The sequence below is a fragment of the Pontibacter harenae genome (genome assembly GCF_020907245.1).
Classification (GTDB): Bacteria; Bacteroidota; Bacteroidia; order Cytophagales; family Hymenobacteraceae; genus Pontibacter; species Pontibacter harenae.
The window spans coordinates 1-48,620 of sequence record NZ_JAJJWH010000035.1 but is presented as its reverse complement, the minus strand read 5'-3'; the positions used below and the strand labels follow the sequence as shown (position 1 = coordinate 48,620).

Below are 48,620 nucleotides of genomic sequence, written 5' to 3'. Positions count from 1 at the left end.
TCTTTTTTGTTATGCCATCATTACTTCTGTAGGACTACCTTTTTTTGTATAAACTACTGACTTCCTTTTTAGTAGAAGCTCTTATTTAAAAAGATGCTTCTATAAGTTAACATGACTTTTTTGACTAAAATAGTTTAAGAGCAGCTTTGTTGCTGTGGCTTTGCTCCTGATAACAGTCTCCTCAAGTACTGATAATAGTCATCTTTTGCGGCTGGTAGGCAAGTTACTTTAGTAATGAACTAAAAGGATAATTGAGATGGAAGCCGCACTCCAAACCAATATTCAAACGTGCTACCACTGCGGGGACACCTGTGAAAAAGATAAGATTGTAGCGCATGAGAAAGCATTCTGCTGTACAGGATGCAAGAATGTATTTGAACTGTTTGAGGAAAATAACCTCTATACCTACTATAACCTGGAGCAAAGTCCAGGCATTACGGGCAATCAGCCTGTGGCTGAATCTCGTTTTGCTTATTTAGACGATGCTGGCATAGAGGCTCAGTTGATCAACTTCCTTACGCTGGCGGCGACAAGTGGGAGAGAGCCTCGAATTGAAGTAGTAAAAGAAATTTCGCAGGGTCAACTGAAACAGCTTTGGAACGAAAGTGTTCTCTCTTAAAACGAAGAGCGATTTGTTGGTACCTATGCCAACGTAGCGGGTAATCGGTTTGTCATCGTAATGCTTTTTGTAGCTGCTGGTGCCTCGTGATATGGACATGGCTATGAAAGCGTTAACATCGGTATTGATTATTGCTTGTCCTTGTGTCTTTTCGCTGGCTACGCCTTTTGTGCACGATCATATCTTATGGGTATTCGGTAGAAATAAATTTACCTGAAAAACACACAGGTAGTCAGTAGTTGCGGCTTTTTACATTTTATACCAACTATAAAGGTGCGTGCCAAGTAATAGTAACAGTTGTTCATTCCATATATACGGAACATACACTTGCACCAATACATGAAGAGGATTTTCAACAAAGTAAAGTTTGCCTACTTATATATAGTTGGAAGCATTGGTTTCTTCCCAACTGTTATGAGCCTTCTGTTTCTGGCACTGGCTATTTTGATGATCTATTTGGAGACGCAGGGGATAAGCGAAAGTTTAAAAGAAAACCTGCCATTTCTGATCATTACAAACGGTGAAACAGCACAAACTGTACTTAGCTCCATTACGACAGGGATCATATCACTAATGGTATTCAGCTTTACAATGGTCATGCTGATGCTAAACCAGGCAGGTTCTAACTTCTCTCCCCGCGTTATCCCAGGTCTGATCACCCATAAGTCTAATCAAAAAATAATGGGGCTTTACTTGGGCACCCTTGTTTATACGCTGGTGGTAATGGTAAATATTCGCTCTGATAGTTATTATGAATCATTGCCTGGTTTGGCTGTTTTTTTGGCAATGGCTTTTACTATTCTGAGCCTTAGCTTTTTTCTGTATTTTATTCATTCCATTTCCCAGTCTATTCAGATAGGCAACATATTAGAGAGCATCCATAACGTTACCAGGAGTAACCTGGAAAAGCTAGTAAAGAGCGATAAAAAACTCGCAGAACCTAGTGTTTTTAAAGATGCTGACTGGCAGGACCTGGTAAGTCCGCGGTCTGGATATGTGCAAAGTATACATGGAGAAGCTGTGGCAGAACTTTGTCAAAAACAACAAGTTATACTTGACTTTTTGCAGCCACAAGGCAGTTTTATAGTTAAAGGAACTCCCTTTGCCAGAATAAACAGACCACTTGAGGACAAGAAAAAATTTTCAGATGAATTGCTCGACAACGTTAACTTTAATAATTCAGAGCTTGCCGACGTAAATTACCTACATGGATTTAAGCAGATAACAGAAAGTGCAGTAAAAGCCCTTAGCCCAGGTATAAACGATCCAGGTACAGCGGTAAAGGCCATAGACTATCTTACAGACCTGTTTGCTATTAGAATGCAGCTCACAGATAGTAACTTACTCGAAGATAAGGAAGGGGTAGTGCGGGTTCGGTTTTCGCAGGAAACATTTGATTACCTGTATCTGCTGTGCTTTGGCTCCATCAGGCAATATGGTAAAGGCGATACTTTGGTGGTACTGCGTATGCTTTATGCCTTCAAAAATTTGCTGCATCTTACAAAAGATCACCCAAACAGATTAGGTGCTTTGGTAGAAGAGGCAAAAATGTTGCTATACGATGCCGCTGAGCAAATTAGTAACCCTGGAGACAGGAAAAAAATAAATAAAGACTTACAAGAGATAAACCAGAATAAAATGCTCAGAAACCCATTGCCTCTACTAGATATCGTTGATTAAGTTGATATAGTCAAAATTGGCTACTTTTGCAGCAGGTTTTATTTTTTAATACTGCTCATGCTACTTATTGCCTTAAAGAAGACTCTTGCCAACGTTTTAGATATTTTTCATCAAACGGATGAAGCGGGTACTATTCGAGAGATTTACGAAAAGATACCTGTTAGAGGAAATAATACCTGGATGCTCATTTGCTCCGCCATTCTGGCTTCCATCGGGCTAGATACAGGCTCAGGAGCAGTTATTATCGGAGCCATGCTTGTATCTCCGCTCATGTCTCCAATTTTGGGTGTTGGCTTAGCGGTAGGTATAAACGACCGCGAAATGCTTACAGATTCAGTTAAAAATCTTGGCATAGCGGCTGTGGCTGGTTTGTTTTTCAGTTTTTTGTACTTTAAAGTTACCCCACTAGGCGAGCCTACAAACGAATTGCTTGCTCGCACAACACCTACCTTGCTCGATGTGATGGTCGCCTTTTTCGGTGGTGTGGCTGGTATCATCTCTATTTCCAGATCAGATAAATCGAATGCCATTCCTGGGGTGGCTATTGCAACTGCTTTAATGCCGCCTCTTTGTACTGCTGGTTATGGCCTGGCGTTGGGCAGGTATGATTTTTTTTTAGGAGGCTTTTACCTTTTCTTCATCAACGCTGTTTTCATCAGCTTGGCAACTTTCCTGATCGTAAAGTATCTGAAGTTTCACACCAAGACCTACATCAACAAAGAAACAGAACGTAAAGTAGCCCGTATCATGGCTGTGATGCTTTTTATCGTAGTGTCGCCCAGTGTTTACTTTCTTTACAACGTATACCAGCGGCAGCAGACCCTTAAGAAGATTGATACCCTTATTGTTAGCGACCTTTCCAACCATAACAATGAAATTATAAAGTGGGAGGTAGCCGAAACCGATACCATCAATACGATAAAAATTTATAGTGTAGGTAAAGCAGACCAGGACCTGACAGATTATTATAATAATGTACTGCAGCGAAATGAGCTAAAAAATTACCGCGTAAAGCTAATACAGTTAGATGTTTCGCCTGAGCAGGTGCGGCAAATGGCATCGGAAGTCACTAACAATTTAACAAAGGATTTCCTTAAGACGATAGAGATACAAAACATGCAGCAGGGCCGTATGGACAGTTTGCGCAGGCAATCTCAGGCCGTTTATAATACAAACCAGGCCACAGCCGATTTGCAGTTGCTTTTCCAGAACATTCAAAAGGTGCAGGTAGGAGAGATGATTTCAGCAAGTGTTAATGCCAGACAAGATACAGTGATGATGGTGCTGATTGACTGGCAGCAGCCTTCTCAAAATAACAGCAATAGAAGAGCAGGTACAAGGTTAGATGCTGCCAGGGTGCGAGAATATGAGGGGCAGATCAGAAGATACCTGGCAGCCAAACTTAATCGTGATTCTGTGCAGGTGGTATCTACTTATTAAGGAATTTTTTTTCTGGTTTTACAGATGTACTGCTAAAGCAGCATTTAGTTGTGAGGACATAACCATTTAGATGACAAAGCAAAAGAGATCAAGTTTACAACAAAAGCTTTATACAGTTATTTTTGAAGCCGAGACACCTGCAGGTAAGGCTTTTGATATTCTGTTGTTAGTGCTGATTATGCTGAGTGTCCTGGTTGTGTCGCTGGAAAGTGTAAGAAGTTTAACAGCAAAGTACTATGATGTCTTTTATTTTGCTGAATGGGTTTTTACAGCCATTTTCACAGTCGAATACTTACTGAGGCTGTACTGTACACCTAAGTCAGTTCGTTATGCCTTTTCTTTTTTTGGAATAGTCGATCTTCTGGCCATTATTCCAGCTTACCTGAGTCTGTTTATTTTAGGTTCCCAATACCTTCTTGTTATCAGGGTGCTGCGCCTTTTACGTGCGGCACGTATTTTCAAATTAACTAGGTTCATAAATGCTGGGCAAACGCTGTCAACAGCTATCAGAGGCAGCCTTACCAAGATAGGTGTTTTTCTTGGAGTGGTGCTTACGCTTGTAGTGATTATTGGCTCTTTAATGTATATCATTGAAGGTGCAGAACATGGTTTTACCAGCATACCTACTAGCATCTATTGGGCCATCGTTACTTTAACAACGGTAGGGTACGGCGACATTTCTCCCGTAACCCCACTTGGGCAAATATTAGCTAGTTTTGTGATGATTATGGGCTATGGTATAATTGCGGTACCTACTGGCATTGTATCAGTAGAGTTAGCCAATGCAGATAAGGCAGCCATGAATACCCGTGTGTGCCCCAATTGCCATAAAGAAGGACATGAAATTGATGCCAGTTACTGCAACAACTGTGGCTACCCACTAAATGGAGAAGCTGAAGGTTAACTGCTTATTTATTAGATCAAAATAGGTGATTATTTTTAGTGTTTGTTTAAGTATAAATTTGCGATCTGCTTTGTGACGTAAATTTATACTTAAACAACCTTCTATGGCAGTTGTGGTTTAGAATACGCAGTTTAGTACACCACAACTCGAGGAATATTAAGCGGCAGCCTGGTGAGCATTTCATAATTTAATTGACTGCTCAACTCTGAAAATGAACGTACGGTAATACTTTCTTTTCCCTGTTTACCTAATAACACCACCTCGTCTTCAGGGTGCACATCTGGTATAGCAGTTACGTCAATCATCATAAGGTTCATGTTTATGATTCCTATCACATTCGCTACCTGTTCTCGTACAAGTACATGCCCTTGGTTGCTTAAGCTGCGGCTATAGCCCCAGGCATAGCCAACAGGCACTACAGCCAATAACAAATCAGAGGGCGCCTGATAAGAGGTGCCATATCCCACATATTCTCCCTTGGCTACGTGCTTCAACGTCATGATGCGGCTCTTCCAGCTAATGATTCTCTGCAAAGGGTCTTTTTTAACTTCATGTGAAGTCATGTATTGCTGGTATATTTCTGGGCTGGGCCACAGACCGTACTGCATTATACCTACACGCACCATGTCCATGTGGCTATCAGGATAAGCTACCACAGCTGCTGAGCAGGCTGTATGTTTAAGTTCTGGTTTAATACTGGCCTTGCTAAACTTTTGTACAAGCGTATTGTATACATTAAACTGTTGCATAACCCGATCATGGTTTTGGTAACTTTCGGCTCCTGCAAAATGTGTTGATACACCATGTACCTGTACATGCTCCTGATTAGCTTGTAACACTTCTATAACCTGAGGTAGTTCAGCGGCATTAATGCCAAGTCTGTTCATGCCAGTTTCTAGATCAAGATTTATTTTAGCTTTTTTCTTTAGCAGTTTTGCCACTTTTATTGTTTCCTGCAATCTGTTTAGCTCAAAAACATAAAAAATAACATCATTCAATATTGCCCATTCCAGCTCAGGTTTATCTATGTAGCCCATAATCATGACATTGGCAGGAGAGGAGAGTGAGCTAATGGTTCGTAAGGCTTCATCAGTACTGAATACAGAAAAATGATTGATGCCGAGCTCCTGTGCAAGCGGTGCAAATTGTTCGATACCATGGCCATAGGCGTTGCCCTTGATAACAGACGAAAACTTAATTGAAGGGCCAATGAGAGACTTTAGGAAGTTCAAATTATTTTGAAGTGCTGATTTACTTATTTCTATATAAGAGCTATGAATCATAAAGAGTTAAGAGTTTAAGATATTCTGAGCGATACGGTAGAACAGTTGTGAACCTGCGGGTATAAGTTCATCAGGAAAATCATAATCTGAGTGGTGGAGCTGGGGCTGTTTTACGCCAGCACCTAAACCAAATAATGCTCCTTTGTAGGTGGCTGTAAAATGCCCGAAGTCTTCAGACCATCTAAAAGGTTGGGCAGCTTCTACCACCTTCATTGCTAACTGAGATGCTGCCTTTTTTATTTCTTCAACGGCATTAAAATCATTTACAGTGGCAGGGAATTCCTCTACAAATTGGATGCTATACTTCAATTGATGGCTTTTGGCTATAGACGCTGCTTTTTCCTGAACTAATTTTTTAAGCAGTTGAAAATCTGCTGTTTTATAAGCTCGTAATGTTGCCATTACAGTAGCAAAGCCAGGATTAGTGCCAAATGCAACTTCACCTAAACGGGCATGCACCAACGTTAAGATTGTAAGATCTTCGAATTGCGCTTTTTCCGCCGCGATATTATTAACCGCCAGTACCAGTTCCGCCATTGCGTCGCCAGGGTTTAAACCATTTTCTGGTTCGGCTGCGTGTGAGGTTTTTCCCTCTAGTTCTATTATAAGGCCAGTGGATGCGGCAGAGAACACACCTTGTCGAACTACCACCTGATTCGTAGGATAGGATGGCAGGTTGTGCAAAGCAAAAACATAGTCAGGTTTTAACTGCAGAAATTCATTGTTCTGCAAAACTGCATCGGCACCAGCTCCTGTTTCTTCTGCCGGTTGGAAAAGAAGTATAACCCTTCCTCTCTCGAACTTATTGCTACAGATGAGCTGTGCCATCCCTAGCAGGATTGCAATGTGTCCGTCGTGGCCGCACGTGTGGCCAACTCCTGTGGTTTTAGAAATATGTGCTAGTTGCAGGTTTGTTTCCGCTATAGGTAAGGCATCTAATTCTGCACGAAATAGAACTGTTGGTCCTTCTGGCGTGCTTCCTTGGAAAACAGCTACTACCCCAGATCCACCAAGTCCAGTAAGTACGTAGTCAGGTTTGTATATTGCTAGTTGTTCTACTATAAAAGCAGCCGTTTGATGCTCCTGACCCGATAGTTCTGGGTGCTGGTGCAAGTGCCTACGAATCTGAATAATCTCCTGGAAGTCCTGCAGCATATTCTAAGGTTAAATTTTGGGTACATTTATATGTTTGTACTTCAAGCAACGGGAGCCGCACCAGCTAAGTTATGAATTAGGGTTAATGCAGAAATTAAAGCAATCTGCTGCTTGTAGAATGAAGCCTTACCGTCATGTTATTTCTACTGTCTCAACTGCGAAATTTGTTGTGTTTGATTCTTTTCTAGAAGCAGGTTTGGTTAACTAAAAAAGAAGCCCCAGAACCAACTGGTTCTGGGGCTTCTTTTTTTATGCATTAGGTGTATTCTTAACCTATAAATGATGATAATACTTATGCGATATCAGCTTTTAAGCTTTCAACTACCTGATTTAAAACAGATGTTAAGGTATTGATGTTTGCCGCTAAGGCAGGAGTGTTCTCAGCAGATTTTGAAGTTTGCTCTATCTCCCGAACAACAGTCTTAAGTGTCTCTATTCGCATAGTATCTATCGTAGACTTTAGCTTGTGTGCTATAGCGCCCACGCTTACTAAGTCTGCAGAAGCATATTTTTCCTGAAGATCAGCTACTGAGGCAGGAACAGTTTCTATGAACAGCTGCTTTGTACGCTTTATAAAGGCTTCATTACCACGAGCCATTTTCTCAATAATAGACAGGTCGTACAGAGCTGGCTCAGGAGTAGGTGCGATAACCTCAGATTTGTCTTCTGGTAGGATGTTTTTCAAAACTTTTGCTTCATGAGGTATAAGTTCTGCAATTTTAAGAAATAGTTTTTCTTCTTCAAAAGGCTTTGACAGGTATGCATTCATGCCAGCCTGAAGATATTTTTCCGCATCACCTTTCAAAGCATTAGCAGTGAGGGCTATAATAGGTATACCTGCTTTTACATTATTTTTATTGGCTCTTATACCATAAGTGGCATCCACACCGCTTAGCACTGGCATTTGTATATCCATCAAAATAATGTCGTAGTTGTTTTGTTCCACCAGGTCTAATGCCTCCTGACCATTATAAGCTACATCTACCACAAAGCCCCAACCTTCCATAATAGAACGAGCTAAAAAAACATTGACTTCATTGTCTTCGGCCAAAAGCGCCCTAACATTACTTAGACTTTTAAAGTCTACTTCATCCTGCTGTTCATGCAGGGTGGCATGCTCCAGGCATTTTGGATATGTTAGCTCAAAATTAAAGGAACTACCTTCGCCTACTGTACTTTCTACCCATATTGTTCCGCCTTGCATCTCTACCAGATTTTTACAGATACTCAGGCCTAAGCCTGTGCCGCCGTACTGTCTTGTAGTGCTGGTGTAAGCCTGCGTAAAGCCTTCAAAAATAAGCTCTGTCTTATCGTCTGGTATACCTATACCTGTGTCTTTTACAGAAAATCGCAGCGTAAGATCGTTATGTGTCTCCTTTATAGGATGTGCATAAAGCGTTACAGAACCCGTATCCGTAAATTTGATGGCATTACCTAGTAGGTTCACCAATATTTGTGTTAATCTGTATGGATCGCCCTCTATCACTTTATGCTTCAGTTCAAAAGGCTCAAGAGAGAAAACTATATCTTTTTCTTCCGCTTTGTAACTAAGCGACTGAAAGGTTGCTCTAACTGTTTCCGTAACATCAAAAGGAATCGACTCCAGTTCTAGCTTCCCTGCCTCTATTTTAGCAACATCCAAAATATCATTAATGATGACAAGCAGGTTGTCAGCAGACTGCCTGATAATATGGAGGTATTTTTTTTGGCCTTCATCCAGCGAAGTCTTTTTAAGTAAATCCGCCATACCAAGTATACCATTCATCGGTGTTCTAATTTCGTGGCTCATATTTGCCAGGAAATGCTCTTTCACCCTGGCGGATTCCTCTGCGGCCTCTTTCGCTTCTATTAAATCCCGTTCCGCCTGCATTCTGTCGGTAATGTCTTGGGCAATGGCAATAATATAAGGATCAGTGTTAGATTCTTCTACCTTATAGTTGTGGTAAAACAGATACCTTTCTTCTTTGTTCTTATCTAATATACTTAAAACTCCTTCTACCACATTACTTCCTTCGAACTGTGCCAGGTACTCGTCCAGGTTATCTTTATGTTGCTCAGGAAAGAACTTATTCATTTTCTGGCCAAGCATTTCTTCTTCGGCATATCCCAGCATTTGTAAGAGGTAAGGGTTTACAGAAATCACATGTCCCTCCAGATCATGGGTACAGATATAGGCCTGGCTGTAGTTAATCAGGTCGCGGTATTTCTTCTCGCTGTGTTTTAGCTTTTGTTCGTACTGCCTTCTGTGGGAGATGTCTCTAGTGGCGGACTGAAGCTTAGTAATTTCTCCAGCAGCATCAAATATGGGCTTGATGTTGGTTTCTACCCAAACGTACTCCCCATTCTTTTTCAGTTTTCTGTGTTGAACAGTAGTGCTTATTTTCTCCTTTAAAGACTTCAGTAAACCATTTTGCAACGCCTTTTCTCTGTCGTCAGGGTGAATTAGTTCTTGCTTTGACTTAAGAAGCAGTTCTTCCTGTGTGTAACCAAGAAATTCTGTTACACTTTTCGAAACATATTGGTAGGTGCCGTCAGTATTGAGAAGGCAGATAATATCGCGAGAATTTTCGGAGAGAAGCCTGTGCAACTCCTCACTTTGCTCCAACTGCTGGCTAGCATTTCGCTGTTTTGTGATGTTGGTGGAGATGCCTAATACGTGCGTCTCACCATTGTTCGTAATTAGCGGTCTTTTAAAAGTATTATACCACAAAACATCGCCATTAGAAGTGGTAAATTTCTCAGTAGTAGCTACTTCTGTTTTATTTATTATAACTTCCTGATCAGCAGTATCATACTTCTGGTTATCTTCTGGAACTGGAAGTAATATTTTATTTGATTTGCCAATAATTTCTTCTTTTGGTCTGCCAAGCAAGTTGGCAAACTCCTGGTTAACCATTACAAAGTTCCCGCATCCATCCTTCACATAAATCAGGTCTGGACTGCTGTCTAGCACTAAGCGTATGAACTCGTTCTTTTCCTTAATTTCAAGGGCAGCGTTTCTTTCATCTGTTGTATCTCGTACAATGGCGAGTACTTCTTCTGCATTATATTTGATAAAACGAATTTCGTAATGCTTATTGGAGCCGTTAAGATTTAACTCATATTCAATTTTTTCTGCAGCTCCGCCTACTATTACTCTTTGAATAAGGCATTTTACCTCATGAGACAAGTTTCGAGGCAGCAGTTTACTTAAGGCTTTGCCTAGTATTTCTTCCCGCGGTATAGAAAAATGTTCCTGTCCTACATTATTCATGTCCGTCACGATGCCTTTTGTATCGATAATGAACAGGAGGTCTGGTATGGCCGCTAGTATAGCTCTGTTTTTGGCTTCGCTCTCCACTATGGCCTGTTGCGCTACTTTAAGCTCTGTTATACTTAGCCCATGTCCTACAACAAGGCTCACGTCGCCGTTTTGGTCTAAAACAGGATTTAAACGCCTGATGAAATGTAGCGTTCTGCCATCCCTTGCCTCAATCTGTTCTTCAAACTCCACCAGTACCTTTTCATTTAGCGCCTTGTCTAGTTGCTTTTCCCGGTTTAGTGTACGCTCTTGGGGAACATTTCTAAATGCGCCGTATTCCTGGTTCGATTTCCCAAAAATCCATTTCCTCATGTCAGGATCTGAAACCGCATCAGGGTTTACAAATACAAACCTCTTATCAGCGTTGTAAACCACGATGTCGGAGGGGACATTGTTAAGGATTGATTCGTAGAAGTCTTTCTGTTTTGCCAAAGCTTGGCTCTGCAGGCGTAAATCTGTTACATCCTGGGCAGACCCTATTATTTGTTTTGGCTGTCCGTTGTCTCTTCTCTTGAAAACAGACTCTCGGCACAACAGGTGCTTAACGCTGCCATCTTTAGCCACAACACGATATTCCACCTCCACCATGCTACCTTCTGTAGCATGCATCATTTTATAAACATGATGGTAAAGCTTTTCCCAATCTTCGGGTACAGTGAGTGTTGAGAACACCTGCCCATCCATCAAAGCAATATCTTCCTGGGTATAACCTAAAACAGTTTGAATGTGCGTATTATAGAAGACACTCTCGTCATCTTCTAAATCATAGGTATAAACAATGTTAGGTATCGTGCGGGTAATATTCCGAATTAAGTTCTCGCTTTCTTGCAAAGCAAGTTCAGCTCTTCGCCTTTCGCTAATATCTGTAAAATAATAGTTTACAAAGCCTTTTTCTGAAACGGGAACTATAAACAGCAGGTAATGGCTGCCATTTATATATGTTTCTAGTGTATTGGAAATTTTCGCGTCGGTTAAGGTGCAAAGCTTCTGGAGGAGAAGTCGCTTAAAGGCTGTTACTCTTTCTTTTGTTATTTGGCAGAGTAGTTTTAGGCCAGCTGCGTTCACAAAAAGAATTTCACCTGCATAGCTAAGTCTTATGACAGGGTTCGGATCCTCTTCCTGGTTATGATCTTGCTTGCTGTTGGAGGTGATGTTACGATATATCCAAGCTGAGCCACAAGACTGTATTTCACTAACCAGTGGTACAAACTCTCTTTCTACAGAAGTGCCATCAGCTAAAGTAAAAGTTTCTACAGGTAAGGCATTCCCACTAGTGGCTAACATATTATGAGCGCCTGCTGCCTTGAAAAGATGATGGCTCTCTAATAAACGTGCAGAAGTTCCAATGAGGCTTTCAGGGGAAAGGGTAAGTTTGAAAAGGGAGCAAAATTGCTTATTGACAAAAAGAATGTTTCCTACAGCATCTGTTACGAGCAGCGCGTGTTGTAAATTATAAAGAAGAGCTGGAACTACTAAATCTCCGCTGTCAATCTGGGCAAGATGGTACAGGTTGTCGTGCTGTTTGGCACGAAGCGCTGCAAGTTCATTCTCTCTTCTAAGTACTAGTTCTTCTGCTTTTAAACGTGCAGAGCGTTCTTGCTCCAGTTGCTGGCGCAGCACTTCAACCTCATCTTTAATCTCCATAAAAGCTGCAATTAACTCCGAAAGTTAATGTAATTTATTCTATTTTAGAAAAGTGGTGATGTAGAGGCAGTAATAACATGTGGCAGCAAAAGCAAATAACCTAAAACGGTAGTGTTATAGGTGTTTTGCTTTTGCTGCCTTAGGTGGTGCTTATTTTGAGATAAGTTCGTTGTTCTGAATCATACGGTAGATCGTGGACTTTCCAATGTCCAGTTTATCAGCAACATAGAGTACGTTGTGATCATATTTATCTAAGAACCGCTGTACAATTTCTGTTGTATATTCCTTTAAAGTGCGTTCTTTAGAAAAGAAATCTTTTTCTGGTTGGCTGGCCGTGAAATTTATATCATGTTCGTGTATTATTTCATCGTCTGCCAGTACAACTGCCAACTCTACAAGCGCCTTTAGCTCACGCACGTTTCCAGGGTATGAGTAGGAGAGAAGCTTTTCCTGCGCCTGAGGCGAAAAAGATTTTTTACCAAGGCCATTTTCCTTGGCAAATGCTGCCATAAAATGCTTCGCAATTACCAATATATCGCTACCACGCTCGCGCAAAGGTGGCAAATGTACAGGCAAACCTAACAGGCGATAGTAAAGGTCTTCTCTGAAATTTCCTTTTTTTACCTCTTCAATTAAGTTCTTATGAGTTGCTACTATAATACGGGCATCAACTGGCACAATGGTGTTTCCGCCAACGCGTGTAATTTCTTTTTCCTGAAGTACGCGCAGTAGCTTGGCTTGTAGGTTTATGTCCAGCTCCCCAATCTCGTCCAGGAAAATTGTTCCTTTGTTAGCTTCTTCAAACTTACCTAGCCTGCGGGAAACGGCACCAGTAAAAGCACCTTTTTCATGCCCGAACAACTCACTCTCTATTAGTTCTCGGGGTATGGCAGCCACGTTTACAGCTACATATGGGCTTTTCTTTTTAGGGCCGTTGTAGTGAATGGCTTTTGCGACAAGTTCTTTGCCAGTACCTGTTTCGCCTGTAATAGATACCGTTATATTCGTTTTGGAGGCTTTATTCATCATTGAAAAAACGCGCTTAATGGCATCGCTATTTCCGATGATTACTTTCCCAAAATCGTATTTTTGACCAATCTCCTCCTTTAGTTGATCAATTTCCTCACGAAGAGAAACATTTTCGCGAATTTTATTTACAGTATTCCAAAGCCTTTCGGGAGTATCTTCGTCCTTAACTATATAATCGTAAGCCCCTTTCTTCAGCAAATCAACAGCGGTGGCTACATCTTCCTGACCAGAGATAACGACAACTTGCGTATCAGGAGATTGTTCTTTTATCTTTTTAAGTACTTCTGCTCCGTTTTTATCTGGTAAAGAGTAGTCAAGGGTAAGGACATTTGGCCTTTCATGTAGCTGTGCAAGGCACTCTTTTGCCGAATGGAACTTCTTAAGGGCGTAATCTGGATTTAGAGATAGATGGTACTCCAGTAATTCGCTATACCAGACATCATCATCTAAAATAAATATTTTAAAGGGAATATTGTGCATGCAAAACTAACTCCGTATTTTTTATCCAAAGGTATAAGATAAATAGGTGTTAGAAAAATGTATCATATCAAAATTATAGTTTATAATCTGAATTTTTGAATATTAAATTAACTGTTTATAAAACAGTTAATTAAGTGGATTAAAAAAAACGGTTCAAACAAATTTACTTCTTCCATCAACAAACGATTTTAGCTACAGTTGTGCAATTTTAGTTTGCAGCTTTCGGTACCAAAAGCTGCAATTATACTGAATGATGCGTTTGCGGATGTAATAGGTATAATTGTTTGATTCTCTGATAAATAGAGTTTAAAATGAAGTAGCTTGATATTTAGCTTGAAGAAACATAAATACGCCATAGCAGATGAGTCCTAAAGCGACAGCACCAAGTATGTAAGAACCATAGCTACTATTTTCAAGGAACTGAAAAGCACTTGAGCTTCCACCTGCCTCGTTTGGATTGGCTTGTAGAGCGGCTTGTAGAAAAAGGTAGCCAATTACCATCCACACAATTCCTCTGGCGACATAGCCAATCTTACCCGCCTTCATCAGCATCTCTTCTGCATCGTTTTCTAGTCCTGCAGATTTTACCTGCTTTCTATATTTCTCTGAAAAGGCTCTGTACAGTTGGTAAAGCCCCATAATAATAGTGCCTACAGCTACAATGCCAACTAGCCACTGCCCGAATGGTTGCTTCAGAAGTTCTCTGGCAAATGTCTGTCTTGAATCGTCTCCACTGCCTCCGCTCGTGCTGTTTCCTAATACCATTTTAGCAGCGTAAAAGGCTAGTGTACCATAAACAGCTCCGCTAAAAGCATAACCAATGCGCCTGCCTATACCTTTGGTGTCAGAGCCTTTATGCGTTGTGTCTTTTATAGCCTGTATAAACCGCCATATTGCATAGCATGCTAAGCCAACTGCAACTAGTGCAAGCAGGGCTATGCCATAAGGTTGACTGATAATGAACCTGAAAGCGCCGTTTTTGTTAGCGTCATTCGTGGATTCATTACCTATTTCGAATGCAGCCATAAAGGCAAGTGCACCAACAAGACAGTAAACTACTCCTTTAGCAGTTAAGCCAAATCGGGCAAAATTCTTAACCCACTGAGGGGGAGGCGATGGTACATGCTGGGATATATCGGTCATAAGCCCTATACGTTTCCTGCACATAAGAAGCACGAAACAAAGTGGAGTTTTAGCAACTATTTTCTAAAGCTATCTAATCACTTGATGTATAGTATAGGTTGCATCTCTAATTCAATAATTTATGTTTTTAAGATAGCCACAGAAACAGAAAAGCACAGGTAGCTATAACTATATACCTACCTGTGCTTTCAAGGACAAGTACTAAAGTTTACTCAGCCTTATAGATATTTGAACCGTGCATGTGCTTCTCTTTCCAGGTTTTCCCTGTGGTCTGGATGTGCTATTTCTATAAGCGCTTTTGCACGTTGTCGCAGATTTTTACCGTACAGGTAGGCCACACCATATTCTGTAACCACATAATGAACGTGCGCACGTGTGGTAGTAACGGCAGCACCTTGGTTAATAAAGGGCGTTATTCTGGAAATCCCTTTTCTGGTAACGGATGGTAGGGCCAGAATAGGTTTGCCGCCCTGTGACAAGGCAGCGCCACGCATAAAGTCCATTTGGCCGCCAATGCCCGAAAATTGGTAAGTTCCTAGTGTGTCTGCAACCACTTGGCCAGTTAAGTCTATTTCGATAGCACTGTTTATGGCCGTTACTTTTGGATTAGACCTGATAATGGAAACATCGTTTACGTAATCAGTACGCTGCATGAGGATGAGCGGATTGTCGTCTACAAAATCGTACAACTCTCTGTTGCCAACTATAAAACCAGTGGCAATACGACCTGGGTGCCTATACTTATGCTCGTTTGTGATGATTCCTTTTTCTATCAGCGGCTTTACACCGTTAGAAAACATTTCAGTATGAATACCAAGCTCTTTGTGATTGGTCAGGCTTCCTAAAACTGCGTCTGGAATGGCACCTATACCCATTTGCAAAGTGGCACCATCTTCTACCATTTCAGCAATGTAATTACCTATGGTTTCTTCTGTGTTGGTAATACGCAAGCTGTAATCCACCTCAGGAAGCTCTTCGTTCACTTCAACCATCACATTAAACCGGCTGCTATGAATCAAACCGTCGCCGTGAGTTCGGGGCATCCGTGGATTTACTTGTGCAATTACATGTTTGGCACTTAGCACGGCCTCTCTTGTAACATCAACAGAAACGCCTAAGGAGCAGTACCCATGCCTATCTGGAGGAGAAACGTGTACGATGGCTACATCTAAGGGTAGAATACCAGATCTAAAAAGGTGAGGGATTTCGCTTAAGAAAATAGGCAAATAATCTCCTCTGCCGCTGTTTACAGCGTCGCGAACGTTGGCCGAAACAAAAAGAGAGTTGATAAAGAATGAATCTTTATATTTTTCGTCTGTCAGCGGAATTTCTCCATAGGTGGTTATACTGACCAACTCAACGTTTCGAAGCTCATCGGCACGTTCAGCCAGTTTTTTGATGAGAAACTGAGGAGTTGCAGCACTACCCTGAATAAAAACGCGATCACCAGATTTTATGGTGGACAAAGCTTCTTCTGCAGATTTATAAATGTTTTTTATATTATTCATTTGTTCTTTCTTTTAGTAGGAAGACGTTTATAGAACACGTATGTTTTTATAACATTGTTTTGAGGCGGCAAGCTATAACAGCATCTTGTTTACAGAAATGACTTTCCTCATTTTCAAAAGCTGAGCACCTGAAATAAAAAAACGAGAATTAGTAGCTCAGATTACGACTTTCTTAACAAGAAGTAATGGCAGCTGCAAACCTTTGCACAGCCTGTTTTCTTAGTTAATTTTGTGTTGTTTATTTATCTTCTTCGTTATAACAAAGTATCAAACATACCACTGCAAAGCATGAAACTTATTTCTCCCAACCAACTTTTGTATGCCATCCTGTTGCTGATTTTCAGTTCCTGTGTAGCATCTTCGGGTGTAGTACAGTCTAACACCATCGCCGCACCTGCCGCTTCACTTGCAAAGTATAAAACGTATGCTTGGTATCAAGAGCAGCCAGCAAAGGCACCCGATTACGATAGAGGCTATAGTAATCAATTGAACAACAATATTAGGAGGGCAGTAGAAGAAGAGTTGCAGCGAAAAGGTTATACAAAGGCCACCACAAATCCTGATGTGTTGGTTGCATACGATGTCAGCATTTCTGTACCTATAGAAAAAGATGCACCAGGAACATATCCAAATGGTTTCGGCTATAGCTATGGCTATATGGCTGGGTACCGCTACAACTATGGTAACCCAAATCTCTCTGGCTATCGCCCTGTCGATCTTTTTAAACAAGGCACGCTCATCATAGACTTTGTTGATCCTGCACGTGATATGCTTGTCTGGAGAGGCTGGTCAGAAGGAGCGATCAGCAATTTTAACGCAAACTATAAAAATGTACAGGGAAGCGTGGAGCGTGTTTTAGAAAAGCTGCCAGTAATTAGGTAAAAATGGTGACTTCAACATTGACAAAACAAGGGGCTAACAATACATCGGTTGTAATGTCTAATCTTGTTTAATGTAATTGTTGAAGCGAGTTACATCGTAAGGTTTGCCTACAACATAAACCACGTCGCCCTGGGCCAGTTTGGTTTTGGCGTTGATGTCAATGATGGTCTCCTCTTTACGCTTTATTGCAACTATTGTAATGCCGAATTTACTGCGGATACCAGTGTCAATTAAAGCTTTACCTATTATGTCCGCGTCAACTGAATTTATTCTTAAACTGGCTATTTCAACATCTGGCAGTTCCAGGTTTATGGCTGACATGCCTGTTTTTCGTCCAGTTAAGCTACGCAGCATGTCGTAATTGTCGGCTCTGATACTGTCTGTGAACTGTTCTATCTGATCGCGCGGCATTAAGTATTTTGTAAGAACGCGTGTAAAGATTTCGATAGATGTTTCAAACTCTTCTGGAACCACCTCATCAGCCCCCAATTTGTAGCTTTCTTCCATTTCCTGTACAAAGCGTGTTCTTACAATAATGTGCACTTTATCACTGATCTGGCGAATGCTGGTGATGATACGCTTTGTGGCCTCAGGATCAGAAATAGCAATTACCACCACGCGCGCCTGCTGTATACTCAGATGTGAAAGTATAGTGCCATGTACAGCATCGCCATAGAGTATGGGTTCTCCTAATTGCCTCTGTTGCTTTACCGTAACCGCATTTAGCTCCACTATAACATAAGGAATAGCGGCATGTTTTGCTGCCTTTGCAACGTTACGTCCGTTAATGCCATAGCCTATTATTACAATATGATCCGATAAGTCGTGGAGTTCGTCTGCGTGAGCTGCCTGAGATTCGGCTTCTAAAGCTTGGTCTGTGGTAAACCTGCCGCTGACCTTGGAAGCGATACGATGATAATACTGGATCGCAAATGGTGTTACTGCCATGGTTAGCAGCGACACAGACAAAAAGTATTGGTAGTTTTCTGGTGTTAGTAAGCCACTGCTGATACCTGTTTTAGAAAGTATGAAGGCAAATTCACCTATCTGAAAGATGGAAAGCCCCACTAGTACAGAGGTTCTGACAGGATAATTAAGCACCCGGGCTGCTGTGATGGCAACTACGTACTTTAAAATAGCGGCAACTATCGTTAAAGCTAAAATCAGCGGGAAGTGATTTAGCATAAAACTAAAATCAAGCAGCATACCTATCGACACGAAGAAAAAGCTCGTGAAAATTTCGCGGAAGGGAAGAATATTGCTAGTCGCCTGGTGACTGTATTCAGATTCAGATATAATCAAGCCAGCCATAAATGCCCCAAGTGCAAGAGAAAGTCCTAGGCTGGAGGTTAGCCACGCTACTGCAAAACAGATAACAATAACAGATAAGATAAATAACTCTTTGCTTTTCGTGCTTGCAACAAGGTACAGCAGCTTCGGTACTAAGAATCGAGCACTTATCAATACAAAAATGATGACAAATGTGCCTTTCAGCACCATGAGCAGGAGAGCAGTAGCAATGTCTTCAGAGTCTCCTGCCATCAGCGGTGCCACCAGCATCATGGGCACGACTATAATATCCTGGAAAATGAGAATAGCCAACACTGTTTTTCCGTGCGGGCTATTAATCTCTCCTTTATCTTGTAGCAGCTTAAGCACTATAGCTGTACTACTTAAAGATAACAAGAACCCAATAAAAATGGCTTGGTTTAGCGGCAGATCAAATGACCACAATATTAGTGCTACTAGCGCAATGGTAGCAAACACTTGTGTCATGCCTCCCAGCAAAACAGTACGCTTAATCATGGCAAGGCTACGAAGCGAGAACTCCATACCGATGATAAAAAGCAGTAGGATCACACCGATTTCTGCCAGCACCTCAATATCGTGTGTGTCATTAATCAGGCTAAGGGCATGTGGTCCAGCAATAACGCCTGTTGCCAGAAATCCGAGTATAGTAGGTAGTTTAAAGCGCTGGAATAGTAGAATTACCACCACCGACAGGCCAAGTATAATGACTATATCTGATAATAAGGGTATCTCCATGTGTTGTTAAACGTGAGCGTTAGTACCAGAGCAAATTTGCTACAGAAGTAAAACTACAGAAACAATAGCTTCTAAGTTATCTTTTTCTGATTAATACCAGGAGCGAATTACTTTTGAATGTCTTTACTTATAGCTGAAGGATGCTTCGATTATCAAAGCCAAATACCTTATGATAGTAGACACGAGCGTGGACGCTCTCGGAATTAGATTCAACTAGGTAGCATAAATTAGTTGCCAAAGTAGATTTCGATGATGAAGCAAGGACTCCTCTACACTTACGTTACCTTTGGCCTTCCCATTCTGCATAGAATTGGCTTAAGAAGTTTTCCATGTATGCATGCCGTTGCTCAGCTAACTTTTTCGCAGATGCAGTATGCATGCGATCTTTTAATAGCAGGAGCTTCTCGTAAAAATGATTGATGGTGGGAGCAGTGCTGGTTTTATAAGCTTCGAAATTGTCATGCAAAACTGGAGCAACTTCTGGGTTATAGAGCTCTCTGTTTTTGTGCCCGCCATAGGCAAAGGTGCGGGCAATTCCGATAGCACCGATGGCATCAAGCCGATCCGCATCCTGCACAATGCAGCCTTCTACGGTACTCATTTCAGAAGAGGTGCCAGCTCCCTTAAAGGATATCTCCTTGATAATATCGTAAATATGATTACTGACTTCTTTTGACACTTGAAGCTGTTGCAGCCACTCGTATGCCATGCGTGGTCCAACTGTTTCATCGCCGTTATGGAACTTGTGGTCGCCAATGTCATGCAGAAGAGCCGCCAGTTCTACTACAAACAGGTTTGCCTGTTCGTGTGCCGCTATACTTTTGGCATTGTTCCAGACACGGTAGATGTGCCACCAATCATGGCCTGAGCCTTCACCTGCTAAAAGTTGCTTTACATGCTCTGTAGTAGCCGCAATTATATCCTCTTCTGATAATTTAGTGTTATTGTTCATGATCCAAAGCTCCAAATTTTATCCTTTTTCACAAAAAGCAAATGTAGTTTTAGTCTTTATGATAAATCTTACCTAAAAGACCTCGTCTAAACCATGAGCTTTACATCCGCAACATAATTAATGCACATCAAAAGCCGATACCGCTATCCACACATAGCTTAGCCTAAAAGAAATTATTATACTTGCAGCTTTCTAATCTTATAGCGCCGCTTTGCGCCTTATACTTAAATGACACAGGTTCGAACTATAGTTGTACTAATACTTTTATTAATTGCTTGTACTACTGCTAAAAGCCAGATACTTAATATTGAAAGAGCCAGGGTGACAAATGACACAGCAAATTACCTGACAGGCAAAGGCGGCTTAGACTTTTCAATGTTTAACCGCAATGCTGGAAAAGATAACCCTAATAATTACCTTCAATTAACTTTAACGGGCGACTTAGCTTACATTTCTGGCAAACACAGTTATCTGCTCCTGAACTATTTTAACTACCTGCTTGTCAATTATGATAATCGAGAATTGCGTAACACTGTAGCCAGTACAGGCTATTCTCATTTCAGGATAAACTTTTTGCGGCAGCGAAAGCTATCTTATGAGTTTTTTGTACAAGCTCAGGCAGACAAAGCCCGCGGATTGAACTTACGCACGTTGGAGGGTGGTGGCATACGCCTAGCCCTGCTCCGTAACAAGGGAGATAACCTTTATTTTGGCACAGGGCTCATGCATGAGCACGAGGAGTGGGAGAACCCAGATGTAGAAGGTAGAATTGACGTGTCAAACTTGTTGAAGTCGACTAATTACTTCAGCACCAAAATTAAATTTAACCTAAATGTAAGTACAGATGCCATCGTTTATTACCAGTTCGGCTATGACAACAGCATCGACAGGTTCAGGAACAGGGTGAGTGGCGACGTAACACTGAATGTAAAGCTTACCAACAGGTTTTCTCTTCGTACCAACTTTAACTGTATTTACGAAGATGAGCCCATTGTACCCGTTACAAAATTCGTTTATGCCATTTCAAACGGCCTTCAGGTGGCCTTTTAGGAACTATGAGTAACTTTATTTATTTAAACACAATATATTTCATAATTTCACCATTTGGAAAGAAGCATGCAGCCAAAACAGTGCAAAAATGAGCTGCTATAACTATAAATTTTGAGTCTATCATAGAATGCGTAACACCCTTATAGCATTTTGGTTATTGGTTTTCATAGTTTCAATAGCATCATGTGTGCCACAGCGAAAAGTTGTCTTATTACAAGACAATCCTCAGGTAGAAGATCAAGGAAACGCGGATGAATTGCTGAAGACATTTGATCTGAAGCCGCAGGTGTATACCTTAAAACCTGGCGATGTACTTTCTTTAAGAGTACAGACGACAACACCTGCCGAATATAATTTCTTGAATACTCCAGCTGCCACATTCGGAGCTACAGACCCCGTGTTAGAAGGTTATACCTTAGATACCGAGGGAAATATTTTGCTGCCTTCTGTTGGTAAAGTGAATTTACGAGGTCTTACTATGCCCGAAGCCCGTGTAAAAGTGACTGAAGCTTTAGAGGGATTTTTGTCTGATCCAACCGTGAATCTACGTCTTCTTACCTTTAGATATACTGTGTTGGGAGAGGTTACGCGCCAGGGACAATTCACAACTTATCAGGATAATATTAATATAATTGAAGCCATTGCTACCGCAGGAGGTGTTACAACCTATTCTAACAGGCATCGCATTAAGCTAGTTCGGCTGGAAGGTGGGCAAGCAAAATTGTATACTTTTAGCTTATTAGATAACAATACCTTAGCTCTTTCTAATTTCTTCCTGCAGCCAAACGATATGATTGTTGTGGATCCTTTGCCTGCTAAAAATGTTAGGGAGAATTTACTGACTAATATTACATTAGTGGTCTCTCTTGCTTCTACGATCTCTCTTCTAGTTCTTCGACTAACTCAATAGTTTTTTGCTACAGACGCGTGACACCAGAACCTATTCAACAACAAGATAGCTTAATCGATATCCAGCTGATACTTCAGAAGTTAAGGCAATATTGGTATCTTTTTTTTATTACTATACCCCTTGCTTTGGTTATTGCATTTGTGGTAAACAGGTATACTACGCCTATTTATGAGGTGAGCACCACAGTACTTGTAAAAGACCCAAATGATCTTTCTAATTCCCCAGCTGCCATGCTGTATGGAAATGAGGTTTTTAACAGTGCAAAAAATCTAAACAACGAGTCTGTTCTTCTAAAGTCCAACGATATGGTTGCAGCCACCATTGCTAATTTGGATTTTACAGTCTCCTATTATGCCGAAGGAAATGTCAAATTCACTGAGATTTACAATGAAAGCCCAATTAGGGTACTAATAGATTCTGCTTCATCTACTTTACCTTACGGCGCTCTTATCAAATGTGAAATCTTAGATGACAAAACTTTCAAACTAAGTTCAGAAAATGGTTCTATTTCAGAGCAGGATAAAGAACAAAAGTTTTATTTTGGAAGATTAATCAACCTGAATGGATTTAAGTTTGTGGTGCAGCTACTAGGTACAGGAAGATATACAGCTGAAGACCTTTTCTTTAGAATAAATAAAGCAGAAGACTTGGTTAGGCAATACAGGGGTGGACTTGCAATAGCTCCTTTAAAAGAAACCTCTATTCTGGAGATCAGTACCACCAGTGACAACACGGCAAAAGCAATTGATTTCCTGAACCAGCATGTGCAAACGTACATTGCACAAAGCCTACAGGAAAAGAACAGGACTGCCCTTAATACAATTGATTTTATTGATATACAGTTAGCGCAGATCAGCGATTCATTGGCAAATGTGGAGTCTCAACTGGAGAACTTTAAAGAGCAAAATACAGGCTTGACGATGAGTAATGAAGGCACACAGGCTAGTACTCAAATACAGGAGCTGGAAAAGGAGAGAGCATTGTTACTTTTAAATGCCAAATACTTTGAATACTTAGGTAACTATGTGTCAGCTGGTGATGTGACGGAAAGCATCGTTGCTCCAGCATCCTTTGGTGTGGAAGATCCTGTTTTAAATCAGCTTATTCAACAATTGATTGAGGTGCAGTTGCAGTTAGCTGCTCTCAAAGGGGAGAGTGCTCAAAACCCTATTGTAATTTCTCAGATACAGGCTGCCAGAGCCCGTGCTCGTGAACTTTTGGCTGGTATTTCTGAAAATGTGCGAAACCTACAGCGTGCCAATCAGATTTCAATGGGAGATATTAATTCACGTATCTCCAGGTTTACAAGCACCTTGAATCGATTACCTGCAGCTGAACGGCAGTTTATCAACCTGAACCGTATGTATGAGTTAAGTGAAGGTCTGTACGTTTTTCTGATGCAGAAAAGGGCAGAGGCTGGTATTTCTACGGCCGCCAACAATTCGGATGCAAAATTAGTCAATGCAGCTGCTGTGAAGGCTGCTATATCTCCGCAGCCAAGTCAGAACTACTTAATCGCCTTGTTTATTGGTTTGATGCTACCAGCGGGATTTATTTTTCTGAAAGAGCTTCTGAATTACAAAATAACTTCTACAGATGATATTGCCCGTCTTACAAACATACCTTTATTGGGTATTGTGGGGCACAATAAAAAAGAAAATCGTAACCTGATAGATCAAAGTCCAAAATCGGCACTGGCCGAAGCGTTCAGAACGGCACGTTCCAATTTACGTTTTATGATGCCTGCTGAAACGAAGGGTGGAAAAATTTTCGTAATTACTTCCTCCATCAGTGGTGAAGGAAAAACTTTTTCAGCTAAAAACCTTGCTTATATTCTTGCCATCTCTGGCGAACGGACGCTATTGGTGAATGCTGATATGCGTAAGCCAAATAATAACACTGATTTTGGCGTCAATACTAGTGTAGGTTTGAGTAACTATTTAGCTGGATATGTAAGCCTGGCTGATGTTATACACCCGACAATACAGGAGCATTTATACATCTTGCCTTCTGGAGACATTCCACCGAATCCATCAGAATTGTTGTTAAGCCAGAAAATGAACGAACTTATAGCAGAAGTGAAGACACGCTATGACTATATCATCATGGATACGCCTCCAGTAGGTATCATTTCAGATGGCTTGGAGTTGATGCAAATAGCAGATGTCAATGTGTTTATGGTACGTCAGGATTACACCTTTAAAAGCTTTATCTCGAGTATTCAGAACCAGTACGAAGCAGGCAAGATCAGAAACACTGCAATTTTATTTAACGACGTAGACTATAAAAAGCTGAATTACGGGTACGGTTATGGTTATGGTTACGGCTATGGCTATGGGTATTATGCCGAGGATCATGAGAAGCAAACATGGTGGCAACGCTTTTTTAAGCTCTAAAAGTATGTATAGGGTACAGTTGGTGATAAGTATCGGTTTAATGGTAATGTTGATTACCTGATCAGAAGCCACCAGTTCTTATTTGTTGAAAAATATAAATAAATGAAATATAGCACTTTTATACAAATTATTTACCTGGTACAAAGGTAGGCACAGAGCTTTAATTTTTGAATCCAATAAAGCGTCTCAATCATAAGTCTTTTTTAGTTACATCCTAAAAGTATTCTTATTTTGATTCTGTATCTATCATGCTTTCATTTGTTTGTCCGCTGCATAAAGGCTTATCTTTACTTTTATCTTGAAACATATAATCAATTTTAATGAAAGAACAGGAAGAAGACTGGACTTTGGTAATTAAACCGAATTCGGGTCTTTTCGATCTACAGTTTAAAGAAGTGTGGCGTTATCGGGATCTCTTGCAGATGTTTGTACGCCGAGATTTTGTAGCTGTTTATAAACAAACAATACTGGGGCCAATCTGGTTTTTTATACAGCCATTATTTACAACAATCACATTTACCATCGTATTTGGAAGAATAGCGGGTATTTCTACTAATGGGGTGCCTCCTCTTTTATTTTACATGGCTGGCATTGTGAGTTGGAACTACTTTGCTGAGTGCCTTAACACAACTTCTACTACCTTTATTCAGAATGCAAATATTTTTGGAAAGGTTTATTTTCCAAGAATGATTATGCCGCTTTCAATAGTAGTGTCTAATCTACTGAAGTTTGGCGTACAGCTTTTTCTGCTCATACTCTTGTTGCTGTACTATGTTTTGACAGGTGCCAATGTTCAACCTAACCTATACCTTCTATTGGTACCAGTATTAATATTGCTCATGGCTGCGCTTGGTTTAGGTTTCGGTATGCTAATCTCGGCTATGACGACAAAATATCGTGATCTGAAGTTTCTTGTTACGTTTGGTGTGCAATTAGCAATGTATGCGTCTCCTGTCATATACCCACTTTCAACTCTCCCAGAAAAGTATCAGTTATTTATAGCCGCAAATCCTATGTCTGGCATCATTGAAGCTTTTCGATTCGCTTTTTTGGGTACTGGGCTTCTTAACTGGGGCTATTTAGGATATTCTACTTTGTTCACCATTGTAATACTTGCCATAGGAGTAATTACATTTAACAAAGTAGAAAAATCATTTATGGATACGGTTTAATTTATGGGTAATACAGTAATTAAAGTAGAAGACCTGTCTAAGCAGTATAGGTTGGGAGAGTTTGGCTCAGGCACTATCACACATGATATTAACCGCTGGTGGCATAAAATACGAGGTAAAAATGATCCATACTTAAAAATTGGAGAAACGAATAATCGTGCAGTAAAAGGTGATAGTGAATATGTTTGGAGCCTAAGAGACATCAATTTTGATGTAAAACAAGGTGATGCTGTTGGTATAATTGGCCGTAATGGTGCAGGTAAATCTACTTTACTAAAGTTGTTAAGCCGAACGACAGCACCTACACTGGGCAGTATAAAGATTAGAGGGCGTGTTGCTAGCCTTTTAGAGGTAGGTACAGGATTCCATCCTGAGCTTAGTGGTAGGGAGAACATTTTTTTAAATGGTGCCATTCTAGGCATGTCCAAAACTGAAATAAAACGAAAATTCGATGAGATTGTTGACTTTTCTGGAGTAGAACGTTATATAGATACCCCTGTAAAACGTTATTCGTCAGGAATGTATGTCCGACTTGCCTTTGCTGTTGCAGCCCATTTAGAATCTGAAATAATGATTGTTGATGAAGTATTGGCAGTCGGGGATTATGAATTTCAACGAAAATGCTTGGGTAAGATGCAGGATGTATCTGGCTCAGGTCGCACTGTTCTGTTTGTTAGCCATAATATTGGTTCAATTAAAGCACTATGTAACAAAGGTATTTATCTTAAACATGGAAACCTTATAAAAAAAGGAGACATACATGATATTGCCGATTTATATATGAATGACGCTGATACTGATACCTTAGCTGTTGTAAGCGATGTGTCGTACTCAGACAAGCCTGAAAAGGCTGCCTACATCAAAAGAGTGTGGTTATCTAACAATAACCACACTATTAAGGGCGAATATGATGTACTAGAGCAGGTGTATCTGAATTTTCATTATAAAGTAAATTCCTCAACTATGGGTTTTTCACCCATGGTGCAGATTGAGAAAGATGGAATGATGCTGTTTTACTCTATGCTTTCAGATGTGGACGAATCGGTTTTAGACCACCAGGAAATTGGTGAATTTACCTATAGAGTGAAATTACCATACCCTTTAAAAAAAGGTAAGTACAGTGTAAACGTTAGACTTAGTAAACTTAGGCTTTATGATATAGATGCAGTAGATAAAGCAATAGTGTTTCATACTGAAGAAGTATCATTTGACCCTACAAATAAGTCTTTTGCTGCTTTTCGAGCAGGACTTATAGCAAATATTTTAGATTGGAAACTTGTTAAATAAAAGAATAAATTCATAATATTTTTCCTACATGGGCCTTAATATAAAAATACTTGATTGTACTTTAAGAGACGGAGGGTATTATACTAACTGGGATTTTGATAAAGCCCTTGTGGAGCAGTATGTGTCTTCTATAAATCAACTTCCAATTGAATACCTTGAAGTAGGTTACCGTAGCATTCCGAAGAAAGGGTATTTAGGAAAGTATTTTTACTGTCCTATATACGAACTAGAATATATAAGAGAACTGTCTGAAAAGAAGTTAGTTCTAATCTTGAACGAAAAAGATACAAAACTTGAATATCTCAATAACCTTTTGCTACCTGTAAAGGGGCTTGTGCATATGATTCGGATGGCAATAGACCCACAAAACATAGCTCATGCTTTGTTATTGGCAGCAAGAATTAAGGAAATGGGTTTCGAAGTTGGATTCAATGTAATGTACATGTCAAAGTGGAAGGAGTACGTTGGCTTTTTCGATGAACTACAAAAGCTTGATGGAATTGTGGATTATTTTTACATGGTTGATTCCTATGGTGGCGTTTATCCAAGCGACGTTATTGAAACAATTTCCCTTATTAAACAGAATTCAAAATGTAAGATTGGTTTTCATGGACATAATAATTTGGAGTTAGCTTTAATTAACTCAATTACAGCCATTGAACATGGAGCAGACATAGTTGATTCAACTGTACTAGGAATGGGAAGAGGGGCGGGAAATCTTAAAACTGAACTATTACTTAGTGTTTTAAATTCTAAATATGAGTTGAGAGTAGATTTCAATGCAGTCGGAAATGCAGTAAACGCATTTCAGGGTTTATTAGCTAAGCATCAATGGGGGACAAATTTACCATACATGATTTCTGGCTCTAATTCCTTACCTCAAAAGGATGTTATGGAATGGGTAACCGCTCGTTTCTATTCATTCAATAGTATAATAAGAGCATTACAAAATCAGAAGGATAAACTAATCGATAATGAGCAGCTACCTAAGTTCAAACCTTCGAAGTCTTTCACGAAAGTAGCTATAATTGGTGGAGGCAAAAATGCTGTTGATCATGCTAAGGCAGTAAGGCAGTATATTGAAGCCGATAAAAATATATGTATTATTCATGCTAGCTCTAAAAATGCATCATTTTATAGTGGAATAAATGTTGATCAATACTTCTGCCTTGTTGGAAATGAAGGGCATCGGCTGGAACGGGTTTTCAAAGATTTAGGGGATTTTGTAGGAAAATGTATTCTTCCTCCTTTTCCACGCAAAATGGGAACATATATTCCTCCTAATGTTTATGAACGGAGCTTTGAACTCGATAAGGTAGATTTCACAAATAAACTAACAGATTCTCATACTGTACTGGCATTACAGGCTGCTATTGATCTAAAAGCTGAAGAAATATTTTTTGTGGGATATGACGGGTACCAAGAGGTACCAGTTACTCAGCTTGAAAGAATGCTTGCCAATGAGAATGAAGTACTCTTTACTTGTTTCAAAGAGTATTTTGGAAAAGATCTTGTCTCTTTGACACCAACACAATATCAAGGATTAACCGTAAACTCAATTTATTCTTTATTATATGAACGAGAAGGTAGTGTTTTTTCTTCCCACTAGAAAAGGAAGCGAAAGGGTGATTGACAAAAATACTAGGAAGTTTAGTATAGAGGAAAATGGAATTTTGGGTTTGAAAATTAAACAATTATTAAAAGTTAATGGTATTGATGAAATAATTGTTTCAACAAATGATCCTAGAACAAAAGAAATTGCTAAATCTTTTGAATCTAATCGTATAAATATAATTGAAAGGCCTGAACATTTATGTCTATCCTCAACTAAGCTTGATGATTTAATTAATTATGTTCCTACTGTTACTGATGCGGAACATATTTTTTGGGTACATACTACGTCTCCTTTTGTTACTGAAGAAGATTATGCAAAAGCACTTATAAGCTATCAAAAAAATTTGTTAGAAAATGAGTTTGATAGTATGATGAGTGTATCAAAAAAACACGAATATCTTTGGGATGCTGAAAATAATGGCTTTTTAAACCTTGATAGGAGCAATATCAAATGGCCGCGTACTCAAGATATAAAGCCATTTTATGAACTGAATCACGCTTTCTTTATTAATAGTAGAGATAATTATATCAAATATAATGACAGAATAGGCAAAATGCCTTTTTTATACGAATTACCTAAAATAAAATCTTTTGATATTGATTGGATGGATGATTTTGAATTAGCAGCAGCTATTTATGAAATTTCAGTTAATTCTAAATAAGCAACTATCTGATTATTAAATGCCTTTGCTTTGAAAATAGAAAATATTTTATTCGACTTTGATGGCGTTATCATGGACTCTATGCCTGTTCGTGATAAAGGTTTTAAATTAATTTTTAAAAATTACCCAGCAGAACTAGTTCAGGCGCTTATATCATATAATAATTTGAATGGAGGGTTGTCTCGTTATGTTAAAATAAGGTATTTCTTTGAAGAACTGTTATGCGAACCGATTTCAGAAGAGGCCGTTATGATATTAGCAGCTCAGTTCTCTGATGCGATGCGAACAGAATTATTAAACCCAACACTCCTAATCAAAGATACCGTTGCTTTTATCGAAGCAAACTACACCAGATTCAATATGCATGTAGTATCTGGCTCTGATCAAAATGAACTTCAATTTATTTGCTCGGAATTAGGATTAAAAAAATATTTTAAATCAGTTCATGGTTCTCCTACACCTAAAGATACACTTATAGCGGAATTGATGAACAATTACAAATACGATAACCTAGAGACAGTTTTAATAGGGGATTCTATCAATGACTATGCAGCTGCTGAAAACAACTCGATAGTATTCTTTGGTTATAATAATGCTGCATTAAATAATTGCCGTTACATCCATAGTTTTCAAGATATTCATTTTTAAAAATAAGTAAACTACCTTTTATTAAGATTCATTGTGAGTATTTTTTCCTTATGCTCCTCCAATAGCTTGATGTACAGGTGTTTTAATATGATATTTGTGCTACTACAAGATGTTTTAATTGTTAGAACTTTAAACTAATATAAAGATAAAGGATATTATTTGCAGGAGCTATGAGATTTAGTAATATTAGAAACAGCATAAGATACACAAAGAATCAACTAAAAATTGTAAACATTAATAGTAAGTATTTTTTAGGAACTAGAATAATTTTAAAAAAGGGTTTAATACCATGGGTTGATTTTTATCCAGGCTATAAAGATGAACTTTTGAAGTTAAGAAATAAATATCTAGATAAAAGATGTTTTATTATTGGTGGTGGTCCAAGTTTAAATTCAATGAATTTAACGCCATTAAAAGATGAGTTAACAATAGGATTGAATGGTGTTTTCAAGAAATTTCCGTCACTAGGATTCACTACGAATTTTTTAATGGCAGAAGACGAAAACGTAGTAAAAAGTTATGGTGATGCATACGGTAAATTAGATAACATAACAAAATTATTTGCACTACATAATTCCAAGTACATTGATAACACCAAAAGTACAATTTTTTTTAATACAAATTTTCCTGCCGATAATGTATATTGGCAAAATGGACGAGAGTTTTCTAAATACTTTTTTCATATTGCCTACCTTGGGGGAACAATAACATACTTAGCTTTACAATTTGCTTATCTCTTAGGTTGTAAAGAAGTATATCTTTTAGGTATTGATTTTAGCTATGGTGACAGGTATATGAAGAAGTACTCGAATTTACAAGGACAGGAAGTTGTAGTTGATGAAGAAATGCTTGAGATACTTAAGGAGAGTTACTTTGACCCAAGCTACATTAGTTTAAAAACAGGTGATTTAATCAATGTTCCAAATTGGGACATACAAAAGCAATCCTTCGAAAAAGCTCGTCAAGTATTTGAGGAATCTGGGCGAAAAATATACAATGCTGGTATCCAAAGCAAATTGGATGTATTTGAAAAAGTTAATTTTATCAGTTTGTTTTAATAAAATACCTCTTGAACTATTTTGTAATTTTTAATTATAATTAGTATTAGTCGTAAACAATATTTGTACATACTACGGCACAAATTCTAACATTTGCTTTTAATTTAATACTGCATGAAGGTAGTTTATGAAAAATGATTTATAGTGTAAAGGTTTAATATTTATATGAAATTAGAATTCTTGTCTAGATAATTAAGCACTACTGATTCAGTTTTATAAAAGCCTGATTTCAAAATATTAGTATATTTGATTTATTCTAAAAATGTGCAAAATACTATTTATTTCTCATGATGCCTCCAGAACAGGTGCGCCTATAGTGCTTCTGCATCTTCTAAAATGGTTGAGTAAAAAGGGAATACAAATAACTGTTCTTTTAAAAAAAGGAGGTGAATTAGAATTAGAATTTAATGAGGTTGCCCCAACTTACAAGTTATGTAAAGACACAGCAGCACAACAACACATCGCTGTTAGAGGAGTAAATAAAATTAGACGGAAGCTATTTCCTCAATCTCAGAATTTTATTGACACTCTTCCCAAAGAGCTCATAAATGAGTCATTTGATTTGATTTATCTAAATACTATTGTTTCCTTGGATTTAGCTCCACTGTTAAAACATCATTATAAGTGCCCAGTATTGGCTCATGTTCATGAAAATGAATATACAATTAGCTATTATTATCCCGAATTCCTTAATGGTAATAATATCAGCGCTGTTGATAAGTTTATTGCTGTTTCGAAAAGTACTAAAGAAAATCTAATACTTAACCATTCAATAAAGGGAAGTAAGATAAGTTTGATATACGAATGTATTGATATCAAACAAGTAAAGCAGCCTAACTATAAAGCTGTTCAACAAATAAAGGAGGAGTTAAATCTAGAAGGGAAATTTATTATTGGGGGTAGTGGATTAACATCTTGGCGTAAGGGTGTTGATCTTTTTGTCCAACTTTCAAACATGATTAATTCTCTTCGGCCCAACAATGATATCAAAATGGTTTGGGTTGGAGCTATTACGCATGAGTTTAAGCATAATTGGATGTATGAGAGTAAGCGCTTGAATTTAGAAAACAATATAATATTTACTGGTTCTCAATCCAATCCAGAGGACTATTTCCACCTGTTCAATGTTTTTGCGCTTACTTCAAGGGAAGATCCATTTCCTTTGGTTGCATTGGAAGCCGCTGCTCAAGCTAAACCCATTATCTGTTTTGAAGAATCTGGAGGAATACCAGAATTATTAGCAGAAGGTGGTGGAATTATGGTTCCTTACGGTAATGTACAATCTATGGCTGATCAAATATTATATCTATACGATAATCCAAGTGCTCAGGTAAAATTAGGGAAGGAAGTTGAACAAAGGGTCCAGCATTTTGATGTTGAAGTTATTGGTCCACAAATCTTATTAGTCACTGAAAATTTAGTCAAAAACAGTTATGCCTAAGGTTTCTGTAATAATTCCAAACTATAATCATGCTAGATTTTTAGAACAAAGGATTGACTCAGTGCTTGCTCAGTCATTTAAAGATTATGAAGTTATTATTTTAGATGATTGCTCTACTGATAACAGTAAAGATGTAATTGAAAGGTATAGAAACCATTTTAAAGTAAGTCATATAGTATATAATACAAAAAATTCTGGAAGCCCTTTTTCACAATGGAGAAAAGGTGTAGAACTTGCAGAGGGAAAATATATTTGGATTGCTGAAAGTGATGATTATAGTGACACACTTTTTTTAGAAACTCTACTACCTGAATTTACTGATGCAAATGTTGGTATTGCATTTTGTTCTTCCCATTGGATAGATGATTTTGGTTTAATAAAAGATGATTTATCTATATATAAAAAGTCTTTTAAAGCCTCAGGACAAAAAATATACATTAATGAAATGGTATATAACTGTACCATTCAAAATGTTAGCTCAGCGATAATTAGAAAAAGTGTTATTTCAAATCTTTTAAACAAGTTAACTACATTTAAATATTGTGGAGATTGGATTCTGTATTCCGATATTCTGACACGTAGTATTCTTAGTTTTAATGAATCAAAACTCAATTATTTTAGATGGTATCATAATAATACCTCCAACCAAGCTGTAAAACTTGGTAAATGGACAGATGAAGGAGTACATGTATTACAATTTCTACCTCAAAGTAAATCCTTAACGTTAGGTAAAATCTTTAACTTATATAAGTTTTGGAATAGAAGAATTAATAATATCAACGATTATATAAGAAGAGTTAAGATAAAAAAATATTTGCTCTTTTACTGTTCAAAAGGTGTATTTAGCACTTTTTTAAAGTACAAACAATGAAATTATATAAACCTGTAGTTGTTATACCTTTACATTCCTCTACACCTTCCAAAGAAGAATTATTATCTTTTAAACAATGTTACAAAATTCTTGCAAAACATGATATAATTATAGTTCATCCTGCAGGATTAGATTTATCAGCCTACAAAAAAATTCAAGATAAACTAAAAACTCTTCCTATTGATCCAATTTGGCAATCTAGTTTAGAAAATTATAACAGACTTAAGTGTAGCAGTTTTTTCTACAACCTCTTTTCTGAGTATAATTATCTTCTAACTTATGAACTGGATGCTTTTGTGTTTAAGGATGAACTTGACTTCTGGTGCGAAAAAGGGTATAGTTATATTGGGGCGCCCTGGTTTGTAGGTTATGCAAATCCTATTACTCCATACAAATTCAAAGGTGTAGGAAACTCTGGTTTTTCTTTAAGGAACATTCAAATATGCTCTGTAATTCTTAGTCGAATTGAATTGATAAAAAAGATTGTTATATTCTATAATAGTGTAAAACTTGATGCAGTTTTTCCATTTGCTACTTTTTTGCGACTAAGTCCTTTAAAATATTTTTTTAAAATAATCAAAACTCACAACGTTCCTAATTTGATATCAAAAAAATATGTACACGAAGATCTATTTTGGGCGGATTGGATTTCAGGTACATTCTCTGATTTCAAAGTAGCTACATATGAGGAGGCAATGCGATTTAGTTTTGAAGTGAATCCAGAATTTTTATATTTAGAGAATAATAAAGAACTTCCATTTGGATGTCATGCATGGCTGAAGTATAACCCCCTTTTTTGGAAAAAATTTATCACAAATATTTTAGTATAAGTCACATCGCATTGTAAAAATTTTGTATTGTACAAACTAAAAGTTTTAATGGGAGTAGCAGTATATAAATCAAAAATTAACAATTGCAATGTTGTTAAGTAAGTTACCTAAAACAGATAATCTTGGCTGGCCTTGGAATGAAGAAACTGATTCAGCTATTTATGCTAATAAATGCAGTTGGCCTAAAATCTCTATCGTAACTCCTTCTTTTAATCAAGGTCAGTTCATTGAAGAAACAATTCGATCTGTCCTGCTTCAAAATTATCCGAATCTGGAGTACATTATAATTGATGGTGGAAGTACTGATAATACTGTTGAAATAATTAAGAAATATGAACAATGGATAACTTACTGGATAAGCGAATCTGATAATGGACAAAGTGATGCAATAAATAAAGGTTTAAAGCTTGCAAGCGGAGAGGTTCTTAATTGGCTAAACAGTGATGACTTTTTAGCTAATGATGCGTTATTTCATATTGGATCAGAGGATTGGAATAGTGAAGTTGGGGCTGTTGTTGGAACAGGCCATAAAGTCAATGACGAGGGTGTTGTACTTTACACGCCTAAACTATCTGAATTATCTACAGAGGCTTTTTATAACTGGATTGATCATGGTCATTTTATGCAACCAGCGTGCTTTTTCAGTAGAAATGCATGGTTGAGTTGCGGTCCTATAAATGAACAGCTATTTTTCTGTATGGACGTTGAACTTTGGATAAAGATATCAAAAATGTTTATTTTTAAACGTATATTCCATAGTATAGCTTTTGCTCATGCACATTCAAATGCTAAGACTACAGCCTTTGTAGACAAGATGAAAATTGAAACGTATATGATGGTAGCAGCTAATGGTAATTTTACTTTAGGACGAAATCTGCTATATGAATTTCTTGAAAGAAAAGTTGAAAGGAATTCTTTAAAACATATTTTAGGAAGGCTAAAGCATAATATAGTAACAAGTTTAAAAAGCTTTATTTTTTTCAATGAAGATATTAATAGCAGTTCCTAACAATACAGAAAATTCATACACTGACGATTTAGCAAAAGGCCTTTCTTTATTGACCGAATGTAAGACGAGTATATTTGAATTTTGGTGTGAAAATAATTTTTATGATGTTGTTCATATTCATTGGCCAGAAATTCTATTTGAATGGAAGGAGCCAACGGATAAACAACTTAATCTACTTGAGAGTAGATTACAGCATTGGTCAAAAAAGGCGAAAATAATTTGTACGAGGCATAACCTTCATCCTCATTATAGAGATACTAAGGCATTTTTAAAGTTGTATGACATAGTTTATTCATATTGTAACGGAGTAATACATTTAGGTGAATTTAGTAAAACTGAATACTTAACGCGCTACAAAAATAACTATTTTATAAGGCCACAACAGCAATTTGTTATTCCTCATCAACTGTATCCAAATCTACCTAATTTGCACAGTGTTACATCTGCACGAAAAAAAATTGGAATCGGTAAGGAGCAGAAGGTTATGTTAGTGTTTGGTGCACTTCGTGACAAAGAAGAGTTTGACATTGTTCTTGACTCTTTCAGAAATCTCAATATAAAAAATAAGTGTCTAATTGCTAACAGGTGGTATACTCACAAACAAATTGGATTTAGAAATCCATTAGCAAAATTTAAACAGTTTAGACAAGATGTTAGTTTTGCCTTTAACAGCAGTTATAAACTTTTCAATAAGTTCACAACACGGGAAGAAAACGAGATTCTTTTCAAAACTTCAAATGTGGTGCTTATACCAAGAAAGAAAGCTTTAAATTCAGGTAACCTAGCTTTAGGTTTTGGTTATGGAAAAGTTGTTGTTGGTTCTAGTTTTGGCAACATTGGGGAAATATTGCAGAGGACTGGGAACCCTACCTATAATGATTATGATCATGTTTCAGTTTCTAATGCGATTGAAAGAGGTTTCGAACTTGATAAAGGGGGGCAAGGGGGGAAAAACTTGATGTATGGGTTAAATCATTGGAATCTTGAGTTGATCTTAGAACTTCATTTAGATGCTTATAACTGTTTATATAATAAATCATAGCTGAAATTCTTATTTATGCTAATATCAGTTATTATTCCATGCTATAACGTGCAATCATTTATTAGTGATTGTGTAGCATCAGTTCAAAACCAAACTTATAAAGATATAGAAGTTATATGTGTTGATAATAATTCTACTGATGATACTTGGCCTCTTCTTGAAACAATAAAAAGTCCAAGATTTAATTTAATTATTTCAAATGAGTCAAAAAAAGGAGCTCCTGCTGCACGTAATAAAGGATTAAGTATTGCAAAAGGAGAATGGATACAATTTCTTGATGCCGATGATATGCTGGAGCCAAATAAAATTGAACATCAACTAAATACCATCTTGAAAGTTAAAAGTGAAGTTTCTTTTCTTGCTGGAGCACATTATCTAAATAGACATGATGGTTTAAATACGATTTCTGTTCCAAATGATGAAAACGTTTGGGTTGCACTTGCCAACGTTAATCTTGGAATTACAAGTTCAAACTTATTTAATAAGAAATATATAGATAAGATAGGCGGTTGGGATGAGAATCTGAAGAGTAGTCAGGAATACGATCTTATGTTTCGGCTATTAAAAGAAAATGATTATATAGCTTATGATCCAGAACCTTTAACAGTAATAAGAAGAAGAGAGGGCTCAATAACTACCACAAATCTGAAATCGAACATAAAGAGACGCATAGAACATTTGTACTCCGTGTATAACTATGTTAAAGACATTAAAGTAGATGGAGAGACAGAAAATCAAGTAGCTCAAGCTTTATTTGAGGTTATAAAGGAGCTTTATAGGTATGACAGTAAAGCCAGCCTATTATATATGAAACATACTTTAGGCTTTAACTTTATACCTAAAGTAAGTCCTGCAATTACTGATGCTTACTTGAAGTTTCATAAAATTTTAGGTTATAAATTATCAAATGAAATTTTAAAATTAATAAAAGGATCACATGCAGCAGATTAACCATGTAGTCCTGAGTACGCATTATAAACATCACTCTGAACTTGGTGGGTATGATCAGTTGGCAAAATATACTGAACCAACTGCCATAATTGGTATCAATGAACATACACCACCAAATATGTTATTAAGAAAGTATAAGTGGGTTTATGAGTATATAGCGAAGTATAAATTTAACCCTCAAGTAGTACATATATATTATGCTGAAGAATATCTCAGATTTTCTCCTTATTTGTTTTCTAATATTCCAGTAGTAGCTACTTTTCACCAGCCCCCCGAAAATCTGGAGCAAGAAGTAGTGTATGGTGATTATAGTGGAAGAATTGGTAAGATTACTCACTCTATAACAAAAGGTAGATTCAACAAACTTGCTGCTGCAATTATACTGGAAGAGAACCAACGAGCAGTCCTTGAAAAGGTGATGCCTAAAGAAAAGATTCACTTAATTCCTCATGGTATTCATCCTAGCCTTTTTAAGGGCTATGCTGCTGAACAAGAGAAGAAGCATATTCTTACTGTAGGTAACTGGCAACGGAATTGGGAGCTTTATGAAGAGGTTTTGAGTAGGTTCCTTCAAAGTAAACCTTATTTGAAATTTGTTCTGGTTAACAGAAGTTTGCCAGATGATATTTTAACTAAGTTAAATAAGTACCAGAACTTTAAGTACACGAGAGAGGTAAGCGATAGTGAACTAGAATATTTTTACAGAACTGCCTATTGCTTGTTTCTTCCTCTCTCATCCGCTACAGCAAACAATTCACTCATTGAAAGTCTGGTTTATGGTTGTCCTGTAGTAACATCTAGTGTTTTTAGTTCAAATTATCCATTCAAAGGAAACTATATTTCTTTTGAGCAGACCCTTGATGATTTTGTGAATCAAATAAACAGCTTTGTTTTGTTAACCGAGAAACAGAGGCATGATATAGCTACAACTGCTCTTCAGGATGTATCTATTATCAAATGGCCACAAATTGCTGAGCAAGTTCTGCAACTCTATATAAGCGTAGCTAAGCCCAAAATCATACTATAGCTACAAAGCTTTAGAAGGGATCAAAAATCCAAATACATATTATATGAGCAAAATTATTGTTGGCACTCATGCAGCAGGATATAATCCTAAAAGGAATTTTATTGATTTACCTTTAAGCGATTACGAGGTTCAAAAAAAAAAAGATTTTTTAAAAGTACCAGCTCATGTATATTTCAAGTTAAAGAAGAAAAGTCATCCTTTTCTCTCAAATCTTTTTTATGATATAGGTCTGAATAATGTACCACTTTATCATTTTTTTAATGCTATTAACATAGGCAATATACCTTGGGTAACAACTTTTGAGCATTATTTACCTAGAGGCGCTCACAGACCAGATGTGTTCAAGCATGAGAAGTGGTATATTGCTTTTGCTACTCAAAGGCTTATGCATAACAGTTGCAAAAGAATGGTTGCTATGAGTCAGTTTGCGTATGATGCACAGCTTAACTTCTTATATGAATATGGTGACTTTGTTGAAGAACTAAAACAAAAAATGGTTGTATTACACCCACAACAACCAAAGCTTATTGATTCAATTGATCAAAAAAAAACAGCAGGTGATTGCATTACTTTTACAATCACTGGATCTGATTTCTTTCGTAAAGGTGGAAAGGAAATACTCAGAGTTTTTAGTAAATTACTAGATGAAAAGCAACCTGTTAAGCTGAATATTGTCTCTGATTTACAATTTGGAGATTATGCTTCAAGAGCGACTAAAGAAGATCAGATATTGGCAATGAACATAATAAATAAATATAAACAGATAGAACATTATAACCAACTCCCTAATATTAGTGTTTTAGAGGTACTAAGAAAGACAGATGTAGGTTTGCTGCCAACTTACGATGAAACATACGGCTATTCCGTCTTAGAAGCACAGGCGGCTGGTTGTCCTGTTATTACAACAAATGGAGCAGCTCTTTCTGAGATTAATAATAACGATATTGGGTGGCTTATTGAAGTCCCACTTGTAGAAGATAATCGATCAATACCACGCACTAAAGAAGCTAAAGAAATATTTTCTGAAATTGTTGAAGGTCAATTGGATGCTATAGTTAGAAGTATAATTGAAGATAGGAACGTTATTATGAAAAAAGGTGCGAAAGCTCTGCAAAGAATAGAAGAGGAGCACTGCCCTTTCAAGGTGGCTAAAATTCTAGAAACTATTTATGATGCAGCTCTAAGGTAGTAATATCAATGAGCCATTGTATTAATAATATATTTAATCCATGAAAGTTGCTTTACTTACTGATGGGATTTATCCTTACGTTCTAGGTGGAATACAAAAGCATTCATACTACTTAGCTAAATATCTGGCTAGACAAAAGGTGTATGTAGACTTGTACCATACAGGGCCAAAAGAAGCTGATGTAGCTGATTTGAATGGCTTTACAGGAGATGAACTTTCTTATATTACTACAATTTTTATTCCATTTCCGTCCCTTGGTAAATTTCCAGGCCATTACATTGCAGAATATTATAAATATTCAACCTATCTATACAGTGCCTTAATCTCTAATGAACCTGTTGATTTTATTTATGCACAGGGATTTACAGGTTGGAAAGTTGCACAGGAAAAGAAAAGAAGCAAAATGCTTCCTTTAATGGGAGTAAACTTTCATGGAGTAGAGATGTTTCAACAAGCTCCAAATTTCTATGTAAAACTACAGCATCAGTTGCTAAGGCTACCCGTTAAAAGTATCTCAAAAAATACCGATTATATTTTCTCCCTTGGAGGAAAGCTTAATGCCATTCAACATAAGCTTACTGATAAGCCTATTATTGAAATACCTATTGGAATAGAGAAGGCATGGATTTCATCGCTAGATTTTTCTTCAAAGAATAAAATAAGAAAACTTATTTTTATTGGACGCTATGAAAGAAGAAAAGGGATTGAAGAACTTCTTGAAGTATTAAAGCAACTTATTTTAACTTATGAATTCGAGTTTGTTTTTATTGGACCAATACCTGAAGAAAAAAAAATTTATTCCGATCAAATAAAATATTTAGGACTAATAAAAGATGAAGAAAAAGTTAAAGCAGCTCTTCAATCTGCTGATATACTTGTGTGTCCTAGTTATTCAGAAGGAATGCCTACTGTTATATTAGAAGCGATGGCTTGTGGTTTAGCCGTTATAGCAACCGATGTAGGCGCTGTTAATAAACTTATTTCAACGGAAACAGGCTGGTTAATAACACAAGGTAGTGTATTGGCATTGAAAGAAAGTATCACTTCAGCTTTAACAATTTCTGAAAATGAACTTATCAGGTTAAAAATAAATGCTCAGCAATTAATAATAAAAAATTATACCTGGAACAATATAATAGAAAGAACAATTTCTGTTATCAAGAATTTAATTTAGTTTTTTTTTAAATTAATAAAATATGAAAAAGATTTTAATCATTTCTTCTGGGTTAGATAATGTAAGAAGAGGGTATGAAACACATGCACGTCAATTATTTAGTGCTTTGTCTAAAGATTCTGAAGCAGAAATATCTTTTAAAATTTTTTTGATTAAACGTACTGGTTCTAAAGAAGAAAGGGAATATTCGACTAATACTCCTAGTAGAGAATCATGGGTTACAAATTTTCTATCAAGATATAGAGGAACTAAATTGTATTGGGAAAGTTTGTTTGTTGCTTTATGGACAATAAAGTTTTTGATTCTACAAAAAAAAGTATCAACAATTTATTGTCAAGAACTAATAGTTTGTAAAATTTTAAACTTCTATAAACACTTCTTTAAAAGAAAATTTAAAATCATCATAGGCCATGGAGTATGGATGAAGCCAGAAGAATATATACATTCAGCAGATTTAGTTCATGAAGTTAATTTTGAAAACTATAACCAGTCTAAAAATTTACATCACAATGTTGTATTAGCACCACATTTTTTGAAATGTTCAGAAATTATTTTGCTTGACAATACAGAAAAAGCAGAAATAAAAAAGAAATATAACATCAAAACTAATAAGGTTGTTCTTTCTGTAGGTAGAATTGATAGAGATCATAAAAGGATGGACTATTTGATTGATGAAATATCCTTATTAGATGAAGAATGGTCTTTAGTGATTTGTGGTCAAGGGGATGCTAACATCATTAACAAAGGCAATATACTTTTAGGAGAAAGATTTGTGAATATTTTTCTTCCAGAAACAGAACTAAAGCAAATGTATGCAATTGCAGATGTATTTGTGCTATGCTCAATAAATGAAGGATTTGGTATTGTTATTATTGAAGCCATGCGACAAGGCTTGCCAGTTGTTCTTCATAATAGGGAACTGTTTAGATGGATTTTAAGAAGTGATGATACATGTATAGATATGACTAAAAAAGGTAGTGTTACTAATTTCTTACTTCATAATGAGCATATACTTACCTTTTACGGATTATCTAATAGAAATAAATTCCTTAAATATTACTCTTGGGATTCTGTTAAAGAAGATTATAAAAAGATGCTATCGTAGAATATAAGATATAGCTGTATCTGTTGGTTCTTTAATTATTTTATATTAAACATTCAATTTGTGAGACATAGCCTAACTTTACTTATCAGCAGGTCTAATACCTAAAAATGTAGGAAGGTTTCTTAAGAAGAGTTTTACTCAAAGTTTCTACGTTTTTCAAAAAAATGTAAGTGAATGAGTTATCTAATTTTTTGTTCCTGTATTTACCAATATCATTCTTTACAAAATATTATATAGTTTTACTTAGTATTACTAGAGGTGTAATAATTGAACAAGCAGGGTGCTGAAAAATATATCTTTTAACAACTTTATTAAGACATAGATTATCAAACATACAAGGACAATAAGACCAACAACTAACATATCATCTTTACCTACAACAGTTGATAAAAGAAATATACTAGCTTTTATTGTAATTTTGGTTTTATCAGGAGTTATTCTTAATAACTTAGTAATTCCTTTATTTGCTGTTACTGCTATATGGCTAATTAATCGAGGACAATACGTTGAATTGTTTACAGGCTTTTTTATTACGCTTGTTCTTTCTGATAGCTTTTTGCATTACTTTGCTTTTGCCGCTACACTAAAAGCTGTATATATTATTATATTATTGTTACCACTTTTCTTTGAAAGAAGGAACATTAATCTCGATTTATCTATATCTTACCATAAGAATTTCATCTTATTTTTCCTCTTTGCCACTTTCTGTATTCTTTTTAGCCCAGCTGTTTCTGTTGCTGTTCAGAAAACGTTGTCATACTTGCTGCTTTTAGTGGTAGTTCCTATTTATTTTGTTGGATTATATAGATTATATGGTAATGCGTTTCTGAAACTATATGTGTATGCTGGAGCTTTAGTTTTAGTAGCCTGCTATATAATGTATATAGTTAACCCCTCGTATGCTATTTATTTCCATACAGGACGTGCAAGAGGAATTTTTGGCAACCCTAATGGCTTGGGGATGTATTCTTTTGTTTATTTTGTGTCTTTTTATACTATAAACTATCATTTCCCTAGGCTCTTAACAAAAAGAGAAAGACTAGCTTTTTTCTTGCTTCCAGTATCGTGTTTAATATGGAGTGGATCTCGTGGACAAACACTTTCAGCCTTGTTTTTTTTACTTTCACAGTATACCTTTAGAAAGAGCTTTTACTTAGGATTATTTATTTCTCTTGCAGCTGTATTTTCAATTTCCTTTATAGAAATTGATATACCTGCAATTCTGTCTTCCTTAGGCTTAGGTGATTTTGCTCGTGTTGATACTATCGAGAAAGGTAGCGGAAGAACAATTGCCAGAGATTTTGCATGGCAGCATATCCAACAAAGCTTTTGGGTGGGCAAAGGCTTTAGCTATACAGAATATTTATTTCATTTACCTGAAAGTGAGGCTCTGTTCATGAAGCTTGGTCATATTGGCAACTCTCATAATGCTTTTCTTACAGTATGGCTTGATACAGGTTTGATAGGTTTGGTGCTGTTCCTGCTTGGGTGGGCTTCAATATTCTTCAAAGCTTCTAGAAAGTCTGAATTGACGTTACCCATTGTTTTTGCCGTCGTTGCCTCTAATATGGTTGAGTCCTGGTTAATTGGATCTTTAAATCCTTTCACCATACAACTTATTATTTTGCTAACAATTCTAATCTTTATCAAAAGAGATAATGGGAGAATTACTGCCAAAGATGATGACTTGCCAAGTTTAGCAAAAATTAAGTAATTAGGTACAAGAAGTTGTTTCAGCTCTCCAAAAAATAAAATGTCTACTTTGAAATTTGTTTTTCTATACACCGAAATCGCTAACTACTTCATTAGCTGTGTAACAGAATTGGCTAATTTGGATGTAGAGATTCATGTGGTGCGTTGGCCTGTGAACAAAGAGGCTCCTTATGCTTTCCGCTTACCTGAGAAGGTGCGGTTTTATGAAAAAAAAGACTTTAGTAAGGAGGAGCTTCTTGTTTTTGTCTCTGAACTAGACCCTGATTTCCTGTTTGTGTGCGGGTGGATGGATAAGGACTATTTGAGTGTTGCAAGAAAATTCAGAAACAACATACCGGTAGTTTCTGGTTTGGATAATCAGTGGCAAGGAACGCTCAAGCAAAGGGTGGCTTCTGTGGTGTCCAAATTTACATTGCATAAATATTTTTCGCATATTTTTGCGGCAGGCAAGCCCCAGGTAAAATTCGCTAATAACTTAGGTTTTCATGCCGAACAGGTTCTTACTGGATACTATTCTGCCGATGTGCCGTATTTTAGGAAGTACTATTCGCAAAACAAAGGGCAGAAGGAGAAGTTTCCAAAACGCTTTATTTATGTTGGAAGATATGTGCCCGAAAAAGGGCTCTTAGATTTATGGGATGCCTTTGTTCAGCTTCAGGCGGAGTATCCCAATGATTGGGAGCTATGGTGTATTGGTACGGGGCCATTAGTTGAAGATGCCATCCAGCACCCTAAAATAAAGCACTTTGGCTTTGTACAGCCTTATGACCTGGGCAAATATCTTTCAGATACAGGAGTATTTGTGCTGCCATCGCATTATGAGCCTTGGGGAGTAGTAGTGCATGAGTTTGCTGCTGCAGGATACCCTCTTTTATGTTCGACTAAGGTAGGGGCGGCAACTGAATTCCTTCAAAATAATGTAAATGGGTATTTGTTTAAATCTGGAAATAAAACAGAACTCAAGAAAGCTTTACTTAATTTTGTTAAACTTTCAGATCTGGAATTGAATAAAATGGGAGATATAAGTGCTGAAGAAGCTTTGCGTATTACCCCTGAAATATGGTCTCGCAGATTGTTATCATTAGTTAACAAATGATAATTGCCTCTTCAAGAAAGGTAATCTATGGCAATGTCTACGTTTTCAATTCTGATCAACATTGTCTTTTAGTTTTTAACATAATGCTGTAAATTCTATTGTTCCTGTTAATATTTTTTTTCTTATAAATTGAGTTTATCCTATGGTGCTTGTTGGTTCTAGGATACTATTTAAGTAGCAGTACTAAATGCTACTTACGCATTTATCATCTCATGAAGATTCTCTATATAACTCCATATTATAAGCCTTCGTGGTTTTATGGAGGTCCACCAAAATGCATTTCAGAGCAGGCAGAATATTTAGTAGCTCACTTAGGAGTAAAATTGGATGTCCTGACACTTAATGTAAACGGCGGCTCCTTTCCATTCCAGCCTGCAGATCAGGTGCATGTAAAAATTATAGATGGTGTAACAGTACATTATCTGCCTCTTAGCAGTTCATCTTTAGGTAAGAAATATTTCTATAGTGAGGAGTTTAACACATATGTAGAGCGCTTCAAGGAGTATGATCTTGTGCATGTGCATACACTTTTTAATTATTACTCCAAAGAGGGTATGTCCTTTGCTGTTTCGCATAATATACCTCTTGCTGTAACGCCACACGGTATGCTCGACCAGTACTCGCTGACTCGCACGGCTTGGTTAAAGAAACTGCACCGCTTGTTCTTTGATAACCGCCTTTTACCGAAAGCAAGTTTTCTGCAGTTTACAACCACTAGTGAGCTAGAAAATTCTGATGTGCCCGCTGGCATACATCCTGTTATTATACCTATTGGCTTTAACTTCAAAGAAGATGGAGCCTCTAAAATAGAAGAAGTTAAAGAACCACAAGAAACGGAAGCTCTGAAAATGATTTTTCTTGGAAGGATAAATCGTAAGAAGGGATTAGCATTGCTCTTGAAGGCATTAGCCATTCTAAAGCCCAGACTGAAATCCAAAGTTCTTGTTGATATATACGGAGAGGATGACGATAACCATTTAGTAGAACTCTTGGCGATAAAAGAAGATTTCAAACTTGATAATGTAACTTTCAAGGGAAAGTTAGATCCTGCTCATAGAGAAAAAAAAATGGCGCAATATGATTGCCTTGTTCTTACGAGCTATCAAGAAAACTTTGGCCTTGTAGTGGTGGAGGCCCTTGAGGTGGGGAAACCTGTTATGATCTCCGATAAAGTTAATCTTGCAGATTTTGTGCTGGAGCATGATTGTGGTTGGGTTACGGAACTTAAGGAGGACGCGATATCCAGTGCAATCAAAGCCATACTTGAAACACCCCGAGAACTCAGGTATGTGAAGGGAAGCAACGGAGCCTTGGCAGTAAAGAAGCACTTCTCATTGCAAGATGTTTCGCGGCAGTTACATTATGAATATTTTACTGCAATAGGGCAAGCAGATGCAAAATAAAGGCAGAGTTGATCTTTCAGCTTACGACAATAGCTGGTTTAACACAGGTGCAGGTGCTTTAAAAAGAGCGATTTGGTTTTTTGTTAATGCTCTGTTTTTTGTGAATCCGTTTAACCCAATAAGTTCTGTTAAAGTTCTGCTCTTAAGAGCTTTCGGAGCTAAAGTAGGAGCAGGAGTTGTCATCAAGCCTGGAGTTAATGTTAAGTATCCTTGGCTCTTAACTATAGGAAATTATGTTTGGATTGGCGAAAATGTGTGGATTGACAATCTAACTTCTATTGTAATTCAGGATAATGTGGTACTGTCGCAAGGGGCAATGCTATTAACTGGCAGCCACAACTATAAGAAGGCAACATTTGATCTGCAGATCGGTGAAATTATGTTGCAGGAAGGCTGTTGGATAGGAGCCCAAGCCACTGTATGTCCAGGAGTTACATGTGGTAGCCATAGTGTTTTATCAGTAGGTTCTGTGGCCACCAAAGATTTAGAAGCTTATACTATTTATCAAGGCAATCCTGCTATTCCTAAAAGAACACGAGAAATTTTATAATTTACTCTTTATCTTTAAGCTTTGCCATCTATTTGAGCTGTGAAAGTTTCCATTATCACCATCGTCTATAACAACCGAGAAACTATAGCTGACGCTATTAATTCTGTCCTAAACCAGTCTTATCCTGATATAGAATATATTGTGGTGGATGGCTTATCTACTGACGGTACCGTGGAAGTGATTAGAAGCTATGGCCATAAGATCTCGAAGTTTGTTTCTGAAAAGGATGAAGGCTTATACGATGCCATCAACAAAGGGATAAACTTGGCTACTGGCGATGTTATTGGTCTGCTACATTCTGATGACTTGCTGAGTTCACCTGATACCGTAGCTACCATTGCAAAAGCATTTGAAGAAGAGGATGTAGATAGTGTATATGGAGACCTTCTTTATGTTCAGAAGCAAGATATTTCTAAAGTGGTACGTAACTGGATTTCTGGGCATTATAAGAGGACAAACTTCTTATATGGATGGATGCCGCCACACCCCAGTTTTTATGTAAAGCGTACCTGTTATAAGAGTTACGGCCTTTATAATACTGATTTTAAAAGTGCTGCTGACTATGAACTCATGCTGCGTTACCTTTACAAGCATAAATTATCTACCTATTATATTCCAAAAGTCTTAGTGCGCATGCGTGTGGGCGGCAAAAGCAATGCTACATTAAAGAATAGGCTAAGGGCAAATCAGGAAGATTATAATGCCTGGCTTGTAAATGGCCTAAAGCCGCACTTTTACACACGTATTTTAAAACCGCTTCGAAAGCTAGTACAGTTTATTTAACTTCCAACGTTCAAACTTATAAGCCACTGCATGCACTCTGATCATGTTACCCATGTTATTCCTGATACTAAAATAGCTGTTATAGGCCTTGGTTATGTAGGACTTCCGTTAGCCATTGAATTCGCGAAGAAGTATTCCACGGTGGGCTTTGAGGTAAATGAGGTAAGGTTACAGGAGTTGATTGAAGGCAAAGACCGTACTTTAGAGTCAAATGCAGGTGATTTAACCTCTGTTATTCGTAAAGGAAATACAGCTTCAGAAGAAAATGCAAGTTTGCAGTTAACTTCAAAAGGATCTGATTTGCGCTTGTGTAACACATTTATAGTTACAGTTCCTACACCTTTAGACAAATCAAAAACCCCTGACTTAAAGCCATTACTTCATGCGAGTGAACTAGTTGGGTCTGCTCTTAAACCTGGTGATCTTGTTGTTTATGAATCTACAGTTTACCCAGGATGTACTGAGGAGGACTGTGTGCCAGTGCTTGAGAGAGTATCTGGTTTAGTTTTCAATAAAGACTTTTTTGTAGGCTATTCTCCTGAACGAATAAACCCTGGAGACCCTATTCATAAACTGACAACCATAAAGAAGCTCACCAGTGGCTCCACACCTGAAGCGGCTACTCGTGTAGATAATTTGTATGCGTCCATTATTGAGGCGGGTACTTTTAAAACAGTCAGTATAAAAGTTGCAGAAGCATCTAAGGCCATCGAAAATGCACAGCGAGATATAAATATTTCTTTCATGAATGAACTAGCGTTAATATTTGATAAATTAGGTATAGATACGCAAGATGTACTGGAAGCTGCCCGAACAAAATGGAATTTTGTTCCTTTTTCACCTGGTCTTGTAGGAGGTCATTGCATCGGCGTAGATCCGTACTATTTGGCACACAAAGCGCAGGCAGTTGGCTATCATCCAGAGGTAATCCTTTCGGGCCGTAGGGTAAATGACAATATGGGTTCCTTTGTGGCGAACAAGGTAATAAAGCTCATGATTAATAAAGACATCAAAATAAAAGGTGCCAAAACATTGATATTAGGCTTTACCTTCAAAGAAAATTGTCCTGATGTGCGCAATACACGTGTAGTAGATATATATCAGGAACTAATCCAGTTTGGACTTGAAGTTGATATCGTAGATCCTTGGGCAAATATAGATGAGGTGCTGCATGAATATGACATCACCATACAAAACAAGCTTGATCAATCTGTTGTTTATGATGCTATTGTAGTAGCTGTGGCTCATAATGAATTCCTTAGCTTCGATTATAAGAAATTTAGAAGCAATAACGCTGTTATTTTCGATACGAAAGCATGTTTAGATAGAAGTCTGGTGGATGGCAGGCTGTAATAAGTGATCTAAAACAAAAGCTAAAAGAGGCAGGAGGATATATTCTCCTGCCTCTTTTGCCTTATGCTTGTTTAATAGAATCCCGTTAATGAATAGTAGGCATACAAAAAACACCCTTTGCTTCTTCTAGGACTCATCATAAAGAGAAAAAAGTAGGTTAATTTGCTGGTGCGAGCTTGTAGCCTTATCTTGTTTCATAACTTTCGTAGAAATAGCTATA

The 48,620-nt window shown here is 37.5% G+C and carries 38 protein-coding genes; 30 read left to right on the top strand and 8 right to left on the bottom strand.

The genetic code is table 11. The annotated features are described in order from the left end of the window. Positions 1–256: 256 nt before the first annotated feature. The 4 genes from LN893_RS15470 (at position 257) to LN893_RS15455 (ending at position 4,643) form a co-directional block, all read left to right on the top strand. The gene (locus LN893_RS15470; protein ID WP_229971634.1) at positions 257–619 is read left to right on the top strand and encodes a heavy metal translocating P-type ATPase metal-binding domain-containing protein; all 363 of its coding nucleotides are present in this window, start codon (positions 257–259) and stop codon (positions 617–619) included. Between the two features lie 339 nt (positions 620–958). Then, a complete protein-coding gene (locus tag LN893_RS15465; protein WP_229971632.1) occupies positions 959–2,299 on the top strand; it encodes a DUF2254 domain-containing protein in 1,341 nt (446 codons plus the stop codon). 57 nt (positions 2,300–2,356) lie between these two features. Next, on the top strand, positions 2,357–3,739 hold the full coding sequence (locus tag LN893_RS15460) for a TIGR00341 family protein (RefSeq protein ID WP_229971630.1): 1,383 nt from the start codon (positions 2,357–2,359) through the stop codon (positions 3,737–3,739). Positions 3,740–3,809: 70 nt separating this feature from the next. Continuing rightward, the gene (locus LN893_RS15455) at positions 3,810–4,643 is read left to right on the top strand and encodes an ion transporter (RefSeq protein WP_229971628.1); all 834 of its coding nucleotides are present in this window, start codon (positions 3,810–3,812) and stop codon (positions 4,641–4,643) included. Positions 4,644–4,774: 131 nt separating this feature from the next. On the opposite strand, the gene alr is transcribed toward LN893_RS15455, so the two are convergent. From alr to LN893_RS15425, 6 genes are all read right to left on the bottom strand, one after another. Further along, positions 4,775–5,926: an alanine racemase gene (alr, locus tag LN893_RS15450; RefSeq protein WP_229971626.1), complete on the bottom strand. Its 1,152-nt coding sequence runs from the start codon at positions 5,924–5,926 to the stop codon at positions 4,775–4,777. A 6-nt stretch (positions 5,927–5,932) separates the two neighbouring features. Continuing rightward, positions 5,933–7,081 carry an amidohydrolase gene (locus LN893_RS15445; protein ID WP_229971624.1) on the bottom strand — a complete coding sequence of 383 codons (1,149 nt, stop codon included), beginning with the start codon at positions 7,079–7,081 and terminating at the stop codon, positions 5,933–5,935. 292 nt (positions 7,082–7,373) lie between these two features. Then, entirely contained in the window at positions 7,374–12,026 is a 4,653-nt protein-coding gene (locus LN893_RS15440; RefSeq protein ID WP_229971622.1) for a PAS domain-containing hybrid sensor histidine kinase/response regulator, read from the bottom strand. Positions 12,027–12,176: 150 nt separating this feature from the next. After that, complete coding sequence (locus LN893_RS15435; RefSeq protein WP_229971620.1) at positions 12,177–13,535, bottom strand: sigma-54-dependent transcriptional regulator; 1,359 nt, start codon at positions 13,533–13,535, stop codon at positions 12,177–12,179. Positions 13,536–13,841: 306 nt separating this feature from the next. Next, entirely contained in the window at positions 13,842–14,678 is an 837-nt protein-coding gene (locus tag LN893_RS15430) for a DUF1206 domain-containing protein (protein ID WP_229971619.1), read from the bottom strand. 218 nt (positions 14,679–14,896) lie between these two features. Continuing rightward, the gene (locus LN893_RS15425; protein WP_229971617.1) at positions 14,897–16,186 is read right to left on the bottom strand and encodes an acetyl-CoA hydrolase/transferase family protein; all 1,290 of its coding nucleotides are present in this window, start codon (positions 16,184–16,186) and stop codon (positions 14,897–14,899) included. Positions 16,187–16,474: 288 nt separating this feature from the next. Here LN893_RS15425 and LN893_RS15420 point away from each other — a divergent pair, with 288 nt between their 5' ends. Next, the gene (locus LN893_RS15420) at positions 16,475–17,068 is read left to right on the top strand and encodes a DUF4136 domain-containing protein (protein ID WP_229971615.1); all 594 of its coding nucleotides are present in this window, start codon (positions 16,475–16,477) and stop codon (positions 17,066–17,068) included. A gap of 57 nt (positions 17,069–17,125) precedes the next feature. Here the strand turns inward: LN893_RS15420 and LN893_RS15415 are convergent, their stop codons facing one another. Beyond that, entirely contained in the window at positions 17,126–19,114 is a 1,989-nt protein-coding gene (locus LN893_RS15415; protein WP_229971612.1) for a monovalent cation:proton antiporter family protein, read from the bottom strand. Positions 19,115–19,394: 280 nt separating this feature from the next. Then, the gene (locus tag LN893_RS15410) at positions 19,395–20,066 is read right to left on the bottom strand and encodes an HD domain-containing protein (RefSeq protein ID WP_229971610.1); all 672 of its coding nucleotides are present in this window, start codon (positions 20,064–20,066) and stop codon (positions 19,395–19,397) included. A gap of 228 nt (positions 20,067–20,294) precedes the next feature. Here LN893_RS15410 and LN893_RS15405 point away from each other — a divergent pair, with 228 nt between their 5' ends. The 25 genes from LN893_RS15405 (at position 20,295) to LN893_RS15285 (ending at position 48,400) form a co-directional block, all read left to right on the top strand. Beyond that, on the top strand, positions 20,295–21,116 hold the full coding sequence (locus tag LN893_RS15405; protein WP_229971608.1) for a DUF481 domain-containing protein: 822 nt from the start codon (positions 20,295–20,297) through the stop codon (positions 21,114–21,116). Between the two features lie 127 nt (positions 21,117–21,243). After that, positions 21,244–22,026: a polysaccharide biosynthesis/export family protein gene (locus LN893_RS15400; protein WP_229971606.1), complete on the top strand. Its 783-nt coding sequence runs from the start codon at positions 21,244–21,246 to the stop codon at positions 22,024–22,026. Positions 22,027–22,043: 17 nt separating this feature from the next. Next, positions 22,044–24,422: a GumC family protein gene (locus tag LN893_RS15395; protein WP_229971604.1), complete on the top strand. Its 2,379-nt coding sequence runs from the start codon at positions 22,044–22,046 to the stop codon at positions 24,420–24,422. Positions 24,423–24,742: 320 nt separating this feature from the next. Then, positions 24,743–25,594 carry an ABC transporter permease gene (locus LN893_RS15390; RefSeq protein WP_229971602.1) on the top strand — a complete coding sequence of 284 codons (852 nt, stop codon included), beginning with the start codon at positions 24,743–24,745 and terminating at the stop codon, positions 25,592–25,594. A 3-nt stretch (positions 25,595–25,597) separates the two neighbouring features. Continuing rightward, complete coding sequence (locus tag LN893_RS15385; RefSeq protein ID WP_229971600.1) at positions 25,598–26,881, top strand: ABC transporter ATP-binding protein; 1,284 nt, start codon at positions 25,598–25,600, stop codon at positions 26,879–26,881. 28 nt (positions 26,882–26,909) lie between these two features. Continuing rightward, entirely contained in the window at positions 26,910–28,490 is a 1,581-nt protein-coding gene (locus tag LN893_RS15380; RefSeq protein WP_229971599.1) for an aldolase catalytic domain-containing protein, read from the top strand. Beyond that, on the top strand, positions 28,456–29,157 hold the full coding sequence (locus LN893_RS15375) for an acylneuraminate cytidylyltransferase family protein (RefSeq protein WP_229971596.1): 702 nt from the start codon (positions 28,456–28,458) through the stop codon (positions 29,155–29,157). Before LN893_RS15380 ends, LN893_RS15375 begins: the two co-directional genes overlap by 35 nt. A gap of 30 nt (positions 29,158–29,187) precedes the next feature. Further along, positions 29,188–29,805, top strand: a complete 618-nt coding sequence (locus LN893_RS15370) for an HAD family hydrolase (RefSeq protein WP_229971592.1) — start codon at positions 29,188–29,190, stop codon at positions 29,803–29,805. A 170-nt stretch (positions 29,806–29,975) separates the two neighbouring features. Beyond that, complete coding sequence (locus LN893_RS15365; protein ID WP_229971590.1) at positions 29,976–30,863, top strand: 6-hydroxymethylpterin diphosphokinase MptE-like protein; 888 nt, start codon at positions 29,976–29,978, stop codon at positions 30,861–30,863. Positions 30,864–31,125: 262 nt separating this feature from the next. Then, positions 31,126–32,304, top strand: coding sequence for a glycosyltransferase family 4 protein (locus tag LN893_RS15360; protein WP_229971587.1), 1,179 nt, complete (start codon positions 31,126–31,128; stop codon positions 32,302–32,304). After that, positions 32,297–33,175 (top strand): glycosyltransferase family 2 protein, encoded by an 879-nt coding sequence (locus LN893_RS15355; RefSeq protein ID WP_229971585.1) that lies wholly within the window; start codon positions 32,297–32,299, stop codon positions 33,173–33,175. The genes LN893_RS15360 and LN893_RS15355 overlap by 8 nt, the downstream gene beginning before the upstream one ends. Then, complete coding sequence (locus LN893_RS15350; RefSeq protein ID WP_229971583.1) at positions 33,172–34,005, top strand: DUF5672 family protein; 834 nt, start codon at positions 33,172–33,174, stop codon at positions 34,003–34,005. The genes LN893_RS15355 and LN893_RS15350 overlap by 4 nt, the downstream gene beginning before the upstream one ends. Before the next feature lie 88 nt (positions 34,006–34,093). Continuing rightward, on the top strand, positions 34,094–35,014 hold the full coding sequence (locus LN893_RS15345) for a glycosyltransferase family 2 protein (protein ID WP_229971581.1): 921 nt from the start codon (positions 34,094–34,096) through the stop codon (positions 35,012–35,014). After that, positions 34,989–36,056 (top strand): hypothetical protein, encoded by a 1,068-nt coding sequence (locus tag LN893_RS15340; RefSeq protein WP_229971578.1) that lies wholly within the window; start codon positions 34,989–34,991, stop codon positions 36,054–36,056. Before LN893_RS15345 ends, LN893_RS15340 begins: the two co-directional genes overlap by 26 nt. Positions 36,057–36,071: 15 nt before the next feature. Beyond that, positions 36,072–37,007 (top strand): glycosyltransferase family 2 protein, encoded by a 936-nt coding sequence (locus LN893_RS15335; protein ID WP_255710081.1) that lies wholly within the window; start codon positions 36,072–36,074, stop codon positions 37,005–37,007. Beyond that, positions 36,994–38,034, top strand: a complete 1,041-nt coding sequence (locus tag LN893_RS15330; protein WP_229971574.1) for a glycosyltransferase — start codon at positions 36,994–36,996, stop codon at positions 38,032–38,034. The genes LN893_RS15335 and LN893_RS15330 overlap by 14 nt, the downstream gene beginning before the upstream one ends. 43 nt (positions 38,035–38,077) lie before the next feature. Next, positions 38,078–39,223, top strand: a complete 1,146-nt coding sequence (locus LN893_RS15325) for a glycosyltransferase family 4 protein (RefSeq protein WP_229971572.1) — start codon at positions 38,078–38,080, stop codon at positions 39,221–39,223. Positions 39,224–39,263: 40 nt separating this feature from the next. Beyond that, the gene (locus LN893_RS15320; protein ID WP_229971570.1) at positions 39,264–40,397 is read left to right on the top strand and encodes a glycosyltransferase family 4 protein; all 1,134 of its coding nucleotides are present in this window, start codon (positions 39,264–39,266) and stop codon (positions 40,395–40,397) included. Positions 40,398–40,419: 22 nt separating this feature from the next. Then, positions 40,420–41,502 (top strand): glycosyltransferase family 4 protein, encoded by a 1,083-nt coding sequence (locus tag LN893_RS15315; protein WP_229971569.1) that lies wholly within the window; start codon positions 40,420–40,422, stop codon positions 41,500–41,502. Between the two features lie 418 nt (positions 41,503–41,920). After that, positions 41,921–43,216 carry an O-antigen ligase family protein gene (locus tag LN893_RS15310; protein WP_229971568.1) on the top strand — a complete coding sequence of 432 codons (1,296 nt, stop codon included), beginning with the start codon at positions 41,921–41,923 and terminating at the stop codon, positions 43,214–43,216. Positions 43,217–43,366: 150 nt separating this feature from the next. After that, positions 43,367–44,311 carry a glycosyltransferase family 4 protein gene (locus tag LN893_RS15305; protein ID WP_229971567.1) on the top strand — a complete coding sequence of 315 codons (945 nt, stop codon included), beginning with the start codon at positions 43,367–43,369 and terminating at the stop codon, positions 44,309–44,311. Between the two features lie 212 nt (positions 44,312–44,523). After that, entirely contained in the window at positions 44,524–45,714 is a 1,191-nt protein-coding gene (locus LN893_RS15300) for a glycosyltransferase (RefSeq protein ID WP_229971566.1), read from the top strand. Next, the gene (locus LN893_RS15295) at positions 45,704–46,264 is read left to right on the top strand and encodes a WcaF family extracellular polysaccharide biosynthesis acetyltransferase (protein WP_229971565.1); all 561 of its coding nucleotides are present in this window, start codon (positions 45,704–45,706) and stop codon (positions 46,262–46,264) included. Before LN893_RS15300 ends, LN893_RS15295 begins: the two co-directional genes overlap by 11 nt. Positions 46,265–46,303: 39 nt before the next feature. After that, a complete protein-coding gene (locus LN893_RS15290; protein ID WP_229971564.1) occupies positions 46,304–47,047 on the top strand; it encodes a glycosyltransferase family 2 protein in 744 nt (247 codons plus the stop codon). 30 nt (positions 47,048–47,077) lie between these two features. After that, on the top strand, positions 47,078–48,400 hold the full coding sequence (locus tag LN893_RS15285) for a nucleotide sugar dehydrogenase (protein WP_229971563.1): 1,323 nt from the start codon (positions 47,078–47,080) through the stop codon (positions 48,398–48,400). Positions 48,401–48,620: the final 220 nt, after the last annotated feature.

Bases quoted from the DNA above. Each gene is read 5' to 3' on its own strand.
- LN893_RS15470 (WP_229971634.1), top strand. From the start codon at position 257: ATGGAAGCCGCACTCCAAACCAATATTCAAACGTGCTACCACTGCGGG.
- LN893_RS15465 (WP_229971632.1), top strand. From the start codon at position 959: ATGAAGAGGATTTTCAACAAAGTAAAGTTTGCCTACTTATATATAGTT.
- LN893_RS15460 (WP_229971630.1), top strand. From the start codon at position 2,357: ATGCTACTTATTGCCTTAAAGAAGACTCTTGCCAACGTTTTAGATATT.
- LN893_RS15455 (WP_229971628.1), top strand. From the start codon at position 3,810: ATGACAAAGCAAAAGAGATCAAGTTTACAACAAAAGCTTTATACAGTT.
- alr (WP_229971626.1), bottom strand. From the start codon at position 5,926: ATGATTCATAGCTCTTATATAGAAATAAGTAAATCAGCACTTCAAAAT.
- LN893_RS15445 (WP_229971624.1), bottom strand. From the start codon at position 7,081: ATGCTGCAGGACTTCCAGGAGATTATTCAGATTCGTAGGCACTTGCAC.
- LN893_RS15440 (WP_229971622.1), bottom strand. From the start codon at position 12,026: ATGGAGATTAAAGATGAGGTTGAAGTGCTGCGCCAGCAACTGGAGCAA.
- LN893_RS15435 (WP_229971620.1), bottom strand. From the start codon at position 13,535: ATGCACAATATTCCCTTTAAAATATTTATTTTAGATGATGATGTCTGG.
- LN893_RS15430 (WP_229971619.1), bottom strand. From the start codon at position 14,678: ATGACCGATATATCCCAGCATGTACCATCGCCTCCCCCTCAGTGGGTT.
- LN893_RS15425 (WP_229971617.1), bottom strand. From the start codon at position 16,186: ATGAATAATATAAAAAACATTTATAAATCTGCAGAAGAAGCTTTGTCC.
- LN893_RS15420 (WP_229971615.1), top strand. From the start codon at position 16,475: ATGAAACTTATTTCTCCCAACCAACTTTTGTATGCCATCCTGTTGCTG.
- LN893_RS15415 (WP_229971612.1), bottom strand. From the start codon at position 19,114: ATGGAGATACCCTTATTATCAGATATAGTCATTATACTTGGCCTGTCG.
- LN893_RS15410 (WP_229971610.1), bottom strand. From the start codon at position 20,066: ATGAACAATAACACTAAATTATCAGAAGAGGATATAATTGCGGCTACT.
- LN893_RS15405 (WP_229971608.1), top strand. From the start codon at position 20,295: ATGACACAGGTTCGAACTATAGTTGTACTAATACTTTTATTAATTGCT.
- LN893_RS15400 (WP_229971606.1), top strand. From the start codon at position 21,244: ATGCGTAACACCCTTATAGCATTTTGGTTATTGGTTTTCATAGTTTCA.
- LN893_RS15390 (WP_229971602.1), top strand. From the start codon at position 24,743: ATGAAAGAACAGGAAGAAGACTGGACTTTGGTAATTAAACCGAATTCG.
- LN893_RS15385 (WP_229971600.1), top strand. From the start codon at position 25,598: ATGGGTAATACAGTAATTAAAGTAGAAGACCTGTCTAAGCAGTATAGG.
- LN893_RS15380 (WP_229971599.1), top strand. From the start codon at position 26,910: ATGGGCCTTAATATAAAAATACTTGATTGTACTTTAAGAGACGGAGGG.
- LN893_RS15375 (WP_229971596.1), top strand. From the start codon at position 28,456: ATGAACGAGAAGGTAGTGTTTTTTCTTCCCACTAGAAAAGGAAGCGAA.
- LN893_RS15365 (WP_229971590.1), top strand. From the start codon at position 29,976: ATGAGATTTAGTAATATTAGAAACAGCATAAGATACACAAAGAATCAA.
- LN893_RS15360 (WP_229971587.1), top strand. From the start codon at position 31,126: ATGTGCAAAATACTATTTATTTCTCATGATGCCTCCAGAACAGGTGCG.
- LN893_RS15355 (WP_229971585.1), top strand. From the start codon at position 32,297: ATGCCTAAGGTTTCTGTAATAATTCCAAACTATAATCATGCTAGATTT.
- LN893_RS15350 (WP_229971583.1), top strand. From the start codon at position 33,172: ATGAAATTATATAAACCTGTAGTTGTTATACCTTTACATTCCTCTACA.
- LN893_RS15345 (WP_229971581.1), top strand. From the start codon at position 34,094: ATGTTGTTAAGTAAGTTACCTAAAACAGATAATCTTGGCTGGCCTTGG.
- LN893_RS15340 (WP_229971578.1), top strand. From the start codon at position 34,989: ATGAAGATATTAATAGCAGTTCCTAACAATACAGAAAATTCATACACT.
- LN893_RS15335 (WP_255710081.1), top strand. From the start codon at position 36,072: ATGCTAATATCAGTTATTATTCCATGCTATAACGTGCAATCATTTATT.
- LN893_RS15330 (WP_229971574.1), top strand. From the start codon at position 36,994: ATGCAGCAGATTAACCATGTAGTCCTGAGTACGCATTATAAACATCAC.
- LN893_RS15325 (WP_229971572.1), top strand. From the start codon at position 38,078: ATGAGCAAAATTATTGTTGGCACTCATGCAGCAGGATATAATCCTAAA.
- LN893_RS15320 (WP_229971570.1), top strand. From the start codon at position 39,264: ATGAAAGTTGCTTTACTTACTGATGGGATTTATCCTTACGTTCTAGGT.
- LN893_RS15315 (WP_229971569.1), top strand. From the start codon at position 40,420: ATGAAAAAGATTTTAATCATTTCTTCTGGGTTAGATAATGTAAGAAGA.
- LN893_RS15300 (WP_229971566.1), top strand. From the start codon at position 44,524: ATGAAGATTCTCTATATAACTCCATATTATAAGCCTTCGTGGTTTTAT.
- LN893_RS15295 (WP_229971565.1), top strand. From the start codon at position 45,704: ATGCAAAATAAAGGCAGAGTTGATCTTTCAGCTTACGACAATAGCTGG.
- LN893_RS15285 (WP_229971563.1), top strand. From the start codon at position 47,078: ATGCACTCTGATCATGTTACCCATGTTATTCCTGATACTAAAATAGCT.